At 73.7% G+C, this 57,009-nt stretch carries 52 protein-coding genes (2 of these 52 only partly in view); 19 read left to right on the forward strand and 33 right to left on the reverse strand.

Annotated elements, in window-relative coordinates; genetic code table 11:
* Positions 1-558: the 3' portion of a M23 family metallopeptidase gene (locus tag FFT21_RS04385; RefSeq protein WP_137812446.1), read on the forward strand. It extends 93 nt beyond the left edge of the window; 558 of the gene's 651 nt are visible here — the last part of the coding sequence; its start codon lies beyond the left edge, outside the window; the stop codon is at positions 556-558.
* A gap of 22 nt (positions 559-580) precedes the next feature.
* On the opposite strand, the gene pcrA is transcribed toward FFT21_RS04385, so the two are convergent.
* Positions 581-2,971, reverse strand: coding sequence for a DNA helicase PcrA (pcrA, locus tag FFT21_RS04390; protein WP_137812447.1), 2,391 nt, complete (start codon positions 2,969-2,971; stop codon positions 581-583).
* A 327-nt stretch (positions 2,972-3,298) separates the two neighbouring features.
* Between pcrA and FFT21_RS04395 the strand changes: the two genes are divergently transcribed.
* A complete protein-coding gene (locus FFT21_RS04395) occupies positions 3,299-3,607 on the forward strand; it encodes a chorismate mutase (RefSeq protein ID WP_137812448.1) in 309 nt (102 codons plus the stop codon).
* Positions 3,608-3,734: 127 nt separating this feature from the next.
* On the opposite strand, the gene FFT21_RS04400 is transcribed toward FFT21_RS04395, so the two are convergent.
* Entirely contained in the window at positions 3,735-4,913 is a 1,179-nt protein-coding gene (locus FFT21_RS04400) for an arginase family protein (RefSeq protein WP_225978088.1), read from the reverse strand.
* 39 nt (positions 4,914-4,952) lie between these two features.
* Between FFT21_RS04400 and FFT21_RS04405 the strand changes: the two genes are divergently transcribed.
* The 6 genes from FFT21_RS04405 to FFT21_RS04430 all read left to right on the forward strand — a co-directional run bounded on the left by FFT21_RS04405 (position 4,953) and on the right by FFT21_RS04430 (position 12,619).
* Entirely contained in the window at positions 4,953-5,267 is a 315-nt protein-coding gene (locus tag FFT21_RS04405) for a hypothetical protein (RefSeq protein WP_137812449.1), read from the forward strand.
* A gap of 143 nt (positions 5,268-5,410) precedes the next feature.
* A complete protein-coding gene (locus FFT21_RS04410) occupies positions 5,411-6,316 on the forward strand; it encodes a hypothetical protein (protein ID WP_137812450.1) in 906 nt (301 codons plus the stop codon).
* A 297-nt stretch (positions 6,317-6,613) separates the two neighbouring features.
* Positions 6,614-7,516 (forward strand): hypothetical protein, encoded by a 903-nt coding sequence (locus FFT21_RS04415; RefSeq protein ID WP_137812451.1) that lies wholly within the window; start codon positions 6,614-6,616, stop codon positions 7,514-7,516.
* A 140-nt stretch (positions 7,517-7,656) separates the two neighbouring features.
* Positions 7,657-8,937 carry a hypothetical protein gene (locus tag FFT21_RS04420; protein WP_137812452.1) on the forward strand — a complete coding sequence of 427 codons (1,281 nt, stop codon included), beginning with the start codon at positions 7,657-7,659 and terminating at the stop codon, positions 8,935-8,937.
* A gap of 414 nt (positions 8,938-9,351) precedes the next feature.
* The gene (locus FFT21_RS04425) at positions 9,352-10,740 is read left to right on the forward strand and encodes a serine/threonine-protein kinase (RefSeq protein WP_137812453.1); all 1,389 of its coding nucleotides are present in this window, start codon (positions 9,352-9,354) and stop codon (positions 10,738-10,740) included.
* Positions 10,741-10,882: 142 nt separating this feature from the next.
* Positions 10,883-12,619 (forward strand): serine/threonine-protein kinase, encoded by a 1,737-nt coding sequence (locus FFT21_RS04430; protein ID WP_137812454.1) that lies wholly within the window; start codon positions 10,883-10,885, stop codon positions 12,617-12,619.
* Positions 12,620-12,792: 173 nt separating this feature from the next.
* Here the strand turns inward: FFT21_RS04430 and FFT21_RS04435 are convergent, their stop codons facing one another.
* Together FFT21_RS04435 and FFT21_RS04440 are read right to left on the reverse strand one after the other, a co-directional pair.
* A complete protein-coding gene (locus FFT21_RS04435; protein ID WP_137812455.1) occupies positions 12,793-13,482 on the reverse strand; it encodes a response regulator in 690 nt (229 codons plus the stop codon).
* 37 nt (positions 13,483-13,519) lie between these two features.
* Entirely contained in the window at positions 13,520-14,866 is a 1,347-nt protein-coding gene (locus FFT21_RS04440) for a PspC domain-containing protein (RefSeq protein ID WP_225978089.1), read from the reverse strand.
* A 109-nt stretch (positions 14,867-14,975) separates the two neighbouring features.
* On the opposite strand from FFT21_RS04440, the gene FFT21_RS04445 reads away from it, so the two are divergent.
* Together FFT21_RS04445 and FFT21_RS04450 are read left to right on the forward strand one after the other, a co-directional pair.
* Positions 14,976-16,289 carry a PspC domain-containing protein gene (locus FFT21_RS04445; protein ID WP_225978090.1) on the forward strand — a complete coding sequence of 438 codons (1,314 nt, stop codon included), beginning with the start codon at positions 14,976-14,978 and terminating at the stop codon, positions 16,287-16,289.
* Complete coding sequence (locus FFT21_RS04450) at positions 16,282-16,527, forward strand: hypothetical protein (protein ID WP_225978091.1); 246 nt, start codon at positions 16,282-16,284, stop codon at positions 16,525-16,527. Before FFT21_RS04445 ends, FFT21_RS04450 begins: the two co-directional genes overlap by 8 nt.
* Before the next feature lie 6 nt (positions 16,528-16,533).
* On the opposite strand, the gene guaA is transcribed toward FFT21_RS04450, so the two are convergent.
* A complete protein-coding gene (guaA, locus tag FFT21_RS04455; protein WP_225978092.1) occupies positions 16,534-18,108 on the reverse strand; it encodes a glutamine-hydrolyzing GMP synthase in 1,575 nt (524 codons plus the stop codon).
* A 168-nt stretch (positions 18,109-18,276) separates the two neighbouring features.
* On the opposite strand from guaA, the gene FFT21_RS04460 reads away from it, so the two are divergent.
* Positions 18,277-19,722 (forward strand): aldehyde dehydrogenase family protein, encoded by a 1,446-nt coding sequence (locus FFT21_RS04460; RefSeq protein ID WP_137812459.1) that lies wholly within the window; start codon positions 18,277-18,279, stop codon positions 19,720-19,722.
* Here FFT21_RS04460 and FFT21_RS04465 read toward each other — a convergent pair.
* The 4 genes from FFT21_RS04465 to guaB all read right to left on the reverse strand — a co-directional run bounded on the left by FFT21_RS04465 (position 19,719) and on the right by guaB (position 25,812).
* Positions 19,719-21,254, reverse strand: coding sequence for an FAD-binding oxidoreductase (locus tag FFT21_RS04465; RefSeq protein WP_137812460.1), 1,536 nt, complete (start codon positions 21,252-21,254; stop codon positions 19,719-19,721). The two genes, FFT21_RS04460 and FFT21_RS04465, sit on opposite strands and share 4 nt — an antisense overlap.
* A gap of 94 nt (positions 21,255-21,348) precedes the next feature.
* On the reverse strand, positions 21,349-23,073 hold the full coding sequence (locus tag FFT21_RS04470) for an FAD-dependent oxidoreductase (RefSeq protein WP_137812461.1): 1,725 nt from the start codon (positions 23,071-23,073) through the stop codon (positions 21,349-21,351).
* A 53-nt stretch (positions 23,074-23,126) separates the two neighbouring features.
* On the reverse strand, positions 23,127-24,260 hold the full coding sequence (locus tag FFT21_RS04475; protein ID WP_137812462.1) for a GuaB3 family IMP dehydrogenase-related protein: 1,134 nt from the start codon (positions 24,258-24,260) through the stop codon (positions 23,127-23,129).
* Between the two features lie 37 nt (positions 24,261-24,297).
* The gene (gene guaB / locus FFT21_RS04480) at positions 24,298-25,812 is read right to left on the reverse strand and encodes an IMP dehydrogenase (protein WP_137812463.1); all 1,515 of its coding nucleotides are present in this window, start codon (positions 25,810-25,812) and stop codon (positions 24,298-24,300) included.
* Positions 25,813-25,939: 127 nt separating this feature from the next.
* On the opposite strand from guaB, the gene FFT21_RS04485 reads away from it, so the two are divergent.
* Complete coding sequence (locus FFT21_RS04485) at positions 25,940-26,326, forward strand: DUF5319 domain-containing protein (RefSeq protein WP_225978093.1); 387 nt, start codon at positions 25,940-25,942, stop codon at positions 26,324-26,326.
* A gap of 98 nt (positions 26,327-26,424) precedes the next feature.
* Here FFT21_RS04485 and FFT21_RS04490 read toward each other — a convergent pair whose 3' ends face one another.
* From FFT21_RS04490 to FFT21_RS04505, 4 genes are all read right to left on the reverse strand, one after another.
* Positions 26,425-27,336: an anti-sigma-D factor RsdA gene (locus FFT21_RS04490; RefSeq protein WP_137812465.1), complete on the reverse strand. Its 912-nt coding sequence runs from the start codon at positions 27,334-27,336 to the stop codon at positions 26,425-26,427.
* Positions 27,337-27,909, reverse strand: coding sequence for a sigma-70 family RNA polymerase sigma factor (locus FFT21_RS04495; protein WP_137812466.1), 573 nt, complete (start codon positions 27,907-27,909; stop codon positions 27,337-27,339). It abuts the gene before it with no gap.
* 286 nt (positions 27,910-28,195) lie between these two features.
* A complete protein-coding gene (locus FFT21_RS04500) occupies positions 28,196-28,792 on the reverse strand; it encodes a response regulator transcription factor (protein ID WP_137812467.1) in 597 nt (198 codons plus the stop codon).
* 422 nt (positions 28,793-29,214) lie between these two features.
* Positions 29,215-30,426: a MerR family transcriptional regulator gene (locus FFT21_RS04505; protein ID WP_137812468.1), complete on the reverse strand. Its 1,212-nt coding sequence runs from the start codon at positions 30,424-30,426 to the stop codon at positions 29,215-29,217.
* A 206-nt stretch (positions 30,427-30,632) separates the two neighbouring features.
* Between FFT21_RS04505 and FFT21_RS04510 the strand changes: the two genes are divergently transcribed.
* Positions 30,633-30,935, forward strand: a complete 303-nt coding sequence (locus FFT21_RS04510) for a WhiB family transcriptional regulator (RefSeq protein ID WP_137812469.1) — start codon at positions 30,633-30,635, stop codon at positions 30,933-30,935.
* Between the two features lie 34 nt (positions 30,936-30,969).
* The gene (locus FFT21_RS04515; RefSeq protein ID WP_137812470.1) at positions 30,970-31,254 is read left to right on the forward strand and encodes a hypothetical protein; all 285 of its coding nucleotides are present in this window, start codon (positions 30,970-30,972) and stop codon (positions 31,252-31,254) included.
* Between the two features lie 186 nt (positions 31,255-31,440).
* On the opposite strand, the gene groL is transcribed toward FFT21_RS04515, so the two are convergent.
* Both groL and groES read right to left on the reverse strand, forming a co-directional pair.
* Complete coding sequence (gene groL / locus FFT21_RS04520; RefSeq protein WP_137812471.1) at positions 31,441-33,075, reverse strand: chaperonin GroEL; 1,635 nt, start codon at positions 33,073-33,075, stop codon at positions 31,441-31,443.
* A 78-nt stretch (positions 33,076-33,153) separates the two neighbouring features.
* Positions 33,154-33,465, reverse strand: coding sequence for a co-chaperone GroES (gene groES, locus FFT21_RS04525; protein ID WP_137812472.1), 312 nt, complete (start codon positions 33,463-33,465; stop codon positions 33,154-33,156).
* A gap of 340 nt (positions 33,466-33,805) precedes the next feature.
* On the opposite strand from groES, the gene FFT21_RS04530 reads away from it, so the two are divergent.
* Positions 33,806-35,482 (forward strand): GGDEF domain-containing protein, encoded by a 1,677-nt coding sequence (locus tag FFT21_RS04530; protein WP_137812473.1) that lies wholly within the window; start codon positions 33,806-33,808, stop codon positions 35,480-35,482.
* Between the two features lie 44 nt (positions 35,483-35,526).
* Here the strand turns inward: FFT21_RS04530 and FFT21_RS04535 are convergent, their stop codons facing one another.
* Positions 35,527-35,742, reverse strand: a complete 216-nt coding sequence (locus FFT21_RS04535) for a DUF397 domain-containing protein (RefSeq protein WP_137812474.1) — start codon at positions 35,740-35,742, stop codon at positions 35,527-35,529.
* 373 nt (positions 35,743-36,115) lie between these two features.
* Between FFT21_RS04535 and FFT21_RS04540 the strand changes: the two genes are divergently transcribed.
* On the forward strand, positions 36,116-36,562 hold the full coding sequence (locus FFT21_RS04540; RefSeq protein ID WP_137812475.1) for a nitroreductase/quinone reductase family protein: 447 nt from the start codon (positions 36,116-36,118) through the stop codon (positions 36,560-36,562).
* A 48-nt stretch (positions 36,563-36,610) separates the two neighbouring features.
* Here the strand turns inward: FFT21_RS04540 and tsaD are convergent, their stop codons facing one another.
* The 3 genes from tsaD to tsaB all read right to left on the reverse strand — a co-directional run bounded on the left by tsaD (position 36,611) and on the right by tsaB (position 38,896).
* Positions 36,611-37,660: a tRNA (adenosine(37)-N6)-threonylcarbamoyltransferase complex transferase subunit TsaD gene (tsaD, locus tag FFT21_RS04545; protein WP_137812476.1), complete on the reverse strand. Its 1,050-nt coding sequence runs from the start codon at positions 37,658-37,660 to the stop codon at positions 36,611-36,613.
* Between the two features lie 79 nt (positions 37,661-37,739).
* Entirely contained in the window at positions 37,740-38,219 is a 480-nt protein-coding gene (gene rimI / locus FFT21_RS04550; RefSeq protein WP_192909385.1) for a ribosomal protein S18-alanine N-acetyltransferase, read from the reverse strand.
* On the reverse strand, positions 38,216-38,896 hold the full coding sequence (gene tsaB / locus FFT21_RS04555; RefSeq protein WP_137812477.1) for a tRNA (adenosine(37)-N6)-threonylcarbamoyltransferase complex dimerization subunit type 1 TsaB: 681 nt from the start codon (positions 38,894-38,896) through the stop codon (positions 38,216-38,218). The genes rimI and tsaB overlap by 4 nt, the downstream gene beginning before the upstream one ends.
* 199 nt (positions 38,897-39,095) lie before the next feature.
* Between tsaB and FFT21_RS04560 the strand changes: the two genes are divergently transcribed.
* Positions 39,096-39,503, forward strand: a complete 408-nt coding sequence (locus FFT21_RS04560) for a hypothetical protein (RefSeq protein WP_137812478.1) — start codon at positions 39,096-39,098, stop codon at positions 39,501-39,503.
* 16 nt (positions 39,504-39,519) lie between these two features.
* On the opposite strand, the gene tsaE is transcribed toward FFT21_RS04560, so the two are convergent.
* From tsaE to glmS, 5 genes are all read right to left on the reverse strand, one after another.
* On the reverse strand, positions 39,520-39,975 hold the full coding sequence (tsaE, locus tag FFT21_RS04565) for a tRNA (adenosine(37)-N6)-threonylcarbamoyltransferase complex ATPase subunit type 1 TsaE (protein ID WP_137812697.1): 456 nt from the start codon (positions 39,973-39,975) through the stop codon (positions 39,520-39,522).
* A 59-nt stretch (positions 39,976-40,034) separates the two neighbouring features.
* Positions 40,035-41,132 carry an alpha/beta fold hydrolase gene (locus tag FFT21_RS04570; protein ID WP_137812479.1) on the reverse strand — a complete coding sequence of 366 codons (1,098 nt, stop codon included), beginning with the start codon at positions 41,130-41,132 and terminating at the stop codon, positions 40,035-40,037.
* Positions 41,129-42,313, reverse strand: a complete 1,185-nt coding sequence (gene alr, locus FFT21_RS04575) for an alanine racemase (protein WP_137812480.1) — start codon at positions 42,311-42,313, stop codon at positions 41,129-41,131. Before alr ends, FFT21_RS04570 begins: the two co-directional genes overlap by 4 nt.
* Before the next feature lie 180 nt (positions 42,314-42,493).
* On the reverse strand, positions 42,494-43,948 hold the full coding sequence (locus tag FFT21_RS04580) for an NAD(P)H-hydrate dehydratase (RefSeq protein ID WP_137812481.1): 1,455 nt from the start codon (positions 43,946-43,948) through the stop codon (positions 42,494-42,496).
* A 102-nt stretch (positions 43,949-44,050) separates the two neighbouring features.
* Positions 44,051-45,922 carry a glutamine--fructose-6-phosphate transaminase (isomerizing) gene (gene glmS, locus FFT21_RS04585; RefSeq protein WP_137812482.1) on the reverse strand — a complete coding sequence of 624 codons (1,872 nt, stop codon included), beginning with the start codon at positions 45,920-45,922 and terminating at the stop codon, positions 44,051-44,053.
* Between the two features lie 105 nt (positions 45,923-46,027).
* Between glmS and FFT21_RS04590 the strand changes: the two genes are divergently transcribed.
* Together FFT21_RS04590 and FFT21_RS04595 are read left to right on the forward strand one after the other, a co-directional pair.
* Positions 46,028-46,855, forward strand: a complete 828-nt coding sequence (locus FFT21_RS04590) for a dienelactone hydrolase family protein (protein WP_137812483.1) — start codon at positions 46,028-46,030, stop codon at positions 46,853-46,855.
* A 360-nt stretch (positions 46,856-47,215) separates the two neighbouring features.
* Positions 47,216-47,713, forward strand: a complete 498-nt coding sequence (locus tag FFT21_RS04595) for a hypothetical protein (RefSeq protein WP_137812484.1) — start codon at positions 47,216-47,218, stop codon at positions 47,711-47,713.
* Positions 47,714-47,771: 58 nt separating this feature from the next.
* Here FFT21_RS04595 and FFT21_RS04600 read toward each other — a convergent pair whose 3' ends face one another.
* The 9 genes from FFT21_RS04600 to FFT21_RS04640 form a co-directional block, all read right to left on the reverse strand.
* Positions 47,772-48,266 carry a hypothetical protein gene (locus tag FFT21_RS04600; protein WP_137812485.1) on the reverse strand — a complete coding sequence of 165 codons (495 nt, stop codon included), beginning with the start codon at positions 48,264-48,266 and terminating at the stop codon, positions 47,772-47,774.
* Between the two features lie 2 nt (positions 48,267-48,268).
* Complete coding sequence (locus tag FFT21_RS28750) at positions 48,269-51,019, reverse strand: WXG100 family type VII secretion target (protein WP_153816533.1); 2,751 nt, start codon at positions 51,017-51,019, stop codon at positions 48,269-48,271.
* Positions 51,019-51,333 carry a hypothetical protein gene (locus FFT21_RS04610; RefSeq protein ID WP_137812486.1) on the reverse strand — a complete coding sequence of 105 codons (315 nt, stop codon included), beginning with the start codon at positions 51,331-51,333 and terminating at the stop codon, positions 51,019-51,021. Before FFT21_RS04610 ends, FFT21_RS28750 begins: the two co-directional genes overlap by 1 nt.
* 219 nt (positions 51,334-51,552) lie before the next feature.
* Positions 51,553-52,887, reverse strand: coding sequence for a phosphoglucosamine mutase (gene glmM / locus FFT21_RS04615; RefSeq protein WP_137812487.1), 1,335 nt, complete (start codon positions 52,885-52,887; stop codon positions 51,553-51,555).
* Positions 52,888-53,117: 230 nt separating this feature from the next.
* Complete coding sequence (rpsI, locus tag FFT21_RS04620) at positions 53,118-53,540, reverse strand: 30S ribosomal protein S9 (RefSeq protein WP_225978094.1); 423 nt, start codon at positions 53,538-53,540, stop codon at positions 53,118-53,120.
* A 29-nt stretch (positions 53,541-53,569) separates the two neighbouring features.
* Positions 53,570-54,013 carry a 50S ribosomal protein L13 gene (gene rplM / locus FFT21_RS04625; protein ID WP_137812488.1) on the reverse strand — a complete coding sequence of 148 codons (444 nt, stop codon included), beginning with the start codon at positions 54,011-54,013 and terminating at the stop codon, positions 53,570-53,572.
* A gap of 279 nt (positions 54,014-54,292) precedes the next feature.
* Positions 54,293-54,583, reverse strand: coding sequence for a WXG100 family type VII secretion target (locus FFT21_RS04630; RefSeq protein ID WP_137812489.1), 291 nt, complete (start codon positions 54,581-54,583; stop codon positions 54,293-54,295).
* A gap of 96 nt (positions 54,584-54,679) precedes the next feature.
* Positions 54,680-54,994 (reverse strand): WXG100 family type VII secretion target, encoded by a 315-nt coding sequence (locus FFT21_RS04635; RefSeq protein ID WP_137812490.1) that lies wholly within the window; start codon positions 54,992-54,994, stop codon positions 54,680-54,682.
* Positions 54,995-55,197: 203 nt separating this feature from the next.
* Positions 55,198-57,009 carry the 3' portion of a type VII secretion-associated protein gene (locus FFT21_RS04640; RefSeq protein WP_137812491.1) on the reverse strand. The gene runs 90 nt beyond the window's last position, so the window shows 1,812 of its 1,902 coding nt (coding positions 91-1,902); the start codon falls outside the window, past its right edge; its stop codon occupies positions 55,198-55,200.

Below are 57,009 nucleotides of genomic sequence, written 5' to 3' on the forward strand. Positions count from 1 at the left end.
GCCGATGGGCAGGACGCGAACGCGGCGTTAGGAGTCGGCGGTGCCCCGCCGGCCGCGCCCGACGTGCTGCCGGTGGCCCGGACCACCGACGCGTCCGCGGAGGCGCAGAAGCTGGTCAAGTCCCAACGCATCGCCGAGCAGCAGGCCGAGGCCGATGCCGAGGCGCACCGGCCGCTGTTCGTCAAGCCGGCCGAGGGCATCTTCACCTCGGGCTTCGGCGGCCGGTGGGGCGTGATGCACTACGGCGTCGACATCGCCAACCGGATCGGCACCCCGATCCTCGCCGCGGCCGACGGCGTGGTCATCGACGCCGGGCCGGCCAGCGGGTTCGGGCTGTGGGTGCGGATCCAACTCGCCGACGGCACGATCAACGTCTACGGCCACGTCGACTCGTATTCCGTGCGGGTGGGCCAGCACGTCCAGGCCGGTCAGCAGATCGCCAGGATGGGCAACCGCGGCTTCTCCACCGGCCCGCACCTGCACTTCGAGGTGTGGAACCCGGCCGGTCGGAAGATCGACCCGCTGCCCTGGCTGAACGAGCGCGGCATCACCCTCTGAACCCGCCGAGACGGGCGCCCGGCTACAACTTCACCAGCGGCACGCCGCCGATGAGCATCAGCTTGATGGTGCCGGCCGAGCCGAAGTCGATGGTGGCGGTCGCCCTCGGGCCACTGCCCTCGGTGGCCACCACCGTGCCCAGCCCGTACTTGTCGTGGTTGACCCGGTCGCCGACCTCGAGTTTCAGCGCGGGTGCTGCCGCCTCGCCGCCGGACCGCCAGCCACGGAACGACGTGGTGCGCATGCCCCGCTCGGCCAGCCCGGCCTGTGCCGAGTCGCCGCCGGTGGAGCGGCGGCCCCAGGTGGTGGCCGCGCTCGGACCGGACCGCTCCGACTCGACCCGCCGCCAGTCGAGCAGGTCGTGCGGGATCTCGTCGAGGAACCGGGACGCCGGGTTGGTCACCGGCTGGCCCCACGCCGAGCGCATCAGCGAGCGGGACAGGTACAGCCGCTGCCGGGCCCGGGTGATCCCGACGTAGGCCAGCCGCCGTTCCTCGGCGAGTTCGGCCGGTTCGCTGAGCGCGCGCAGGTGCGGGAACACCCCGTCCTCCCAGCCGGTGCAGAACACCACCGGGAACTCCAGCCCCTTGGCGGTGTGCAGGGTCATCAGCGTGACCACGCCCTCGCCCTGCTCCGGCACGCTGTCCGAGTCGGCCACCAGGGACACCCGCTCCAGGAACGCGGCCAGCGAGTCCTGCGCCGGCACGTCGGCCGCCTCCTCGGCCTCCTCGACTGGGCCGGCGCCCTCGGTGAACTCCCTCGCCACGGTGACCAGCTCGGTGAGGTTGTCCAGCCGGGAGCCGTCCTGCGGGTCGTCGCTGGCCTCCAACTCCGCGCGGTAGCCGGTGCGGTCCAGCACCGCGTCCAGCACGGCGGCCACGTCCTCGCCGGCGTCCACCAGCCCGCGCAACTCGTCGACGAGGTCGACGAAGCCCGCGATGGCGCGCTGGGAGCGCGGGTTCAGCTCGGGGATCCGGCCGGCCGCCGCCTCGCGCAGCGCCGCGGCGAAGGACACCCGCTCCCGCTCGGCGTGCGCGGACACGCAGGACTCGGCCCGGTCGCCGATGCCTCGCTTGGGCACGTTGAGGATGCGCCGCAGGCTGACCGTGTCCTCCGGGTTGGCCAGCACCCGCAGGTAGGCAAGCGCGTCACGGACCTCACGGCGCTCGTAGAAGCGCACCCCGCCGACCACCCGGTAGGGCAGGCCGAGCCGGATGAAGATCTCCTCGAACACCCGCGACTGGTGGTTGGTCCGGTAGAACACCGCGATGTCGCCGTTGCCGCACTCCCCGGAGTCGACCAGCTTGTCGATCTCGGAGGCGACGAACGCGGCCTCGTCGTGCTCGTTGTCCGCCACGTAGCCGATGATCTTGTGTCCGTCGCCGGCCTCCGTCCACAGCCGCTTGTCCCTGCGGTTGGGATTGCGCGCGATCACCGCGTTCGCCGCGGAGAGAATGGTCTGGGTGGAGCGGTAGTTCTGCTCCAGCAGGATGGTCCGCGCGTTCGGGAAGTCCCGCTCGAACTCGACGATGTTGCGGATGGTGGCGCCGCGGAAGGCGTAGATGGACTGGTCGGCGTCGCCCACCACGCACAGCTCGGACGGTTCCACCTCGCTGTCCGCCTCGGTCCCGACCAGCTCGCGGACCAGCACGTACTGCGCGTGGTTGGTGTCCTGGTACTCGTCCACCAGCACGTGCCGGAACCGGCGCCGGTAGTGCTCGGCGACCTCGGGGAACGCCTGCAGGAGCTGCACCGTGCGCATGATCAGGTCGTCGAAGTCCAGCGCGTTGGCCTCGCCGAGCCGGCGCTGGTAGGCGGCGTACACCTCGGCCACCCGCCGCTCCAGGTCGCCCGCGGCCAGCGCGGCCGCCCGCTGCGGGTCGATCAGCTCGTTCTTGTGGTTGGACACGTGCGCGGCCAGGGTGCGCGCCGGGTAGCGCTTCGGGTCCAGGTCGAGGTCCCTGGCGACCAGGGTGACCAGGCGGCGGGTGTCGTCCGCGTCGTAGATGGAGAAGCTGGACGACATGTCGGAGTCCAGCAGCTCGCGGAGTTGCTTGGCCTCCCGGCGCAGCAGCCGCACGCACATCGAGTGGAACGTGGACACCCACATCGCGTTGGCCCGGGGGCCGACGAGCGCGGTGACCCGCTCCTTCATCTCGGCCGCGGCCTTGTTGGTGAAGGTGATCGCCATGACCTGGCCGGGATGCACGTCCCGCGCGGCGAGCAGGTAGCCGATGCGGTGGGTGAGCACCTTGGTCTTGCCCGAGCCGGCGCCAGCCACCACCAGCAGCGGCGAGCCGGTGTGCAGCACGGCCTCGCGCTGCTGCGGATTGAGCCCGTCGAGCAGGGCGTCGGGCCCCTCGGCGGCGCGCGGGCGCGGGGCGTCGGCATGGACGTCGAAGAGGGTGCTCATCAACGAATCACGTTACCCGGAGAGGGTGACAACGCCCGGCCGCGCCTCCGGCGTTGCGGCGCCCTTTCCGGTGCGCGGGGACACACCGTCGCCGCGCTGCCCGTCCCAGGGTTCGGACGCCGCGCTCGCCCGACTGCGGTGCGGTATGGCAGACTGGCGGAGTGCTGACGCGCCACCGTTTCTACTTTTTCTACGGGAACCGGACTCCGGCTCCCGTGGTCGCGTAGGCACGAACAAGGCCACCAGGAAGCCCTGGAGTCCGGCAGGACCCCGGGGCTTTGTCGCGCCGGGGCCGGGTTCCGGGGGAGAACACCGGAGGGCATAGCGATGAACGTGACCCTGCCCAGCGACGACGAGCAGGCCGAGGCGGAGGCTCCCGAGACCCCACGCACGGCCGAGGACATCAATGCGTTGCGCAAGGAGATCGACTACCTGGACAGCGAGATCCTGCGCCTGGTGAAGCGGCGCAACGAGGTGTCCAAGGCCATCGGGGCGGCGCGGATGGCCGCGGGCGGGACCAGGATCGTCTACAACCGCGAGATGGCCGTGATCGCGCGGTACCGGGAACTGGGACCGGAGGGCCGCGAACTGGCCATGGCACTGCTCAAGCTGGGCAGAGGTCCGCTGGGCCGCTGAAGCCACGGCGACCTCCGTCGCGGGTCGCCCCGATCCGGCGCGGTCGACGACCGCGCGGGGCCGTCCGATGCCCGTCGCGGCCCGGTAGCACGCCACGCGGGCCGGGCCACGGGCGGCGGTCCGGCGCTCAGCCGAAGAGTTCCGGCCAGTACGGCCCGACGGCGGCGCGCACCGCATCCAGGTCGGCCGCGGTGCGCTCGGGGTGCATGGCCGAGTCGTCCGGCAGGTAGGCCAGCGGGTCGGCCAGCAGCGGTCCGGTGCCGAGCAGGCCCTCAACCAGCGCGTGCAGGCACAGCGCGGCGTACCCGCGCAGGTAACCACCCTCCTGGGTGAACAGCACCCGGCCACCGGCCACGGCGTCGGCCAGCGCCGCGACCCGGCCGCCGATCTTCCGGTAGCCGGCCGCGGTGAGGTTGTGCCGCCCGTTGGGGTCGAACGTCGACCCGTCGAATCCGGACGCGCACACCAGCAGGTCGGGTGCGAAGCGGTCCAGCAGCGGGGCCACCACCTCGTCCAGCGCACACAGGTAGGCGGCGTCCCCGGCGCCCAGCGAGAGTTCCACGTTCACGTTGCGGCCGGCGCCAGGGCCGGCGCCGACCTCGGCGGGCGCGCCGGTCTGCGGGTGGTTCTCCCCCCACGGGCCGTGCCGCATGTGCAGCGACACGGTCAGCACGTCCGGGTCGGCGTAGAAGAGTTGCTGGGTGCCGTTGCCGTGGTGCACATCCCAGTCCAGCACGGCGACCCGGCGGCAGCCGGCCCGGCGCGCCGCCTCCACCGCCAGCGCGGCGTTGTTCACCAGGCAGTACCCGTCCGCCCGGTCCACCTGGGCGTGGTGGCCGGGCGGGCGGACCAGCGCGTAGGCACGCCGCGCCTCGCCGGCCAGCACCGCCTCCGCGGCGGCCAGCGTGGTACCGGCCGCCGCGCACACTGCCTCCCACGACCCCGGGCCGACCACGGTGTTCTCCTCCATCGTGGTGCGGCCGGGGCCGGCGCACGCGGCTCGCAGCCGGTCCAGGTAGCGGCGGTCGTGCACGGCGGCAAGCTCCGCCACGGTGGCCAGCCGGCCGGTCCGCCAGCGCAGCCGGGGGGCCACCGGCCCGTCGCGCAGCACCGCGCGGAAGGTGCGCAGCCGCGCGGCGTTCTCCGGATGCGGCTCCGGCTGGTCCAGCCACGGCCAGTGGCCGGGCAACTCCCACAGGCCGTCCCCGGGGTCGTGGTCCAGGCAGGCGTCGTGCCAGAAGACGTCCACGTCCAGTGAGGCTAGGGACCGAACGGTGCGGACCCCGAACGAAATCAGGGTGGTCACGGATGCACCGCACCGGCGGAACTGGCGCACACTGGTCTCATGGGAATGGTCATGGACCTGATCGCCTACGTCGTCGCCGTGGTCGGTCTGCTTGCCGCGCTGGCGCACGATGGCTACCTGGCGATGCTGGGCTCCGCCGCGCGCAAGCGCGCCGGCGGTGCGCCGATCGCGCAGTACGTGCGCGGCCGCTGGCCGGTGGCCGGCGTCACCACGGTCGTCGCGCTGCTCGCACTGTGGATGGCCGGCGGCAGCGCCTTCTCCGACGTGCTGGCCATCGTCGTGGGTGCGGGCAGCGGCATGGCCGCCACCCGGGCGCTGCAGGCCACCAAGGAGCGGTTCCGCACCGGCGGCTGACGCCGACCACCCGCCTCACCCGACCCGGTGTCGCCCGCCGCGACAACGGGGGTCCCTCGATGGTCGGCCGCCACGCCGGCCGTAGTCTCGGCAACGTCCCGGGCGCGCCCGGCGGCGGGACAGCGGGGGAAGGGTCTTTCGGCATGGACAACGGGGCGGACTCCGACGAGCTTGGCCGGGGCCGGCGTGCGGCGCCGGCCGGATCCGGCGGGGCGCCGCACCCGCTGACCGGTTCGCCGCTGCCGCCGCGCGGGCGGTGGCCGGCCGAGCCGGCGAAGGCCGCCTCGCCCGGTGCCGAGCCGGCCGGCCTGTGCGCGTTCAACATCGGCCTGGTGCCCGCCTCGGTGACGCCGCCCCGCACCTGGCGGCAGGCGGCGTGGTTCGCGGTGCTGTCCTCGGCCGCCGTCCTGACCGGCCTGCTGCTGGTCGCCGCGCTGCTCGGATCGCCGCCGCCGGGCAGCAGGATCGACGCGCTGCCCGGATACCCGAGCGTGGTGCCGACGATCGTGCCGCCACCCGGCGGGACACCGGGCCGGCCGGTGCGCGACCGCCCGGTGGTGCTGGCCGCGGGCACCGAGCGCGGCGCGGCGCACGGCTGGCCGGACGGCGCGCGGGAGGGTGATCCCGCCGGGCCGGCCACCGGGCCAGCCGTTCCGGCCCGGCCCGGCCACCTGCCCGGTACGCCGGGTGAACTGCCGGCGGTCAGCGTCGTGGCCGGCGCCGGACCGTCGATCATCAACGGCGAGACGATCGCCAACGAGACGCAGCGCTTCTACGGCAGCGTGCTGGACAACGTGCGGCGGGCGTACACGATGACCACCGGAGCGCTGCACGCCGACGGCCTCGCCGCGCTGGCCGACCGGTACCGCGACGTGACCGCGATGCGGCTGGAAAGCATCACCGCGGACCCGGGGCGGGGCGTCACCACCAACGTCCTGGAGATCACCCGGCGGGACGGCTCGGTGCGCACCGAGCGGCGGGAGCTGGTGTTCTCCCGCGGCTCCGCGCCCGGCGACGGTCCCAAGATCAGCGACGAGCGGCCCGGCTAGCGCGCCCAGCGGTGGATTTCCCGACGCGCAGGTGAACTCCGCAAAGTAAACATTCCCCCTTGCGAGGGACGGCGCCCGACCGCTGGTCGCCACGAAGAGGTGAACTTCCTGCTGAAGCTGGCGCAGGGCTTCGCGACCACGGTACGTGTTTCCCCCACACCGAGCCTCACGCGGAGGCTCGGGCTGCCCGGCGGCACCGCCGACTGTCCCGCCGCCGCCCCCGGCACGGACGCGGGGAACCGGGGGCCACCGGACGGGCACCGGGCAGCCCACACGCCAGGTACGGAGGAAGTGGCAGTGCAGCGTCTGACGGCTCGCCGGCGGCACCGCCGGGCGGGATCGGTCACGGTGGCGGAGCTGCTCAAGAAGCAGCCGGTTCCGATGTCCCTTCCACCCAGCTCCCACTCGGCCGTCCGCAGTTGCGACCTGGACGAGTTGCTCGGCCCGCCCGCCGAGCCCGGTGAGGTGGACCCGGACGAGCCCCGCCAGCCCGGCAACGTCGCCAAGCTGGTCGGCCTCGCCGCCGGCGCGCTGGTGCTCTGCGGCTCGGTGGCGGCCGCCGCGGTGATCAGCGACCACCGGGCCGTCAACCCGTTCCCGCAGCCGCTGGCCACCCCGCCGCTGGAGATCACCGGTGCCGGCGCGCTCCGCCCGGACATGCTCGGCGCTCAGCTCGCCGGGGCCGGTGGGCCGCCGCCGGCTGCCGTGCAACCGGCGGGCCCACTACCCGGTCTCGCGGTCGCCCCGGACGCCGACCCTGCCGGCGGCCCGGCCGCGACGACCGCGCCCGCATCCTCGGCCGTGGTCGCACCGCGCACCAGCGTCGCCGCGGCACCCGGTGCGCCCGCCCCGCTCGCCGCCGGCAGCGGCGGCCCGGCCGGCCAGCGGCCGGGCACGCCGGTCGGTGTGGTGCAGGAGTTCTACCGGCTACTGGGCCAGCAGCCGGACGCCGCCTCCGCCCTGCTGGCCCCGGAACTGCGCGACGCCGACCCGACCGGGTTCGCGCAGTCCTGGGCGTCGGTGCTGGCGCTGCGGCTGGAGCGGGCCGAGCAGCGGGACGACCAGTCGGTGTTAGCCATCGTCGCGATCCAGCGTCGCGACGGAAGCTGGCTGCGGGTCGAGCAGGTGCTGCGGCTCTCGGCCACCAGACCGCCGCAGATCATCGGCGCGGAGATCCTCGCGGCGCAGGTCGATCGGTGACACTACGCATCCGTTTGCCGGTCGACCATTAGGCCGAATGGACGCATTCTCGGGAAAGGTTGAGCCGAAGCGGTGACGCCGCTCGGCCCCGTCAGGTATCTCAACTACGTCCGGTGACGTCCCGAGGAAGGTGTCCGACCGTGCCAAACGGCAGTGCGCGGCCGCAAGAACGTTCACCTCACGATCAGGTCACGGTTGCGGAGCTGATCGCCAGGCACGGCGGCAGCCGGCGCACGCCGTCGCGCCGGGCACGGCCGGCCCAGCAGCCGGCATACCGACCCACGCCACCGGAGAGCGACGCGGACCGCACCGTTCGGTTCGCCGCGGTCCGGCCGGACGCGACCGCCACGGACGCCGGCCGGTTGACCAGATCCACGCCGAACGCCGGCGGCCGGGACAGATCCGACCTGGAGCGGACCGACCGGTTCGCGTTGCGCGGAGACGTCCCGGGCTGGGGCGGGGCGACCACCGGCCGCGGCCGCCCCGGGGCCACCACCGACCTCTTCCGGCCTCATGTGCCGGCCGACCCCGAGCGCACCGGCACCATCGCCGGCCTGGACCGCGTCGCCACGGCGCCCGGCGCCGAGCACACGCGCGTGCGGGTCGAGGGGGCTGAGACCGAGACCGCAGCCGACGCGGAGCGCACCCGGGTGGTGCCCGACAGCGCGCACCGCACCGAGCGCTCCGACGCCATGCGCCGCGCAGACCGATCCGGCACCACTGTCGCGCCGGCCGGGGCGTCCCACGGCGGCACGGCGAGCAACGCCGCGGCGGGCGAGGGGTCGGAAGCCGACGAGCTGTACGTGGGCGAGTTGCTCCGCCGGGAGGGCCGCAACGACGACGAGGTCCGCGGCGGCGTGCAGCTGCGGCGGATCCTCGCGGCCGCTGCCGGGGTGAGCGCCCTGTGCGGTGCCGTCGCGTTCGGCGCCACCCACCTGGTCGACCAGAGCCAGCAGTCCGCCTCCCCCTCGCCGGACCACCCGCTGCGGGTGGTGCCCGGCAATCGGGCCACCGACCCGTCGGACCTCGGCTCCGCGCTCGCGCCGCAGCGGGATGCGGCGACCACCTCGGCGCCCACCCCCGCGGACACCACCACGGCGGCCAGCGCGGGCGGCACCGTGGCCCGGAGCAAGCCGGCCGCGGCCGCCCCGACCCGGGCCGCCACCTCCACCACCCCCACGGCACCCCCACCGAGCCGGTCCAGCACGGGAGCGCCGACCTCGGGATCGACCTCGGGCAGCGGCTCGACGTCGCCGTCCTCGTCGCCGTCGTCCTCCTCGCCGTCCAGCACGACCAGCTCGCCGCCGCCCAGCTCCGGCAGGGGCGGTTCCGGTGGATCCGGCGGCTCGGGTGGCTCCGGCGGGTTGCTCGACCCGGTGACCGGGCTGGTCGGCGGAGTGTTCGGCGCCACCAACCCGTGATTCACCGGGGCGACCGGACCACGCCGTACCCGATCATTGTGTTTTAGGTCACACCCGAATCGGGTATGGCGATGCGGGCATCCGTCACCTGGGCGTGCCAAGATGTCCGCCGCGTGTCCACCGGGTCGCCCCGGCGACGTCCGGTGGTCCGCGGCCGAGGATCGTCAGCCTCGGCGTGCGTCCGGTCCGCCAGGTCCGGGTCGCCGCGCCGGGAGGTGGCTCCCGGCAACCAGACCATGGACAACTGCACGGTGCCGCGACACGACGGGCTGAGTCCATTCCCGTACGGGCAACCCCTACCCTTGGTGCCGTGACCTACCTGGGGAGCCGTCACGTGAGCGAGCAGGGCGACACCGCCGCCCAAGTCCGTTTCTCGGTACACGTGTCACGGCGGTGCGGCGAGGAGCTGGGCGGGTGACTGGAGAAGGCCGTGCGGTCGCCGGGCGTTATCGATTGGTCGAACGCATCGGCAGCGGTGCGATGGGCGTGGTGTGGCGGGCCCACGACGAGCGCCTGCACCGCACCGTGGCGGTCAAGGAACTGCTGCTCTCGCCTGGGCTGAGCGAGGGTGAGGCCGACGAGGCCAAGCAGCGCGCCATGCGGGAGGGGCGGCTCGCCGCCCGGCTGCACCACCCGAACGCGATCGCGGTGTTCGACGTGGTCGACGAGGACGGCGTGCCCTGCCTGGTGATGGAGTACCTGCCGTCACGCAGCCTGTCGGCGGTGATGGCCGAGCGCGGCCCGCTGCCGCCTCGGGAGGTCGCCAGGATCGGCGCCCAGGTGGCCGCCGCGCTGGCCGCCGCGCACAGCGCCGGCATCGTGCACCGCGACATCAAACCCGGCAACGTCCTGCTCGGCGAGGACGGCACCGTCAAGATCACCGACTTCGGCATCTCCCGCGCCAGCGACGACGTCACCGTCACCAAGACCGGCATGATCGCCGGCACACCCGCCTACCTGGCGCCGGAGGTGGCGCTGGGCCGCGACCCCGGCCCGGCCTCGGACGTGTTCTCCCTGGGCTCCACGCTCTACGCCGCGGTGGAGGGCGAACCACCGTTCGGCCTGAGCGAGAACACCCTCGGCCTGCTGCACAGCGTTGCCACCGGCCAGATCAACCCGCCCCGGCAGGCCGGGCCGCTCACCGACGTGCTGCAGTACCTGCTGCGCAGCGACCCCGAGGCGCGGCCGAGCACCGCGGAGACCCGGGAACTGCTGCAGGCCGTGGCCAACGGCCAGGTGCCCAGCGTGCCCGGACCGGACGCCGCCACGTCGTATCTGGGCGGCGGCGAGACCGTGGTGCAGGACCAGTACGGCACCCGGATGCTCGGCGACTCCCCGTACCAGGGCACCACCCAGCACGTGGCCGGTGTGGCCGGCGGCGGGACGCGTGCCCAGGCGGCGCCGGTGCCGCCCGCGCCGCCGCGCAAGGGCCGCCGGGGCCTGCTGGTGTCCGGGCTCGCCCTGCTGGCCGTGCTGCTCGTCGGCGGGCTGCTGCTGGCGAACAACTTCTTCAACAACCACGCCGGCGGCACGCCGCCGCCCAACGACAACCGGCAGACCGCGATCCAGCCGGCCCCGCTGCCTCCGGCCCAGACCAGCGAGACGGAGGAGACCACGACGCGGCACGTCTCCCGGACGACCACCGAGGAAGAGCAGCCGACCGGGGTGACCAGCCAGCGGCCGACCACGACGACCACCACGCCGCCGGAGACCACCACGCAGCGCACCACCACGACGTCGTCGAAGCCGCCGACGACGAGCACGTCAGCAACCCCGCCGCCGACTCAACCGTCTAACGGCTAGTGGGTGTGGTTGCGTTAGTGGTCATACGGGCCGGCGCCGGGGTGGGCCGGTGGTCGGTTCGGGTCCGTTCGCGGCTTCGGTTCGCGGCCGTCGCCAGTGCGGACGGTCGGCCTTTGGCAGGCGAGGAATACGGAGGGGAGCTGTGACCGAGGAGGGCCGCACAGTCGCCGGCCGCTACCGGTTGGTCCAGCGCATCGGCAGCGGCGCGATGGGCGTGGTGTGGCAGGCGCACGACGACCGCCTGCACCGCACCGTCGCGGTCAAGCAGCTTCTCCTCGAACCTGGGCTGCCGGCGGGTGAGGCCGAGGAGGCCAAGCTGCGCGCCATGCGCGAGGGCCGGATCGCCGCCCGCCTGCACCACCCGAACGCGATCGCCGTCTACGACGTCGCCGAGGAGGACGGCCAGCCCTGGCTGGTGATGGAGTACCTGCCGTCGAAGAGCCTCTCGACGGTGTTGACCGAGCGCGGCACGCTGCCTCCGCAGGAGGTCGCCAGGATCGGCGCGCAGATGGCCGCCGCGCTGGCCGCCGCGCACAGCGCCGGCATCGTGCACCGCGACATCAAACCCGGCAACGTCCTGCTCGGCGAGGACGGCACCGTCAAGATCACCGACTTCGGCATCTCCCGGGCCACCGGCGACGTCACGGTCACCGCCACCGGCATGCTCGCCGGCACGCCCGCCTACCTGGCGCCGGAGGTGGCCAAGGGCTACGACCCCGGGCCGCCGTCGGACGTGTTCTCCCTGGGCTCCACGCTCTACGCCGCGACCGAGGGGGAGCCGCCGTTCGGGGTGAACGAGAACACCCTGGCCATGCTGCACGCGGTCGCCGCCGGGCAGACCAACCCGATCCGGCACGCCGGTCCGCTCACCCCGGTGCTGACCCAACTGCTGCAGGTGGAGCCCACCGACCGGCCGGACATGACGCGGGCGCAGGAGGCGCTGGCCGCGATCGCCGCCGGCCGTTCCGTGCCGCCCGGCCTGCTGGCCACCGGCACCGCGACCCAGCCCGTGCAGAACTGGCGCACCACCCAGCAGGCGCCGGCCGAGCGGCCGGTGACCGGGCCGATGCGGGTTCCGCCGCCGGGACCCAACCCGACCCGGCTGGACGCCCGGCCGCTGGGCGAACTGCCCGCCGCGTCGAGGACGGGCACGCGCGGGCCGGTCGGACCACCGCCGCCGGCCCGGCCGGCCGCACCCGCCGCCGCTCCCTCCGGCCCTCCGCCCGGCAGACGATCGAGCCGGCGCCCGATGATGGTGACCGGCCTGGCCATCGTCGCCGCCGCGATCGCCGGCATCCTGCTGGCCAGCGCGTTCACCAACACGAAGAACCAGAGCGACAACCAGTCGTTGCGCACCTCCGCGCCGCCCCCGGCACCGGTCACCAGCACGACGTCCCGGCCGCCCAGGCGGACCACCACGACCACCGCACCGGAGACCACCACCACGTCGGAACAGGTCTCGGTGCAGCAGATGGAGCAGGCGGTGCGGGAGTACTACTCGCTACTGCCCAAGCACCCGGAACAGGCGTGGCAGCGGCTCAGCCCGCGGTTCCAGGCGGCCACGCACGGCTTCGACACCTACAAGGCGTTCTGGTCGCAGATCGACGAGGTGAAAGTGGGCCGCCAGGTCGCGGCCAACGCCAAGTCGATCAGCTTCCTGATGACCTTCAAGACCAAGGACGGCCGCACCGGCCGCGAGCTGCACTCGTTCTCCTTCGCGCAGCAGAACGGCGAGTTGCTGATCGACCAGGAGGGCCGGGCACCGGCACCCGCCTTCGGTGACGGCGGCGACACGTTCACCACCGGTGGCGGCGACCCGGCGGGCGGCGGCGGTACGCCCACCAGCACCCAGGGCGGTGACGCCAACTTCGGCGGCTGACGGCCGGCGGCTACTCAACTCCTGTTCCGGAACGCGCGCCGCGATCACGTCGCCGGGGCTCGACGGTCGCATGGCACCACCGGCCTGCCGGTCGGGAACCCCGCCGCCGCGATCGCGGGGCTTCGCCCTGGCGCGTTCCCCAGCTCGTTATCGCAGCTCCCTCCGGTTCCGGGTCAGACAAGCCGGCGGTCGGTGGCCCACCGGGACAGCTCGTAGCGGTTGGACAGTTGGGTCTTGCGCAGCACGCTGGAGACATGGGTCTCCACCGTCTTCACCGAGATGAACAGCTCGGCGGCGATCTCCTTGTAGGCGTATCCCCTGGCCAGCAGGCGGAGCACGTCCCGCTCCCTCGGGGTGAGCAGGTCCAGCTCCGGGTCCCCGACCGGCGCCGCGCCGGGCCGTTCGGAGAAGGCGTCCAGCACGAACCCGGCCAGCCGCGGCGAGAACACCGCATCGCCCTCGGCCACCCGGCGGATCGAGCGGGCCAGCTCGTGGCCGGAGATCGTCTTGGTGACGTAGCCGCGCGCCCCGGCCCGGATCACCGCGATCACGTCCTCGGCCGCGTCGGACACGGACAGCGCGAGGAACACGACGCCGGGGTGGTCGGGCCGGACCCGGCGGAGCACCTCGGCGCCGCCGCCTTCGGGCATGTGCACGTCGAGCAACACCACGTCCGGCTGCCGGTGCACGATCCCGGCCACCGCCTCGGCCACCGAGCCGGCCTCGCCGACCACCTCGACGTCGCCCGCCGCGGAGTCGAGTTCGGCGCGCACCCCGGCGCGGAACAGCGCGTGGTCGTCCACCAGGAACACCCGCACCGGACCCCTGCGTTCGGCCGGCTGGCCGCTTCCCTGGCTGGTCACCGGGTTCCCTCCTCCGTGTCCACCCGCACTCGGGCCGTCACGCCCTGACTTCCCTGGTCCGCCGCGGCATGCCGAGTTGGACCTCGGTGCCTTCGCCCGGGGTGGTGCGCAGCGCCACCTCACCGCCGTGCCGGTTCATCCTGCCCCGGATCGAGTCGGCCAGGCCGTGCCGGTCCTCCGGGACCGCGTCCGGGTCGAAGCCCTTGCCACGGTCCCGCACGAACATGGTGACCCGCTCGGGCTCGACCTCGGCGTACACGCTGACCTCGGCCACGCCGGCGTGCTTGCCGGCGTTCACGATCGCTTCCCTGGCCGCCTGGACGAGAGCCGCGAGCCGGTCGTCCATCGGGCAGTCGCCGACCACCACCTGCTGCACGTCCAGGGCGAAGCTGTCCTCCACCTCGCCGCACACCGTAGCGACCGCCTCGGCGAAGGTGTCCTCCCCGGCGGTGCCGCCGGCCTGCTCGGCCACCTGCGCGGCCTTCTCCGCGGCGCCGCCGTACCCGGAGGGACCGTACAGCCAGGTGCGCAACTGCCGTTCCTGGCTGCGGGCCAGCCGGCGCACCTCACGGTTGCCCTCCGCGTGCCGCTGGATCAGCGCGAGCGTCTGCAGCACCGAGTCGTGCAGGTGGGCGGCGATCTCCGCGCGTTCCTCGGTGCGGATCCGGGCCCTGCGCTCCTCGCCGAGGTCACGTACCAGGCGGATCCACCACGGCACGGTCAGCACCGCCACGCCGATCAGCGCGGCGATCACCGCGAGCAGGGCGAACTGCACCTGGTCCAGGTTGAGCCGGCCGAGCAGGAACACCGCGATACCGGCCACCACCAGGGCCACCCCGGCGAACACCCGCACCAGCGCGGCCCGGCCGCCGTCGCCGAGCACCACGTTCAGCACGCCGGACCGGGCGCCGTCCTTCCAGCGGCGCCGCTGCGCCTCGTCGGCCTCCCGCCACACCACCGCGGCACCGACCAGGGCGACGCACAGCGGGCCGGTTACCCAGCTACCCACCGTGCCGGAGATCATCCCGCCGAGCAGCGCCATGCCGACGCCGACGGCGACCAGCCCGATCGCCTGCTGCCGCTGCCGCGGCGTCTCCTCCGCCTCCGTGCTGCCGGCCGGCCGCTGCGGCACGAAGATCCAGAGCAGGCCGTAGCCCACCACGCCGGCGCCGCCGAGCGCGGCCAGCGCGGCGAACGCCACCCGCACCCACAGCACGTCCACGCCGAGGTGGTCGGCGAGCCCACCGGCCACCCCGGCCACGACACGGCTGGACCGCCGGCGCCACAGCCGGTTGTTCGCCGCGCGGTCCGCCGGCACGTCGCCGCGGCCGGGCCGCCGTACCGCGCCGCTGGGGACCGCCCCCTCGTCACTCACGAAACCCATGGTCACACGCGGCCCACCGCGGGTCATCAGGGAAGCACCCGGGTTTTCCGGGGCGGGATCAGGGCCCTCCCCGATGTTCCGGGCCGCGCCGCGCCGCATGCTCGTTCCCATGAGCGGAAATGGAGGGGCACCCGGCGTCGAGGAGACGGTCCGGGACTTCTGGGCGAACCGGCCACGGCGGCCCAGGCGGGGACGCAAGATCGCTGGCGTGGCGGCCGGCGTCGGCGCGCAGTACGGCATCGACCCGGTGATCGTGCGGGTGGTGTTCGTGGTGAGCGCCTTCTACGGCGGTGTCGGGGTGCTGGCCTACCTGCTGGGCTGGCTGTTCCTGCCGGCCGACGACGACGAGGTGTCGCCGGTGGAGTCGCTCGCCGGCCGGGGGCGCAGCAACACCTCGGCCGTGCTGACCGTGCTGCTCTGCCTGGCGCTGTTCCCGGCGGCCACGTTCTTCCTGCACAACGGGGTGGGCGCGGTCATCGGCCTGGCGCTGATCGCGGCGGCGCTGTACCTGCTGCACCGGCACCGCGGGCAGGGCGGCGACACCACGGGCCAGGCGGCGGGCGGCGCGCCCACCGGGCCGCCGCCGGGGGTGGCCTCGGACCAGCCGACCGCGCCGGTCCATGAGTTCTCCACCGAGGCAGGGCACGGGCACGGCCGGCCGGAGGCGGGTGCGGCCGGGTCGGGTACCGGTGCGGTGGGGCAGACCACCCCGATGCGGCAGCCGCCGTCCTGGGACCCGCTGGGCGCCGCTCCGTTCGCCTGGGACCTGCCCGAACCGGGCGGGCGTCCGGAGCCGCCAGCCGAGCCGGAACCGCGGCCCCGCCGCTTCCCGGTCGGCCTGCTCACCAGCGGGGTGGCCCTGCTGGTGGTCGGCGCCTCCGTGCTGGTCGGCCAGTTGGTGGCGGGCACGTGGCTGACCGCGCCCCACGTGGTCGGCCTGGTCCTCGGGGTGCTGGGGCTGGGCATGGTCGCCGGATCGTTCCTGCACGGCGGTCGCGGCCTGATCGTGCTGGCCGTGCCGCTCTCGGTGGCCGGGTTCGTGTTGACCGCGGCGTCGCTGGACCACTGGGACGGCGCGGGCGATCGGGTGTACACCCCGACGGTGGCGCAGCAGGTGCTGCCCAGCTACCACCTTTCGGCCGGCAACAACATGCTGGACCTGCGCCAGCTCACCGGGGACGCGGTGACCCGCACCGGCGTGGACCTCGGCGTCGGCAACGCGGAGGTGCGGGTACCGGAGAACGCCGATGTCGAGGTGCACTGCACCGCCCACCTCGGCAACGTTGACTGCCTGGGCCACCAGTCGTCGGGCACCAACCCGCGCCAGGACGTGACCGACGCGGGGCCGGACGGTCCCGGCGGCCCGAAGCTGATCCTGGACGTGCACACGGGACTCGGAAACGTGGAGGTCCGCCGTGGCTGACAACACCGGCAGCACCGACAACGACCGCCTTGAGCGGCGGAGGACCAGCTTGCGGGCGCCGGACCCGATCACGCTGGTCGCCGGGGTCCTCACCCTGGGCGTGTCCGGCTACGTGCTCACCGACGGGGCGCTGGGCATCCCGTCCACCGACCCGAAGTGGCTGCTGGCCGGGGCGGCGCTGCTGATCGGCCTGCTGCTGCTGGCCGGGTCGCTGCGCGGCGGCCGGCGCAACCGGTAGGGGTCGTCACTCCCACTCGATGGTGCCCGGGGGCTTGCTGGTCACGTCCAGGACCACGCGGTTGACCTCGGGCACCTCGTTGGTGATCCGGGTGGAGATCCGTTCCAGCACGTCATAGGGCAACCGGGTCCAGTCCGCGGTCATCGCGTCCTCGCTGGACACCGGCCGCAGCACCACCGGGTGGCCGTAGGTGCGGAAGTCGCCCTGCACGCCGACGCTGCGCACCTCGGCCAGCAGCACCACCGGGCACTGCCAGATGTCCCGGTCCAGCCCGGCGGCGGTGAGTTCCTCCCGGGCGATGGCGTCCGCCGCGCGCAGCACGTCCAGCCGCTGCCTGGTCACGTCGCCGATGATCCGGATGCCCAGGCCGGGGCCGGGGAAGGGCTGGCGGTGCACGATCGTCTCGGGCAGGCCCAGTTCCAGGCCGACCCGGCGCACCTCGTCCTTGAACAGCTCGCGCAGCGGCTCGACCAGCCGGAACCGCAGGTCCTCGGGCAGGCCGCCGACGTTGTGGTGGCTCTTGATGTTCGCCGCGCCGGTGCCGCCGCCGGACTCCACCACGTCCGGGTACAGCGTGCCCTGCACCAGGAAGTCGTAGTGCTGGCCGTGCTCACCGGCCTCGGCCTGCAGGTTCCGCGCGGTCTCCTCGAAGACCTCGATGAACTCCCGACCGATGATCTTGCGCTTCTGCTCCGGGTCGGACACCCCGGCCAGCGCGGACAGGAATCGCTCCTCGGCGTCCACGGTGACCAGGTTGACCCCGGTGGCCGCGACGAAGTCCCGCTCCACCTGGGCGCGTTCCCCGGCGCGCAGCAGCCCGTGGTCGACGAACACGCAGGTGAGCCGGTCGGAGATGGCGCGCTGCACCAGGGCGGCGGCCACCGCGGAGTCGACACCGCCGGACAGCCCGCAGATGGCTCTGCCACCACCGATCCGCTCCCGGATCCGCGCCACCTGCTCATCCACGATCGACGCGGTGGTCCACTGTGGACGGATGCCGGCGACGTCGTGCAGGAACCGGCGCAGCACCTCCTGGCCGTGCGGGGTGTGCGCGACCTCGGGGTGGTACTGCACACCGGCGAACCGCCGGTCGGTGTCCTCGAAGGCGGCCACCGGCGCGCCCGCGCTGCTGGCGGTCACCACGAAACCCTCCGGCGCCTTGGTCACGCAGTCGCCGTGGCTCATCCACACCGGGTGGTGGCCGGGCAGGTCCTCGTGCAACCGGCCGCCGCCGCCCTGCACCGCGAGTTCGGTGCGGCCGTACTCGCGGGTGCCGGTGTGCTCGGTGGTGCCGCCGAGCGCCACGGCCATCGCCTGGAACCCGTAACAGATGCCGAACACCGGCACCCCGGCGTCGAACAGCGCCGGGTCCACCCGGGGCGCGCCCTCCTCGTAGACGCTGGCCGGGCCGCCGGACAGCACGATCGCCGCCGGGTCGCGGTCCAGCAGGTCCGGCACGCTGGCGGTGTGCGGCACGACCTCGGAGTACACCTGAGCCTCGCGCACCCGCCGGGCGATGAGCTGCGCGTACTGCGCGCCGAAGTCGACCACGAGCACGGGGCGCTGGCTGTTCGCGGGCACGGGCCGAACCTCCTGGTCGAAACGAGCGCTCTGATTACCTCCATCGTCCCAGGTGACGCCGGTCTCCGTGGCGGCACCCCTGGCGGTGCCGGCGGCACTCGCCATTGTGGTGCGCATGCGGGCCGACATGGGCCGAACTGGCACGGCCAGGGGGCCTACCGTAGTGCCATGACCGCTTTCACGCCGCAGCCGCGGCCGTGCTGGATCGCCGGGCAGCCCGAGCAGGGCGTGCGGGACCTGACCGTGCAGCATCCCTACGACGGCACCGAGATCGCCACGGTCGCGGTGCCCGGTCCGGAGCAGGTCGAGCGGGCGGTCGCCGCGGCGGCCGCGGTCGCCGGGGAGTTCCGGCGCAGCCCCGCGCACCTGCGGGCGGCCGCGCTGGATCACGTCTCCCGCGGCTTGGCCGAGCGGTCCGAGGAACTCGCCGAGCTGATCACCGCGGAGAACGGCAAGCCGCTGAAGTGGGCCGTGGCGGAGGTGAACCGGGCGGTGTCCACGTTCCGGTTCGCCGCCGAGGAGGCCCGCCGGTTCACCGGCGAGCTGCAGCGGCTGGACACCGACCCGGCCGCCGAGGGCCGGCTGGCGATGATCCGCCGGGTGCCGCGCGGCCCGGTGCTGGGCATCTCCCCGTTCAACTTCCCGCTGAACCTGGTGGCGCACAAGGTGGCGCCGGCGATCGCGGTGGGCGCGCCGATCGTGGTCAAGCCCGCGCCGCGCACCCCGCTGTCCGCGCTGGTGCTGGGCGAGTTGCTGGCCGAGACGGACCTGCCGGCCGGGGCGTTCTCGGTCCTGCCGGTGGGCAACGAGGAGACCGTCGCGCTGGTGCGGGACGAGCGGCTGCCGGTGGTGTCGTTCACCGGGTCCGGCCCGGTCGGCTGGTCGATCATGGATGCGGCGCCGCGCAAGCACGTGGTGCTGGAGTTGGGCGGCAACGCCGCCGCGGTGGTCTGCGCGGACTGGTCCGACCTGGACTTCGCGGCGAAGCGGATCGCCACCTTCGGCAACTATCAGGCCGGCCAGTCCTGCATCGCGGTGCAGCGGGTGCTGGTCGAGCGGGCGGTGGCGGACGACTTCCTGCCCCGGCTGCTGAACGCGGTGCGCGCGCTGCGCACCGGCGACCCGCACGACCCGGACGTGGAGGTCGGCCCGCTGGTCGACGAGGCGGCCGCGGAACGCGTCGAGCAGTGGATCGCCGAGGCCACCGCGGCGGGGGCGAAGGTGCTGGTCGGCGGGGGCCGGCAGGGCTCCACCGTGGAACCGACGGTGCTGGCGAACGTGCCGGCCGACGCGAAGGTGTGGACCGAGGAGGTGTTCGGGCCGGTACTCGCGGTGTCCACTGTGGACAGCGTGGACGAGGCGCTGACGCGGGTGAACGACTCGGCGTACGGGTTGCAGGCCGGGCTGTTCACGCGCGACCTGCGGGTGGCGTTCCGGGCCGCGGCGGAACTGGAAGTCGGCGGGCTGATCGTCGGCGACGTGCCGTCCTACCGCGCGGACCAGATGCCCTACGGCGGAGTGAAGGGCTCCGGCTTCGGCCGGGAGGGTGTCCGCTCGGCCATGGCCGACCTCACCGAGGAACGCGTCCTCGTGCTCACCGGCATCGACGTTTAGGCCAGCCCCTGGTCGAAGGCGAGCACGCGGTCCGGGTCGTAGCGCCGGGCCACCTCGCGCAGCCGGGCGGCGTTGTCGCCGTAGTAGGCGCCGGCCCAGTCGCGCAGCGCCGGATCGACATAGTTGACGTAGGCGGCCGCGCCGAGCAGCCCGGCCAGCCCGTCCCGGACCGCGCCGACCGTGCGCGCGGCCGAGCGCTGCCCCGCGGCATCCGTTCCCCGGTAGATCTGCACCGTGGCCAGGGCGGAGCGGTGCGGGAACGCGGTGGCGTCCGGCCGCACCCCGGCCACGGCGCCGCCGAGCGAGTCGAACAGCAGGTCGGTGCCGCGCTGGCCGGCGACGAGCGCGGCCACCCGGTCCGGGTCGGCGGCCGGTGCGGCCAGCACCGCGGAGGACGCGACGAAGGACTCCCGGCCGAGTTGCCCGCCGGCCTCGGCCGGCCGGCAGGACGCCACGCTGCGCTGGCCGCACCCGGCGAAGTACCGCATCGCGTCCAGGTAACCCTTGGCCTGCGCGTACCGGCTGGCAGGCGCCGTGCCGACCCGCCGGACGAGGTCGTCCAGCAGCGGGCTCAGCCCGTCCGGCGAGCCCACGTAGCAGCCGCCCACCCGCACCGAGGGCGGCGAGCCACCGGAGACGACACAGTTGGTCCACAGCTCGTCCGGCGCGCCGCGCACCCACTGCTGCCAGCCGCCGAGCACCGCGCCGGCCGACCCGGCGGGGAACGTCAGGGCGAACACGGTGAGGTCGGGAGCCGGCTCGGTGCGGAAGGTGAACGAGGTGACGACGCCGAAGTTGCCGCCGCCACCCCCGCGCAGCGCCCAGAACAGGTCCGGCTCGGCGTCCTCGGCCACCGCGCGCAGCCGGCCGTCCGCGGTGACCACGCTCATCGCGCTGACCCGGTCGCAGGTCAGCCCGTACTTCCTGGTCAGCACGCCCACGCCGCCGCCGAGGGTGAGCCCGGCCACGCCTACCGAGGGGCAGGACCCGGCCGGCAGGCAGCGGCCGGCCGCGGCGAGGGCCGCGTACACGTCGATCAGCCGGGCGCCCGCGCCGACCACGGCGGTGCCGTCCGGTCGCACGTCCACCCCGGCCATGCCGCCGAGGTCGACCACCAGCCCGCGGTCCGGGGTGGAGTAGCCGGCGTAGCTGTGCCCGCCGCTGCGCGCGGCGACCGGGATGCCGGACCGGGCGGCGGCCTCCAGGCAGGCCTGCACGTCCTCGGGCCGGGCGCAGCGGGCCACCGCGGCCGGCCGCCGAGCGTCGAACAGGGGGTTGTACGAGCGCCGCGCGGCGTCGTAGTCGCGGTCGCCGGGCAGCACCAGCGTGCCGGCCAGCCGGGCCCGCAGCGCGGACCAGTCCGGTGGCCCGCCCGCGGCCGGCGTGGCCGGGAGGGTGGTCGGCGTGGCGGCCACCGACGTGGCGGGCGGCCCCGCCCTGCCGCATGCGGCCGTGGCCGCGCTCGTCGCCACGGTGACCGCCGCCAGCCCGGCGACCCGTAGGAACGCTCTTCTGCCGATCAACCCCCGCACCTCCCGATCATGGGACGCGCCGGGGGCCGCCGGGTTGTTCAGCCGGAGGGTCGGTCCGCGTGGATTCGCCGGATCGGCGCAGCGGCGGCCGGCGTCAGGATGCGGACGGCAGCCGCAGCGCGCCGGGCGCGCCCTCCGGGACCACCGGGCGGCTCGGAGGCACCGGCGACACGCGCCGGTAGCCGTCACCCGGCGCGGGCCGGGGGTCGGGCTCCCCCTTGTTCGGCCACATGGCGAGCGCCCGCTCGGCCTGCGCGGTGATGGTCAGCGCCGGGTTCACGCCCAGGTTGGCGCTGATCGCCGAACCGTCCACGATGGACAGCGTCGGGTAGTTGTGCACCCGGTGGTACGGGTCGATCACCCCGTGCTCGGGGTCCGAGGAGATTACGCAGCCGCCGATGAAGTGGGCGGTCAGCGGGATGTCGAAGATCTCGCTCCAGGTACCGCCGGCGATCCCGCCGATGTGCCGCGCGGCGGACTGGGTGGCCTCGTACGCGGCCGGAATCCAGGTGGGGTTGGGCTCGCCGTGCCCCTGCCGGGAGGTGAGCCGGCGGCGGCCGAACCAACCGCGCCGGGTGTAGGTGGTCAGCGAGTTGTCCAGGGCCTGCATGACCAGCAGGATCACCGTCCGCTCGCTCCACCGGCGCACCGAGAGGTTGCGCACCGTCAGCAGCGGGTGGCGCAGCACGAACGTCAGGAACTGCCGCCAGCGCGGGGTGGGCAGGTCGCCGCGGGTGGCGAAGGTCTGCAGCAGGCCCATCGCGTTGCTGCCCCTGGCGTAGCGGACCGGCTCGATGTGGGTGTCGGAGTCGGGATGGATGGACGACGTGATCGCCACTCCTCGGCTGAAGTCGCGGGCCGGGTCCACCCGGTCGGCCTTGGCGCCGACGATGGCCTCCGAGTTGGTCCGGGTCAGCTCGCCCAGCCGCGCCGAAAGCCGCGGCAGTTCACCGGAGTCCTTCATCCGGTGCAGCAGTTGCTGGGTGCCCCAGGTGCCGGCGGCCAGCACCACCTGGCGGGCGGTGAAGGTGCGGCGGCCGGCGCGCAGCTTGCCGCCGGTGCGCCGGGTGTCCACCTGCCACGAGCCGTCCGGCATCGGGTGCAACCGGGTCACCGTGGTCAGCGGGAACACCGTGGCCCCGGCTCGCTCCGCCAGGTACAGGTAGTTCTTGACCAGCGTGTTCTTCGCGCCGACCCGGCAGCCGGACATGCACGCGCCGCACTCGGTGCAGCCGGTGCGGTCCGGGCCGGCCCCGCCGAAGAACGGGTCCCGGACACGCTCGCCGGGCGTACCGTAATACACGCCAACCGGCGTCGGGTGGTAGGTGTCGGGCACGCCGAGGTCCACCGCCACCTTCTTGATCACCTCGTCCGACGGTGTGGTGGACGGCTGGGTGACCACCCCGAGCATCCGGCTGGCCTGGTCGTAGAACGGCAGCAGCTCGTCCTTCCAGTCGGTGATGTGCGCCCACTGCCGGTCGGCGTAGAACGCGTCCAGCGGCCGGTACAGCGTGTTCGCGTAGACCAGCGAGCCGCCGCCCACGCCCGCGCCGGCCAGCACCATCACGTCGCGCAGCAGGTGGATGCGCTGGATGCCGTAGCAGCCGAGCTGCGGCGCCCACAGGTAGCGGCGCAGGTCCCAGGACGTCTTGGCGAACTCGTCGTCAGCGAACCGCCGGCCGGCCTCCAGCACGGCCACCCGGTAGCCCTTCTCGGTCAGCCGCAGCGCGGCCACGCTCCCGCCGAAGCCCGAGCCGACCACGACGACGTCGTAGTCGGTGTCGTTCGAACGGTTGTTACTGACGAGTTGGCCACCCATGCCGCAAAGATTAAGTGAACCTCGCGGTTCCGCCTAGCCCCGCCGGCGACCGATCACCCGCGGATGCTCAGGCCGACCTTCTGGAACTCCTTGAGATCGGAGTACCCCGTCTTGGCCATGGCCCGGCGCAGCCCGCCGAACAGGTTGGTCACCCCGCGCGGGTCCACCGACGGCCCGAACAGCAGGGTCCGCAGGTCGAACTCCTGGTCCAGGGCCACCGAAATATGGCTGCGCGGCACCGAGGGATGCGCGGCCGCCGCCGTCCAGTACAGGCCCTGGCCGGGCGCCTCGGCGGCCGCGGCCAGCGGCTCGCCGAGCATCACCGCGTCCGCCCCGCAGGCCACCGCCTTGGCGATCTCGCCGCTGGTGTGCACGCCGCCGTCGGCGATCACGTGCACGTACCGGCCGCCGGTCTCGTCCAGGTAGTCCCGTCGGGCGGCGGCCGCGTCGGCGATCGCGGTGGCCATCGGCACGCCGATGCCGAGAACCGAGTCGGTGGTGGTCACGCCCGGGGTGTAGCCGTAGCCGACGATCACGCCGGCCGCGCCGGTGCGCATCAGGTGCATGGCGGTGCGGTAGTCGCCGATCCCGCCGGCGATCACCGGCACGTCCAGGTCGGCGATGAAGCGCTTGAGGTTCAGCGGCTCGCCGTCCCTGGCCACATGTTCGGCGGAGATGATGGTGCCCTGCACGACCAGGATCTCCACCCCGGCGGCGAGCAGGTCCGGGGTGAGCTCGGCGGCGCGCTGCGGGCTGACCCGCACGGCGACCGTGACGCCGGACTCGCGCACCGTCTTGATCGCCTCGGCCAGCAGGTCCATCTGGATCGGTGCGGCGTGCAGCTCCTGCAGCACCCGCACCGGCGCGGCCGGGTCGTCGTCCTCGTCCACGGTGCGGATCAACCGGTCGAGCACGTCCTCCACGTCGGCGTGCCTGGCCCACAGGCCCTCGGCGTTGAGCACGCCGAGCCCGCCCAACTCGCCGACGGCGACCGCCGTGCCCGGCGAGACGATCGCGTCGGTGGGATGGGTGACCAGCGGGATCTCGAACCGGTAGGCGTCGATCTGCCACGCGGTCGAGACATCCTTCGACGACCGGGTGCGCCGGGACGGGACGATGTCCACGTCACCCAGGCCGTACACCCGCCTCGCGGTGCGCCCCATGCCGATCTCGACCAGGTCCCGCACGTCTGTCCTTCCTCGACTCCGCTGTCCGACCGCGAGGTCAGCCGCGCACCGTGTAGTTGGGCGCCTCGACGGTCATGGTGATGTCGTGCGGGTGGCTCTCCTTCAGGCCCGCCGCGGTGATCCGCACCAGGGCGGCCTGCTGCAGTTCGGCGATGCTGCGCGCACCCGTGTAGCCCATGGCGGAGCGCAGCCCGCCGACGAGTTGGTGCGCCACCTGAGCCAGCGGGCCACGGTACGGTACCCGGCCCTCGATGCCCTCCGGCACCAGCTTGTCCTCGGAGAGCACGTCGTCCTGGAAGTACCGGTCCTTGGAGTAGGACCTGGCCCCGCTGCGGGACTGCATCGCACCGAGCGAGCCCATGCCACGGTAGGTCTTGAACTGCTTGCCGCCGACCAGGATCACGTCGCCGGGTGCCTCGGCGGTGCCGCCGAGCAGGCTGCCCAGCATCACCGAACTGGCCCCGGCCGCGATGGCCTTGGCGATGTCCCCGGAGTACTGGATGCCGCCGTCGCCGATCACCGGAACCCCGGCCGGCCGGCACACCTGGTCGGCCTCGTAGATGGCGCTGATCTGCGGCACGCCCACCCCGGCGACCACCCGCGTGGTGCAGATCGAGCCGGGGCCGACGCCCACCTTGACCGCGTCCGCGCCGGCCTCCACCAGGGCCTTGGCCCCGGCCCGGGTGGCCACGTTGCCGCCGACCACGTCGACGGAGTCGCCCAGTTCCCGCTTGAGCTTGCCGACCATCTGCAGCACCCCGCGGGAGTGGCCGTGCGCGGTGTCCACCACCAGCACGTCCACCCCGGCGTCGACCAGCGCCATGGCCCGCTCGTAGGCGTCCTCGCCGACGCCGACCGCGGCACCGCACAGCAGCCGGCCGTCCGGGTCCTTGGTGGCCAGCGGGTACTGCTCGGTCTTGACGAAGTCCTTGACGGTGATCAGGCCACGCAACTTGCCGGCGCCGTCCACGATCGGCAGCTTCTCCACCTTGTGCCGGCGCAGCAGGCCGAGCGCGGCGTCCGCCGTCACCCCGACCTGGGCGGTGACCAGCGGCGCCTTGGTCATCACGTCCCGCACCGGCCTGCCGTGGTCGACCTCGAAGCGCATGTCCCGGTTGGTGATGATGCCGACCAGGGTGCCGTCGGAGTCGGTGACCGGCACACCGGAAATGCGGAACCGGGCGCACAGCGTGTCCACCTCGGCGAGCGTGTCGTCCGGCGAGCAGGTGACCGGGTCGGTGACCATGCCCGCCTCGGAGCGCTTGACCACCTCGACCTGCGCGGCCTGCTGCTCGATCGCCAGGTTGCGGTGCAGGATGCCGATGCCGCCCTGGCGGGCCATGGCGATGGCCATCCTGGCCTCGGTCACCGTGTCCATCGCCGAGGACACCAGCGGGGTGCGCAGGGTGATGTTGCGGGACAGCTTCGTCGAGGTGTCGACGGCGCTGGGGATGACGTCCGACTCCGCGGGCTGGAGCAGGACGTCGTCGAAGGTCAGGCCGAGCATGGCGAACTTCGGCGGGACTCCGGGGTCGGAGAGCTCGCTGGTCATAGCCTTCTGACTTGCCTTCCTGGGGCGCTGGTGGCGCGCTTGGGGACGGGGGTCTTCGCAGGCGATGGCGGTTACCACCCATGGTATCTGGACGCGCGGGGGGTCCTTGCCGGTACCGTGCGAGGTCGTGCCGCACGATGCGTTGCCACCAGACCCGTTCGCCGGTGACCCGGAGGACCCCGCGCGGGAGATGGGTGAGCCGGAAGAGCAGTCGTACCAACCGATCGGCGACGCCGAACGCGCCGAGCTCATCGGTGACCTCAGCGACCTGGCGGTGTACCAGGCGCTGCTGGAACCCCGCGGAATCCGCGGCATCGTGGTCGACTGCGGGGACTGTGAGGAGCCCCACTACCACGACTGGGAGTTGCTGCGGTCCAGCCTGGAGCAACTGCTCACCGACGGCCGGATGCGCCCGCACGAGCCCGCCTACGATCCCGATCCGGCGTGCTACGTGAGCTGGGAGTACTGCCGAGGGTTCGCCGACGGGGTCACCGCGAACGAGAACGCGCGCTAGCCGCGCGCCACACCGGGCGAAACGCCAGCACCCCACGGATCGTGGTCCGTGGGGTGCTTGGGCTCGTGGTCCGTGGGGTGCTTGGGCTGCGTCGGCGGTCAGCCGCCCGGCGGGATGAGCGGGGTCGAGTCGCCCGGCTTGTCCGAGCGGGACCCGGTGCCGCCGGACTGCGTCCCGGTCGAACTGGTGGGCGGCGCGGTGGACGTGCTCGGCGCCGGCGACGTGGACGGGTTCGGCGTGGTCGACGGCGTGGTCGACGGCGGACTGCTGGACGAGGCCACCGGGCCACCGGGCGCCGGGACGGCCGGGTTGGAGTTCGGGTAGCTCGGCGTGGTGGTGCCGGTCGCGGGCGGGTTGGCGCTCAGGCGCTGGACGAGTTCCTCACGTCTGGCGGCCAGGTCGGCCCTGCCGTCCTCGCGGGACACCGTGGGCAGCGAGACCTGCGCCTTGGCCAGGGCGCTGCGGGCGTCGGCGATCCGGCCGGCGGAGATGGCCAGGCCGGCGCGGTCCAGCTCGTTACGCACCGACGCGGCGGCCTCCACGGAGCGTGCGTGGTCGGAGTACAGCACCCGGGTCAGCCCCCACAGCGGGTCGCCGGGCTGGGCGTCCCTGGCGGCGAGGCCGACACCGGTGAACGCGATGGCCAACACCGCCGCCGCGGTCGCCAGCGGGACGAGGAAGCGGTGGCGGGTACGGACCGGCTGTCGTCCGGCGGCGATGGTGGTCACCGCGGTGTCGGTGTCGACCAGCTCCGGGATGGGCTCGCCGTCGACGTCCCGGCGCCAGGCCAGCAGCAACTCGTTGAGCTCGTGGTCGGCCAGCGATCCGGTCAGCTCGGCGTCGGGCCCACCCAGGGCGTCCAGCAACGCGTCGTCGACCTGCACCGCGGTGAATTCCGCTGCCTCGTGGTTGGTGTTCGCCGCGGGGTCCGCGCCTTTCGAGACGGACGCCGCATCGGGCCGGGCGGAACGCGCCACCCGATCGTCACTGTGCTCGTGCTGCTCGGCCACCTAGACCACCTCCTCCGCAGCCAGCGTCTTGCGGAGACGGGCCAGTGCGCGGTGTTGCGCGACTCGCACCGCGCCCGGTGTCGAGCCGACCGCCTCGGCCGTCTCCTCCGCCGACAACCCGACCACCACCCGGAGCAGCAGGATCTCGCGCTGCTTGTCGGGCAGGATCCTCAGCAACTGGGCCATCCTCTCGGACAGCTCACCATGCATGGCGCGCTGCTCCGGCCCAGCATCGGTTTCCGGTGCATCGGGAACTTCAGGGACTGGCTCCGAACGGTTCCGTGCGGCCGAGCGATGTGCATCGGCCACCTTGTGTGCGGCGATGCCGTACACAAAGGCCAGGAACGGTCGCCCCTGGTCGCGGTAGCTGGGCAGCGCCGTAAGCACCGCGAGACACACCTCCTGGGCGACGTCGTCCGCCGAAGCGAAGGATCGTTCCTGCCTGCCGACTCGGGCGCGGCAGTACCGCACCACCAGGGGACGGATAAACGCCAGCAGACGCTCTATCGCCTGACGGTCGCCCTCGACGGCAGCGCCCACGGCGGCGTCCAGTCCGTCCCCCACGTTGGTCATCGCAGCAAACAGCCTTGGTGTTACCTCTAGGCGATCCGACAACAGGTGACGGCACGGCGGGCGCGAGCGCCGCACGTACCGTCGCTGTTCACGGTACCGCCCGCGGCCAAGCCCGCGGCGCGGTGGTCGGTGCGAAACGCCGGTGTGTCCTGCGAGATGTCCGGGACGGGGATGAATCGGCGCGACACGATCCAGCCCGGCGAACCTCCGCCGGGCTGGGCAGACAGGGCCGGTCCCGGGCGTCGTGCTGACTCGAAGAGGAACCGGTGGGGAGCCGGAGTGCAACTCAAGAGACGAGACCGCGACGGAAGCCGTGGGCGACGGCCTGGGCCCGGTCACGGACGCCGAGCTTGCGGAACAGCCGCCGCGCGTGCGTCTTCACCGTGTCCTCGGACAGGTAGAGTTCCCGCCCGATCTGGCCGTTGCTCTTGCCCTGGCTCATCCCCCGCAGGACCTGCAGCTCGCGCTCGGTGAGCTGCACGCCCGGGTCGGAGGGCTGCCGGGGCGCCGGCACCGCTGTGCTGGCGAGGGTGTGCGCCAGCGCGGCCACCAGCTCGGGACGGGACGCGTCCCAGCGCAGGTAGCCTCGGGCACCGCCGGCGATGGCGGCCGCGATGCTGCCGGCGTCGTCGGGGGCGCCGAACACGATCACGTTCGCCTGTGGGTTCGCGGAGACAAGTCGCCTGGTCGCTTCCACACCAGTCGGGACGGCGCGCTGGGTGCCAACCAGTACGACGTCGGCCGGCTGCCGGGAGTATCGGGCCAGCAACTCGTCACCGTGTGCTACGCAGTCGATGCGACTAACCCCGGGGACAGCCGACATCACACGGGTGAGACCCTCCCGCACGCTGCGCCGGTCATCGCAGATCAGGACCGTCGTCACGGGGACTCCTTCCTGCAGCCGAGTGACGTTCCTCTTCCCCTATCGGACGCCAGCGGCCCAACCTTGACACGATCCGGTGCTTTATCCGTCAAGAACTTCAATCGGGGGGTCGCATTCAGGGGTTCCCCGGAACGGACCAAGGAAACGCGAACCCTCAGCAGACGCTGCCGTGTTTGCCCCGCACAACGCCGGAGCCGCGCCAAAAACCGCAGGTCGAAACGGTCAAGTCCGGGATCATCCCGGCGCACGCCGGGCAGCCCAGGAACCACCAACAGTAGAGCCCGCGGCCAGCCGTCGATCCAGAAACCGTGACGAGGACGTGACCTAGGACACATCTGAAACGGGACCGGCGACCGCGGCGGGACGGCCCTGCGGCCCGCGCGGGGAGGGCTGTTCGGCCTGGTCGACGCGGGTTGGACGGGCTATCGGGGCTCGCCGAGCACGGCCCGCTCGATGCGGTCCGCCGCCCGGGCCAGCTCGTCCAGCGCCTCCACCCGGGACGGCAGGTCGACGGCGCCCCAGCCGGGGCCGCCGACGAACAACCGCACCCGCTGGCGGGTACGGGGCAGCGCGCCGAGCACGGCGGGGTCCGCGCAGCGCGGTAGCGCGGCCCACAGGAACACCGCGGCCGGCGCGGTCCGGCGCACGGCAGCGGCCAGCGCCTCCGCCGGCAGGGCGGGGCCGAGCAGTTGGGCGCCGACCCGCCGCTCGGCGAGCACCGCGGCGAGCGCCCGAAGCGGCAGGCAGTGCCGGTCGTCGGGGACGCAGGCGAGCAGCACGGGGCGGGGGTTCACCGGCGAGGGCGCCGCGGCGACCACCCGGCCGAGCACGGTGAGAAGGCACTCGCTGAGCAGGTGTTCGAACTCCACGCCGGCACCGGAGTGTTCCCAGCGCTCGGCCACCGCCCCCATGACGGGGCGCGCCACCCCGTCCCAGGTGGCTACCACGCCGTCCGCGGCGATCGCGTCGCCCAGTAGCTGCTGCACTCCGGCGGCGTCCATGGCCAGCACCGCGCGGCCCAGCCCGCGGGCCCGCCGGGACGCCCCGGGCATGCGCAGCCCCCGGCCACCGCTGCGGAACATGCCGCCCGCCTCGGCCACGAGGTCGCCCGCCGACGCACGTACCCCCGCGGCGCCGGCATTCCACCCCGCGGAGGCGCGGACTCCCTGCGTGCCGGCATCCAGTTCCGAGGCACGCAGCGGCATGCCCGGGGTAGCGCCGAGGTCGGTGAGGTCGAGCGCGCCGCCGGTCGCGGTCGCCGGCGGGTCGGCGGCCAGCGGGGCCGGCCGGCGGGGCGTGTTACCCCCTCGGAAGCTGGACGCGGGCGCGGCCAGCGCGTACCTGGCCGCCTCGGCCGGCGAGGCACCGCGCAGCAGGGCCTGCTGCATCAGTTCCAGCCTGGCGATGTCCTTGGGCCCGTACCGGCGGTGCCGGCCGGTGGTGTGCCCGCTGGGGCCGAGGCCGTAGCGCCGGTCCCAGGTGCGCAGCGTGGCTGGCGCCACACCCAGCCGGCGGGCGACGGCGGCGACGGTCAGCGCCGGCTCGCCGGCGTCGTCGGCCGCCCGACCTGGTTCGTGATCGCCGCCATCGGCCCGGCGACCACCGCGCGCTCCGGCGCCGTCCGGCTGCGTCATCACGTGGACATGGTCCGTTCACCTCATACGGGGAGCAACTTGATCGCACTCGCCCACCGACCGCGTTGGAGCCTACCCGTCAGGGGGGTTTGGCCAATCTTTGACGGGAAGCCTCTTGAACAAGTATTGGCGCGGTTCTAGCGTGAGCACGTTACTCCAAACGGAGCAGTCCTGCGCGAAACCCGCAGGTAGGGGAGGCGATCACGATGGCGGACACCCGGAGGCTTCCCGGCCCCAACGCCGACGTGTGGGACTGGCAGCTGCGCGGTGCCTGTCGGGGAATGGACAGCGCGTTCTTCTTCCACCCTGACGGGGAGCGGGGCCCCGCGCGTGCTCGGCGGGAAGCCCGTGCCAAGGCGATCTGCCGAACCTGCCCGGTGCTGCAGCTGTGCCGGCGGCACGCGTTGGCCGTGCAGGAGCCGTACGGCATCTGGGGTGGGCTGTCAGAGTCCGAACGCGACGCGATCATCAAGTCCCGCAAACGCCAGTTGGCCCTCGCGGGCAGCTAGTCCACCGGCGACGTGTGACAGGGGGTGCCCGGCGGTGACGCTGGCAACGGTGCAGTGGGTGCAGTGGGAACAGGTGGTCGACAACGCCGCACTGTTCGGCTGGTCGGTGTTGGTCATCGTGCACGTCATGCTGGCGGTCGCGGCCACGCGAAGCGTGGCGCGGTGCCGCCTGCAGGGCCCGCGGGCGAAGGCGCGGTGGGTGCTGGGGGCCTGGCTGTTGCCGCTGGTGGCCGTGGTGTGGTTCGTCATCGGGCGGCGGGTGCTGAACCGCAGGCACCAGGCCGCGCGCGCCGCGTGCGAGACGGTGCCACACCGGTAGCCGGGCGTGCCGGACGTGCCAAGGGGGCGGCATCCCGAGGATGCCGCCCCCTCGCTCGCCTGGCGAACGCGGCACGTGACGCCGGAAAGCGCGTCCCGCGCCGTGGAACCGTCAGCGCCGGTTCCCGAACGCGCGCCGCGTTCCCGTGCTCGCCATCGCAGGTGCGTCCCGTTCCGGAACAGGCTGTCAGAAGCCCGGCCCGTGGCCGTGACCGTGGCCGTGACCACCGGCGGCGGCCTCCGGCTCCTCTTCCTTCTTCTCCACCACGGAGCTTTCCGTGGTGATCACCATGCGGGCGATGGACGCCGCGTTGGTGACCGCGGAGCGGGTGACCTTGACCGGGTCCACCACGCCGGCCTCGACCAGGTCGCCGTAGGAGAGGGTGGCGGCGTTGAAGCCGTGGCCCCAATCCAGGTCACGGACCCGCTCGACCACCACCGCGGCCTCCACGCCGGAGTTCGCCGCGATCCAGTACAGCGGCCAGGTCAGCGCGTCGCGGACGATGGCCACGCCGGTGGCCTCGTCGCCGGTGAGGCCGAGGTTGCCGGCCAGCTCCTTGGCGGCGTGCACCAGCGCCGAGCCGCCGCCCGGGACGATGCCCTCCTCGACCGCGGCCTTGGTCGCCGCCACCGCGTCCTCGACCCGGTGCTTGCGCTCCTTCAGCTCGGTCTCGGTGGCCGCGCCGACCCGGATCACCGCCACGCCGCCGGACAGCTTGGCCAGCCGCTCCTGCAGCTTCTCCCGGTCCCAGTCGGAGTCGGTGGTCTCGATCTCCTTGCGGATCTGCTCGGCGCGGGCGCTGATGTCCGCCGCCTTACCGCCGCCGTCGACGATCGTGGTGTCGTCCTTGGTGACCACGACGCGCCGGGCGGTGCCGAGCACGCTCAGGTCCGCCTCGGACAGCTTCATGCCGACCTCGGTGGAGATCACCTGGCCGCCGGTGAGGGTGGCCAGGTCGTCCAGGAACGCCTTGCGGCGGTCGCCGAAGTACGGCGCCTTGACAGCGCACACCCGCAACGTCTTCCGCAGCGCGTTGACCACGAGCGTGGACAGCGCCTCGCCCTCGACGTCCTCCGCGACGATCAGTAGCGGCTTGCCGGACTCGGCGATCTTCTCCAGCAGCGGGAGCAGGTCCGGCAGGGACGAGATCTTGTCCCGGTGCAGCAAGACGTACGCGTCCTCCAGCACCGCCTCCTGCTCCTCCGAGTCGGTGACGAAGTGCGAGGAGAGGAAGCCCTTGTCGAACTGCACGCCCTCGGTGATGTCGAGGTCGGTGGACAGCACCGAGGACTCCTCCACGGTGATCACGCCGTCCTCGCCGACCTTCTCGATGGCCTCGCCCAGCAGCGCGCCGATCGACTCGTCGCGGGAGGCGACCGTGCCGACCTGGGCGATGTTGTCCCGCCCCTTGACCGGGGTCGCCTTGCTCTTCAGGGCGTCGACCACCGCGTTGGCCGCGGCATCGATGCCCCTGCCGAGCGCCGTCGGGTTGGCGCCGGCGGCCACGTTGCGCAGGCCCAGGCGGACCATGCCCTGGGCCAGCACGGTGGCCGTGGTGGTGCCGTCACCGGCGACGTCGTTGGTCTTGGTGGCGACGTTCTTGGCGAGCTGGGCGCCGAGGTTCTCGAACGAGTCGTCCAGCTCGATCTCGCGCGCGATCGTGACGCCGTCGTTGGTGATGGTGGGGCTGCCGAACTTCTTGTCCAGCACGACGTACCGGCCGCGCGGGCCGAGGGTGACCTTCACCGCGTCGGCGAGCTTGTTCACCCCACGTTCGAGAGCGCGACGAGCGTCCTCGTCGAAGCTGATCTGCTTGGCCATTGCCTGCCTTCCTCTTGACGAGACGCCCTGGTGGCCCCGGATCTACCCGGAGCCACCAGGGCGATCATCAGCGAGTCGTCACTTCTCGATGACGGCCAACACGTCGCGGGCGGACAAGATCAGGTAGTCCTCGCCGTTGTACTTGACCTCGGTGCCGCCGTACTTGGAGTAGATGACGGTGTCGCCGACCTTGACGTCGAGCGGGATCCGGTTGCCGTTGTCGTCAACCCGGCCCGGGCCGACCGCGAGGACCTCGCCCTCCTGCGGCTTCTCCTTGGCGGTGTCCGGGATGACGATGCCGGACGCCGTCGTCGTCTCGGCCTCGGCCGCCTTCACGAGGATCTTGTCCTCGAGCGGCTTGATGTTCACCTTGACGTCTACGCTCGTCACGGTGTGACCTCCACGGGTCTTGGAAAGTTTTGGCAGGTACCGACGGCTCCTGCCACCCCGCCGTCGCGGGTGCCGGGGCGGGCCGGCGCCGTGCAACTAGCACTCTACCCATGAGAGTGCCAAACCCTCAACGCACCCGCCCCTCGAGTGTTCGCCCCGGTCAGCGGCCGGTCTCCGGGACAGGAGCGGCCGCCGGTCGGCACCGCCTCCGCGTCCCGGTGCGGCCGGTGGAACCGGAAGGCGCCCGCCGCTCGAGGTCAGCCGCGAGAAGGTGGGAGAGCGAGTCCGGCTGTGTCAGAATGTTGCCCTGCCACAAGATCACGGGCCTTCTGGGGGCCGGGTGTGCCTCGACAGCGACGAGGACGGTGAGCGCGCGAGCACCCTCGCGGGACGCTCCGCGGAGTGGTTGCTGTCCCGGTCCCGGGAGTTGATCGCGCGGGCCCAGGCGGTACCGCTGGACGGCCAGGCCGCGGCGCTCGCCGAGATGGAGGCCCTGCTGGCGGAGGCCCGCCGCCGCGGCGATCCGCTGCTGTTCCTGCGCATGCTGGCAGACACCAGCGGCACCCGGGTGTCCTCGGTCGGCGCGGGGCACCGGGCCGACCACCTGATCGCCGAGTTGCTGGACCACACCCAGCGGCACGGGTTGTGGCTGCACGAGGTCAAGGCGCACGCGCAACTGGCCAGGCAGGAGGTGTTCGCCGGCCGGGACGACGCCGCGACCAGCCAGGTGGCCATGGCGCTGGCGGTGCTGGACCGCGGCGGCGAACGCTACCCGTGGTACCCGGAGGACGCCTGGCGGAACACGCTGAGCAGCACCCTGAACGATCTGGCGATGGTGCTCTCCCAACTCGGCCTGTTCGAGGAGGCCGACCCGCTGCAGGCACGCGCGCAGCGCATGGCCGAGGAGGACGGGCGCCACCACCCGCTGGCCGTCAACCTGCTCAACCGGGTGGGGCTGTCGCTGGGCTGGGCGCTGCGGCTGGAACGCGCCGGCCGGCCCGCGGAGGCCGCCACCCGGTTCGCCGCCGCGGCCGGGTTCGCCCGCGCGATCGAGGAGCCCTGGTCCCGCTCGCTGTATCCGGACCGGGACCGGCCCGCGGCCGAGGTCCAGCCGGTGGTCGGCGCGGCACACGCCATGGCCGATCCCGGCCCGGCGCACCTCGACCGGCTGGCCGCGCTCGTGGGCCGGTCGCTGGACGCGCGGGACAGCATCGCCGTGGCCATCGCGACCGGCCGCTGCCTGGACCGTGCCGGGCGCCGGGACGCCGCGGTGCGGGCGCTGCGCCGGACGCGCGAGCGGCTGGCCGGCGACTCGTCCGAGCCGTCCCTGGCGGTGTCGCTGGCCTACGAGATCGCCCGGTTGTCCGAGTCCGTGCCGGCGAAGCTCGCCTACGCCGACGCGCTGGAGGCGGAGTTGTGGGCGGTGCACGAGGCGCGGCTGGCCACCGTGCGCACCCGCGTCGACCACGCCCGCCTGGACAGGCAACATCGCGAGACGGTGGCGCAGGCGTTGCGTGACCCGCTGACCGGCCTGCCCAACCGCCGCGCGCTCGCCGACGCGCTGCGGACCGCGACCGTGGAGCCGGAGTGGACACCGCTGGCCCTCGCCCTGGTCGACCTGGACCACTTCAAGCCGGTCAACGACCGGGGCTCGCACGCCGTCGGCGACGCCGTGCTCCGGGCCGTCGCCCAAGCCCTGCGCGACAGCGTGCGCGGTGACGACACGGTGGCCCGCTACGGCGGCGACGAGTTCGTCGTGGTGTTGCCGCGCACCGCGCTGCCGGCGGCGGAGGCCGTGCTGACCCGGATCGTCCGGGCCGTCGCCACGCTCCCGGCCGCCCAGGCGTACGGCGTCACCGCCTCGGTCGGGGTGACCGTGCTACGGCCCGGCGAGCCGGCCGACGCGGCGCTCGGCCGCGCCGACGCCGCGATGTACGCGGCCAAGCGCGACGGCGGCAACCGGGTCCGGTGCAGCGGCGCGGACGCGGCCCGGACCCCCGCGTCCAGCCAACCCTGACCGCCCGCCGTACCACGCGGGCCGGGGCACGGTCGGCGTCGCGGTCAGGCGGGCTGGTGGAAGGCGCCGGTGCGTATGGCGCCGAGGAAGGCCGACCAGGTGGCGGCGGGGAACACCAGCGCCGGCCCGGCCGGGTTCTTGGAGTCCCGCACCGCGGTCCGGGTGTCCCCCGGCCAGGCCACCTCGACGCAGGCGCCGCCCTGCTGGTTACTGCGGCTGGACTTGCGCCACGCGACGCGGGAAAGGTCCGCTCCGGTCATCGCCGCCCCACTCCTTCGCCCGGATCAGCTCAGCATGCCGGCGATCACCTGCGCGGTGTCCCGTGGCCGCAAGGACAACCGGGCCAGCCGGTCGAAGACCAGCTCGTCCATCACCTGCTTGCCGCCCACCGTGCGGTTCAGCACAGGCTCGTCGATGATCGCGTACAGCTTAACGGCGTGCAGGGGACGGAACGGCGCGACCTCCGTTCGGATCAGCGTCGGACACGATCGAGTGAGAAAGGGAAATCCGCACCGGCCTGCCGAGGTCCGCGGATAGCCTCCCGCGCGGCGGCGCGCTCGCCCGGGGTAACGACCCGTTTGTCCACAGAAGACAGTGGCAACTACCGGCCCCCTTCCGTTACGGAGACACTCGATGACCGTGCCCAGCGACGTCCGAGCCTTCAACCGCGCGATCATCGAGGAGTTCCGCGCCAACAACGGGCGGGTGAGCCACGACATGCTCAGGGATGCCGCGCTGGTCCTGCTGACCACCACCGGGGCGAAGAGCGGCCGGCCACACACCACGCCGCTGGCCTACTTCACCGACGGCCCCGGCCGGATCGTGCTGTGGGCCTCGGCCATGGCCGCACCGGCCCACCCCGCCTGGTACCACAACCTGGCCGCCAACCCCCGGGTGGCCATCGAACTGCCCGGCGACTCGGGCACGGTGCGACGCTTCGAGGGCATGGCGAGCACCGCGCAGGGCGCGGAACGCGAGCGCCTGTTCGACATGCTGCGTGAGGCCAGCCCGCACATCGCAGCGCACCAGGAGCGGACCGACCGGCAGATTCCGCTGGTCGTCGTCGAGTACCCCGGCTGACTCCCGCTCCGCGCGGGAGCACCTCAGCGCCTGTTCCTGAACAGGCTGTCAGATGGACACGGTGCTCACCGGGAGCGCCGGGTCGGCGGCGATGTCCAGTTCGGACGGTGCCACGTCCGCGGCGACGAGGTGCGCGCCAAGCGCGGCGATCATCGCGCCGTTGTCCGTGCACAGCCGGGGCCGGGGCACCCGAAGCTCGATGCCGGCCTCGGCGCACCGCTCGCCGGCCAGCCCGGACAGCCGGGAATTGGCCGCCACCCCGCCGGAGATCACCAGCGTGCCCACGCCCAGTTCGGTGGCCGCGCGCACCGCCTTCGCGGTGAGCACGTCGGCCACCGCCTCCTGGAAGGACGCGGCCACGTCGGCCAGCGGGATCGGCTCGCCAGCTCGCTCGCGCTCCTCCACCCAGCGGGCCACCGCGGTCTTCAGACCGGAGAAGGAGAAGTCGTACTTGGCGTCCCGGGGGCCGGTCAGCCCGCGCGGGAAGGCGATCGCCTCCGGGTTGCCCTGCTTGGCCAGCCTGTCGATCGGCGGGCCGCCCGGGTAGGGCAGGTTGAGCACGCGGGCGACCTTGTCGTACGCCTCGCCGGCCGCGTCGTCGATGGTCGAGCCGATCTCGGTGATCTTCGTGGCCAGGTCCTCGACCAGCAGCAACTGGGTGTGGCCCCCGGAGACCAGCAGGGCCAGGCAGGGCGAGGGCAGCGGGCCGTGCTGCACGGTGTCCGCGGCCACGTGCCCGGCCAGGTGGTTCACCCCGTACAGCGGCTTGCCCAGCACGGCGGCGTACGCCTTGGCCGAGGCGAGCCCGACCAGCAGCGCGCCGGCGAGCCCGGGGCCGGCGGTGACCGCGACCGAATGCACGTCTTCCAGACCGAGGCCGGACGCGGCCAGGGCGCGGCGCGCGGTCGGGATCATCGCCTCCAGGTGGGCGCGGCTGGCCACCTCGGGCACCACCCCGCCGAACCGGGCGTGCTGCTCGACGCTGGACGCCACCTCATCGGCCAGCAGCTCCACCCGTCCGTCGTCGTACAGCCGGACCACGCCCACGCCGGTCTCGTCGCAGGAGCTCTCGATACCCAGCACGATCCGTTCGCTCATGGCCTCTTCTCCACGAGAAAGCGCGGGCCGCTCATACCGCTTTCCCCGCGAGTCCGCGCGCCCACGATCCCGGGGTTCCTCATGCCGTCCTCCCGGATACCCGCGCCGCCCGGGCCATGGTGTACGCGTCCGCCCCGGACGGCTGGTAGTAGCGGCGGCGCAACCCGATCGGCTCGAAGTCGTGCGCCCGGTACAGCGCGATCGCGCGCTCGTTGTCGGTGCGGACCTCGAGAAAGGTGGGCGCGGCCACCTCGTCGGCCCGGTCCAGCAGAGCGCGCAGCAGCGCGGTACCCACTCCGGCGCCCTGCGCGGCCGGGTCCACCGCGATGGTATGCACACTGGCCTCCAAGTCGGGCGGCCGGCCGAGCAGCGCGAGCCCCGCGTAGCCGATCAGGCTGCCCTGCTCGTCGTACGCGCCGATGTAGTGGTGGCCCATGTCCAGTTCGGCGTGGAAGGCGTTCTCCCGCCAGGGGTCGTCGTCGGGGAACAGGATGCGTTCCAACTCGGCGCAGCGCGGCACGTCCGCGCGGCCCAGCGGCGCGATCGTGAAGCCGGTCACGGCCGGGTCACCCGCTTCCGCGCGACGGGCACCTCGGCGTCCGGCCGCCGCAGGTAGAGCGGGGTGAGCGGGGCCGGGTCCGCCCCGGTCAGCAGGTCCTTGGCGGCCACCGCGACCAGCGCGTCCGGCGAGGGGTGCCAGGGCTGCGCCACCGGCAGGCCGAGCAGGTCGGCGTACAGTTCCGCGCCCTGGCCGGCGGCCCGCCGCACGGCCAACTCGGGCAGCCGCTCCGCGAGGTCGGCGGGGCGCTGCACGTGCGGCCCGGTGACCCGGTTGCCGGCGGCGTCGTAGGCGGCCCAGTACACCTCGCGGCGCCGGGCGTCGGTGGCCACCAGCAGGGGTTCCGCGCCGTCGACCGCCACCGCGATCGCGTCCAGCGTGCCGACCGGGTAAACCGGGCGGTCCAGCGCGTGCCCGAACGTGGCCGCGGTGACCATGCCCACCCGCAGCCCGGTGAACGGCCCGGGACCGGCGCCGACCACCACCGCGTGCAACTCGGCGAGGGTGATCCCGGCCTCGGCGACCACCTCGCGCACGTGCGGGGTGAGCAGTTCCCCATGGGCCCTGGCGTTGACGGTGGTCCGCCGCGCCAGTGTGCGCGGCACGGAACCGTCGGCCAGCGCGACCACCCCGGCGGTCACCGCCGGGGTCGCCGTGTCCAAGGCGAGTACGAGCACGAGCAACAAGCCTAATGACGTCCCGGACCGGAACGGGACCGGCCTGCGGCCTTTCGCGGCCAGCGCCCGCTCGGGGGAACCGCGGTAACCGCAGGCAACCGATCGATCCGGTGCGCGTCGGTCAGCACGCCGGCCGCGCGCGTGCGGCACGGCGGGGGACGGCCGGACACGGCCGCGCGATCCGAGGAGGGGACATCCGATGAGAAGGAAAGTGCTGGTCACGCTGTCCGTGGTGGCGCTGGGAGGGGCCGCGCTGCTGGGCGTGGCCGCACCGGCGTTCGCGGGCGCGGGGCAGGACGGCGCCTCGCTGTACGTGGACTCCAACACCGTGGTGACCGGGCAGTTACTGCACGTGTGGGGCGCCTGCGGCGGCGGGGGCGAGGGACTGAACTTCGTCGGCTCCGCCGCGTTCGTGCACCGCGGCCAGGACGACCCGTACCCGGGCGACGGTGGGTCGGCGCGGATCACCGCGTACAACCGGGGCGCGTTCGAGGGTGAGGCGGTGGTCGCGAACGTCCCGCCGGGCGACTACACGGTGTCCGCGCGGTGCGGTGGCGGGCTGGCGGCGACGGAGCCGATCACCGTGGTGCGGTCCCCGCGGCGCTGACCGCCACCGGGATCGGTCAGCCGAGGGGGCGCAGGTCGCGGGTGGTCCAGGCACCGTGCGGCTCCAGGTGGGCGACGCGGACGTCGTCGGGTCGGCGCTCCAGCCGGACCAGCAGGTGGTCCTCGGAGAGCCGCTCGGCGACGCCCTCGCCCCACTCCACCACCACGGCGGCGTCCACCAAGTCGGTGTCCAGGTCCAGGTCGTCCAGCTCGTCAAGGCCGTTCAGCCGGTAGGCGTCCACGTGCACCAGCGGCACGCCCCGCCCGCCCTCGGCCGGGTGGTGCACCCTGGCCAGCACGAACGTGGGCGAGCTGACCCGCCCGGCCACGCCGAGCCCGTCGGCCACCCCGCGCACCAGCACCGTCTTGCCGGCGCCCAGCGGCCCGGACAGCAGCACCAGGTCGCCCGCGCGCAGCAGGCCGCCCAGCCGCTGACCGAACTCCACCGTGTCCCGCTCGGTGGGCAGTTCCACCCCGCCCCCCGTGGCGGCGGCCGGCACCGTGGGGCCGGCCTCATCCGTCGAGGTACCGCTCACGCCCTTCTCCACCAGCGTCGCCGACGTTCCGTCCGCTTCACCGCGCACCGTCGCAGCAGTTCGGCCAGGTGATGGGTCACCAGGTCGGGTTGCTCGAGCATGACCATATGCCCGGCGCCGGAGGCCCGCACCAGCTCGGCGTCCGGCAGCTCGGCGGCGATCACCTCGGAGTGGGAGAACGGGGTGAGCCGGTCGGCGTCCCCGCCGAGCACCAGCACCTCGCAGTGCCGCAACCCGGCCAGCGCGGCGTAACGGTTGTGCGTGTTCAGTGTCTCCAGGTAGTCGGTGATCACCCGCACCGGGGTGCCGTTGATCATGTTTGCGGTCAGGTCGACCAGCGCCGGACTGATCTTCTGGTCGCCGAAGGCCAGCATGCGGACGCTGTTCCAGACGACGCCGTCGCCCAGTCCGCGGACCCGCTCCACCAGTTCCGGCCGCCACCCGGCCACCTTGCCCAGGCCCAGGGTGAGCAGGTGGTGGCTGGACAGCACCGGGCGGGGCAGGCCGGAGCGGCCCACCTCGCCGGCCGCGGTGCCGATCAGGGCGACGCCGCAGATCCGGTCGGAGAACAGTTCGGGCTGCTGCTCGGCGAGAGCCATGATGGTCATGCCGCCCATCGAGTGGCCGACCAGCACGATCGGTCCCTCGGGCACCGCGGCCCGCAGCACCGCGGCCAGGTCGCGGCCAAGCTGGTCGATGGTGGCCGTGTCGGCGCCACCGCGCCCGGAGCGGCCGTGGCTGCGCTGGTCATAGAGCACCAGGCGAACCCGGGGGTCGGTGAGCCGGGCCAGGTCGCGGCGCTGGAAGTGCCAGGTGCGCCGGTCCAGCGTGTAGCCGTGCACGAACACCACGGTGACCTGGGGCTCGCCACCGCCGCCGGGGGCGACCTCCTCCGCGGACAGCGGTAAACCGTCGTCCGCCGCCACGGTGAACTCGCGGGTCGGTTTCAGCGCGCCCAGCGGTTCCTCGGCGTACGGGTCCAGCCGGCGCGCCGCGGTCCGGGTGCCCTGAGCGACGGTCCCGGCGACCACGCCGGCCAGCGCCGCGCCGACGGCTCCGCCGGCCCAGCCGATCGCCCGCCACGGCGAGTTCATGGCCCGCCCTCCGTGGCCGCGACCCGCACCGCCTCGGGTGACGTGCCCGGCCGGACGCCGAGGTAGCGGCGGCCGACCCGGGGGCGGTGCATGCCGGTGACGATCTCGTAGTCGATGGTGCCGAGGGTGTCCGCCCACTCGCGCGCGGTCGGCTCGCCGCGGTCGCCGGGGCCGAAGAGGATCACCTCGTCGCCGACGGCCACCGCGTCGTCGCCGCAGTCGACCACGATCTGGTCCATGCAGACCCGGCCCACCACCGGGCGGCGCCGGCCGGCGAGCCAGACCTCCATCCGGCCGGAGAGACTGCGCGGCACGCCGTCCGCGTAGCCGACCGGGACCAGCGCGAGGGTGGTCTCCTGCGGGGTGAGCCAGGTGTGCCCGTAGGACACGCCCTCGCCGGCGGCCACCCGCTTGGTCAGCACCACGCTGGAGCGGAAGGTCATCGCGGGCCGCAGGTCCTCGTGCTGCGGCACGGGGTTGAGCCCGTAGATCGCGATGCCGGTGCGGACCAGGTCGAAGTGCAGGTCGGGGCGGGTCAGCGTGGCGGCCGAGTTGGCCAGGTGCCGCTTCGGGCGCAGCCCGGCGGCGCGGGCCGCCCGGTAGGCCTCGGCGAACCGCTCGGCCTGCCGGTCGATCGACGGGTGGCCGGGCTCGTCGGCGCAGGCCAGGTGGGACCAGATGGCCACGACCTCGACCGATCCCTCGGCCTCGGCGGCGGCCGCGGCCTCGAGGAGGTCGGGCCACTCGGCGGCCGGGCAACCGTTCCGGCTCAGCCCGGTGTCGATCTTCAGGTGCACCCGCGCTGTGCGATCCACCCCCCGGGCCGCCTGCCGGACGGCGGTGAGTTCGTCCAGCGAGGACGCGGACAGGTCGATTCCGGCGGCCACCCCGGGGGCGAGGTCCTCGCCGGGCACGTCCAGCCAGCTCAGCACGGGGGCGTCGATGCCGGCGGCGCGCAGCGACAGGCCCTCGGCCAGGGAGCAGGCGCCGAGCCAGGTGGCGCCGGCGGAGAGTGCCGCCATGGCCACCTCGGTCGCGCCGTGCCCGTAGCCGTCCGCCTTGACCACGGCCATCGTGGCCGCGCCGGACCGCGCTGCCCGCTCGGCGAGCAGCGCCACGTTGTGCCGAACCGCGTCGAGGTCGATCATCGCCTCGGCGCGCGGAGGGGTCCGAACGCTCATACCAGCACTCCATCGTTCCATAGCGGGCGGAGTGCTCCATACCGTCGTGCACCCTCGCCCGGGGCGTCGCGGAGATCAGCCGGGGAGCCGCTGGTCAGAACCGCGGTACCAGGGCGCGCAAGGTAGATGTGACGATCAGCACATCCGACGAGCCCGTCAACCACCCGATTCAGTGATGGCTCAACCGGTGACGGTGGCGGCGCGCACGGTGCGCAACGCGTCGGGCACCGCCTCCACCATCGCGGAGGCACCGATCGGGGCGCCCTCGGCGGCCAGGTCCCCGGCCAGGTCGTGCACGTACGCGGCGCACCCCGCGGCCAGCCAGGGGTCCACACCGGCGGCGAGCAGCGAGCCGATCAGGCCGGAGAGCACGTCGCCGGAGCCAGCGGTGGCCGGCCAGGCCGAGCGGGCCAGATTCACCAGCACGCGGCCGTCTGGATGGGCGATCACCGTGGTGTGCCCCTTGAGCAGGACAATGGAACGGAACCGTTCCGCCGCTCGCCGAACCGCGGCAACCCGGTCCGGACCGATCTCCCCGGCGAGCCTGGCGAACTCCCCCTCGTGCGGGGTGAGGACCACCGGGGTGTCCGGGTCCCGCGCGTCCCACAGGTCCGGATCCCTGGCCAGCAGGGTGATCGCGTCGGCGTCCGCGCACACCGGCACGCCGGCGGACAGCACGTGCTCCAGTACGTCGTGGCCGGCGCCGCCGGTGCCGACGCCGGGGCCGACCACCCAGGCCTGCACCCGGCCGGCGTCGGTGACCGACCCGGTGGCCACCACCTCGGGCCAGCGCGCCCGCACCGCGTCGGCCGCGGTGCCCGCGTAGCGGACCATGCCGGTGCCGCCCTGCACCGCCGCGCCGGAGGCGAGCACCGCCGCGCCCGGGTAGGTGGCCGATCCGGCGGCCACCCCGGTGACCCCGCGCCGGTACTTGTTGTCCTCCGCGCCGGGCACCGGCCACGCCGCGCCCACGTCCGCCGCGTCCAGCAGCACCATGTCCGGCTCGGGCAGTTCCCGCTCCACCCCGATCTCCACCACGTGCACCGTGCCCGAGTGCACCGCGCCCGCGCCGAGCACGTGCACCGGCTTGCGGCAGCCGAAGGTCACGGTGGCGGCGGCGCGTACCGCCGGGCCGTCCACCGCACCGGTGTCCGGGTCCACCCCGCTGGGCATGTCCACCGCGAGCACCGGCGCGGTCACCGCGGCCACCAGTTCGGCCGCGCCCGGGCGCAGCGGACCCTTGCCGGACAGCCCGACGATGCCGTCCACCACCAGGTCGGCGGCGGTCAGCGCGGCGCCGGCCGAGCCGGCCTCGACCACCCGGCCGCCGGCCCGGCGCAGCGCGGCCAACCCCTCGGCGTGGGTGCGCTCCGGGTTGAGCAGCACCGCGGTGACGCCCACCCCGCGGCGGCGCAGGAACGCACCCGCCCACAGCGCGTCCCCGCCGTTGCTGCCCGCGCCGACCAGCAGCGCCACCCGGCGACCGGACACCCCGCCGGCGTGTTCGGTGAGCAACCGGGCAGCCTGCCCGGCCACCCCGAAGGCGGCGCGGCGCATCAGCGTGCCCTCCGGCACGGTGGCCATCAACCGCTGCTCGGCGGCCCGAACCGCCTCCGTCGTCCACACGCCCCGCACGGCTTGCCTCCTCGGCTTTCGTTTCGTCAGCCTGCGATCGCGGCTGTCAGGCTGCCACGCGCGCGTCCGGCCCGCCGACCGCCCGGGCGAGGTGTCCGGCGGCTATTCGACGGTGACCGACTTGGCCAGGTTGCGCGGCTTGTCCACGTCGTAGCCGCGGCTGCGGGCGATCTCCGCGGCCAGCACCTGCAGCGGCACCGTGGACACCAGCGGCTGCAGCAGGGTGGCGACCGGCGGCACCTCGATCAGGTGGTCGGCGAACGGGCGGACCGTGTCGTCGCCCTCCTCGGCGATCACGATGGTGCGCGCGCCCCTGGCCTGGATCTCGCTGATGTTGGACACCAGCTTGGCGTGCAGCACGGCCCGGCCCTTCGGCGACGGCATCACCACCACGACCGGCAGGTCCTGCTCGATCAGCGCGATCGGGCCGTGCTTGAGCTCGCCGGCGGCGAAGCCCTCGGCGTGCATGTAGGCCAGTTCCTTGAGCTTCAGCGCGCCCTCCAGGGCCACCGGGTAGCCGACGTGCCGGCCGAGGAACAGCACCGCCTTGGAGTCGGCCAGGTCCCGGCCCAGCGCGCGGACCTGCTCCACGGTGGTGAGCACCCGCCGGACGGCCGCCGGCATCGCCTCCAACTCGTGGAACTCGCGGGCCACCTCGTCGGCGTACTTGGTGCCGCGCGCCTGCGCCAGGGCCAGGCCGACCAGGAAGTTCGCCGCGATCTGGGCGAGGAAGGTCTTGGTGGCCGCGACGCCGATCTCCGGGCCGGCGTGGGTGTAGAGCACCGCGTCGGACTCCCGGGGGATCTGCGCCCCGTTGGTGTTGCAGATGGCCAGCACCCTGGCCTTCTGCTCGCGGGCGTGCCGCACCGCCTCCAGGGTGTCCGCCGTCTCGCCGGACTGCGAGATCGCCACCACCAGCGTGTCCCGGTCCAGCACCGGATCGCGGTAGCGGAACTCGCTGGCCAGCTCGACCTCCACGGGCAGCCGCGTCCAGTGCTCGATCGCGTACTTGGCGACGAGCCCGGAGTGGTACGCGGTGCCGCAGGCGACCACGAACACCTTGTCCACGTCGCGGAGGTCCTGGTCGGACATGCGCTGCTCGTCCAGCACGATCCGGCCGTCCACGAAGTGCCCGCGCAGCGTGTTGGCCAGCGCCTCGGGCTGCTCCTCGATCTCCTTGAGCATGAAGTAGTCGTGGCCGCCCTTCTCCGCGGCGGAAAGGTCCCAGCTCACCTCGAACGGCTTGCCCTCGGCGGTCACGCCGGCGAAGTCGGTGATCCGGTAGCCGTCCCGGGTGATCACCACGACCTGGTCCTGGCCCAGCTCGACGGCCCTGCGGGTGTGCTCGATGAAAGCGGCCACGTCGGAGGCGAGGAAGTGCTCACCGTCGCCGACGCCGACCACCAGCGGGGACGACCGGCGCGCGGCCACGATCGTGTCCGGCTCGTCGGCGTGCGTGACCACCAGGGTGAAGGCACCGGAAAGCCGGCGGCACACCGTGCGCACGCTGGCCGGCAGGTCACCGGCGGTGTCGCCGCCGTCCGCCCCGGTGTAGGCGCGGGCGATCAGGTGCGCCGCCGTCTCGGTGTCGGTCTGGCTGCTCATCTCGATGCCCGCCGCCTCCAGCTCGGCGCGCAGCGAGGCGAAGTTCTCGATGATCCCGTTGTGCACCACGGCGACCTTGCCGGTGGCGTCCCGGTGCGGGTGCGCGTTGGGATCGGTCGGCGCGCCGTGGGTGGCCCAGCGGGTGTGCCCCATGCCGGCGGTGCCGGCGAAGTGTGACCGGCCCACCTCGTCCAGCCGCGCCTCCAGGTTGGCCAGCCGGCCGGCCCTGCGTTCCACGGCCAGCGCACCCGCCCCGTCCAGGACGGCGACGCCCGCCGAGTCGTAACCCCGGTACTCCAGGCGTTTCAGGCCGTCCAGGACGACGTCCAGGGCTGACCGGTGGCCCACGTACCCCACGATTCCGCACACGCGGCACAGCCTAACGAGCGGCCCGTCGTCATCCCGTGGTCGCCGCGTGGCGTGGTCGCGGCCGGCGGCGGGGCCGGCACCTCGATCGGCTACCGTCTGGACACTATGGCGCGGAGGGCCAAGCAGTTGCTGGCGGAACTCGGCCGGCCGGGACCACACGAGGTACTGCGCGGCGACCTCGCCCTGGTCGGCCTGCCGGGCATGGTGCTGACCCCGCGCGCGGGGCTGGGGCTGCCGGCCGTGGTGTTCGGGCACGGGTGGCTGCAACCGGTGACCCGGTACCGCAGGTTGCTGCATCACCTGGCGTCCTGGGGGATCGTGGTGGCCGCGCCCGCCACCCAGTACGGTCCGCTGCCCTCGCACCGGCTGCTCGCCGCGGATCTCCGTACCGCCCTGGACATGTGCACCGGCGTCCGGCTCGGCGACGGGGAGATCAGCGTGGACCCGGGCCGGGTGGGCCTGGCTGGGCACTCCACCGGCGGCGGCTGCGCGGTGCTCGCCGCGGCGGAGGACACGAGAGTTCGCGCGGTGGTCACGTTCGCCGCGGCGGAGACCCGGCCTTCGGCGGTCGCCGCGGCCGCGACCTGCGGCATGCCGGCGCTGCACCTGGCCGCCGGCGAGGACCGGATCGCCCCGGCCGTCGGCCACGCCGAGCCGATCGCCCGGGCGTGGGCCGGTCCGGTGCAGCTGCGCACCGTGAAGAAGGCCACCCACCTCGGGTTCACCGAGGGCCGGCACTGGAGCGAGTTGCTGCTGGACGGCCGCGCCCAGTACCGGACCCAGCGCCTGGCCCGCGCACTGGCCACGGCGTTCCTGCTGGCCGTGCTGACCGGCGCGCGGAAGTACCAGCGGCTGCTGGAGGACGAGGTGCACGGCACGCGGATCGACCTGCACCGCGGCTCCGCCGCCACCGCCGCACCGGCCCCGCGCTGACCTGGGCGCGGGCACGGCGAAGCGTCCCGCGCGGATCGGCCGAGCCGATAGGGTGCTGCGGTGTGACGCCCGGATCTCCCGCCCAGGGATGGCCGCAGCCACCATCGGGCCAGCCGCCGTACGCCGCGCCCCAGCCGCCCGCCGCACCGCAGCCGGGCGAGCGGACCCCGTCCGGCCAGCCGTTCCCCGTCGACCAGCGGTACCCGCCCGGCGGACCGGTCACGGCTGGCCACCAGTTCCCCGGTGGCCAGCACTTTCCGCAGGGCTCCGGGGTACCAGGGACTGGGAGCGTTTGCGGGCGGCTACCCTGCCGCGGCGCCGGGCGGTCACGCCGGCGCGCCGGCGCCGAGGCCAGGCACCATGGCGCTTGCCGTGGTCACCGCGGTGGTCGCGCTGGGCACCGCGGTGTTCTGGGGCGTGCGCGGCGTCAAGGGCCTGGTCAGTCTGCTCCGGTCGTGGCAGGACACGGACCCGGCCGCAGCCGCCTACCTGGCCCGGCAGGGCCACGATCTCGGTACGGCCAAGGTCGTCGCGGTGCTGCCGGTGGCCGCCGAACTGCTGGCGGCGCTGGTGCTCCTCACCGGGGCGGTGCTGCTGCTGGTCCGCACGTTCGCCGGAGTGCTGCTGGTCGCCGCAGGCGGTGGGCTCGGCGTGCTGCCGCCCATCCTCTACGCGGTCGCGTTCGCCTACTGGAGCACGCCGCCCACACCGCCTGGCGGCGCGATCATCGCTGCCGTGCTCGGCCTGGCCGCGCTGGTGCTGGCGCTGCTGCCCCCGGTAACCAGGACCGTCCGGCGCCACTCCGCGCCACCCCCGGCCCCGGCCTACCCACCACCGATGCCGCCACGGGCCTGGTGACCGACCGCGCCCGCGGGTGATCCGCGCCGATCGGCGCTGACCGCCGTGCGGGCGGCGGTCAGCGCAGCCAGGACTGGTCGGAGAAGTCGTCGTCGCCGTCGTCCACCGGCGGCCGGCGCGGCGGAACGCGACGCGGCGGAGCCGGGCGCGCCCGCTCCGGCGCCTGCGCGGCGGGTGGGGACTGCGGCACGGGTGGCGGCTGTGGTCGCTCCTGGGCGCGCCGCAGGACGCTCCCCGGTTCCTCGTCCGGCGCGCCCGTCGTGGCAGGTCGCGGGCGCGCCACCGGGCCGGGGAACTCGTCGTGCTGGTCGGCGTCCTCGGCGCGGAAGGAGAGCGTGCCTCCGGAGCCCCGGCCGGCCGCCCGGCGTGCCGCGTTCGACTCCCGCAGCCGCTGCACCAGGCGGTGCACGTCGTGCACGAACTTCTGGTTGTGCTCCTCGGTCCGCTTCCGGGTCTCGGCAAGCTGCCGGGATGCCAGCTCCAGCCGCTCGGCCTGCTCCGTGGCCTGGCTTTCCAGCCGCCGCCGGACGGCGGACACCACGTCGCTCTCCATGCTCAGCTCCCGTCGCCGGTAGCGCCACGGTCGTCCGCGCCGAGCACCCCGCGCACGGCGCGGCCACCGTCGGCGGCGTCGTCGAACAACTGGCCCTGGGTGCGCCACTGGCTGCCCGACCGCTCCTGGTCACCGCTCTGGCCACCGGCCGCTCCCATGGCGCCACCCATCATCGGCATCATCGCGCCGCCGGCGACGGCCCCGCCGGCCTGCTGGCCGTGGCCGGAACCGCTGTCCGGCATCGCCGCGAGCCCGGCGTCACCGGCGGCACCGGCCTGCGGCGCGCTGGTGTCGGCCAGCCCGGGATGGTGGTCGCCGCCCTGACCGCCCCAGATGTCGCCGGGTTGACCGCCGCCCGTGCCGTGCGGGTCACCCCCGCCGCCGGCCGCACCCCACAGCGAGCCGCCCCCGCCCGTGGCTTCGCCGGGGTGGCCGAACCCGGCAGAGGCGGCCACGGTGCTCATCGGGCCGGTCGGCCCACCGCCGTACGGTGAGCCGGCCGGTATCCCGGCACCGCCGGGGTAGCCGCCGCCCGGGTTGCCGGGCTCCGGATCACCGCCGGTCGGGTAGCCACCAGGGTCGCCAGCGGAGTAGCCCGCGGCGGCCGCCGCTGCCGGCGGGTACTGCGGCGCGGGAGCGGGGGGCTGGCCGGGCGGGGCGAGCGGGCCCGCGCCCGGGCCGCCGTCCGGCAGTCCCGTGGGTTGCGGCTGGCCGGGCGAGACGCCACCGGCCCACGCGGCCGGCTGGGGGCCGCCAACGGGCACCGCCCCGGGCTGCGGTGGATACCCGGAGGTCGCGCCGCCCGGGGCGGCATAGTCGACGGTGTAGCTGGTGGGCTGCCCGTGCCCGCCGTCCACGGTAATCCGTAGCTGGTCCGGGGCGCCCGCGGGATGCTCGGCGGTGATGGTGAGCGGCCCGTCGTGCACCACGGCCCGGCCGTCCGGACCGGCGTGGACCGGCAGCACGCCACCCGGCACGCCGCCGCCCGGCAGCCCGGCACCGGCCGGATCCGCCGGACCGGGCAGACCGGGCGGACCGGGCGCGAACGGCCCCGGTTGCCCCGGCCCGAACGGGCCGGCCCCGCCCGCGCCCGGCTGGCCGAACCCGGCCGGAGTGCCGAGAACTCCCGCCGCGCTGCCGCCGAAGTCCAGGTCGTATGTCTTGACCTGGCCGTTTCCCGGGTCGACCGTGAGCCTGACGTGGCCCTGCCCGTCCGGGTGAGCCACCTGGATGGTGTTGCGGCCGTCCTGGATGCGGACCGTCTCCTGCGGTGTGCCCGCGGCCGGCGAGTACCCGGCCGGCACCGGCTGCCCGGCACCCGGCGAGCGGGGATCCGGCGTTCGGCCCGCGCCGGGAGGCGGCCCGCCCGCACCGGGAACGCCACCGGCCCCGGGAAGACCCGTGGCTCCGGGCGTGCCCGCCCCGCCGAGCGGGGGCACCGAGCCGCCTGCGGAGCCACCTCCGCCCGAGGCGCCGCCGGAGGGCATCCCACCGCCGCCGGCGTGCCCGCCACCGCCCGCGCCGCTGGGCGCGGTGTGCCCGCCGGAGTCGCCGCCGTGGTCCGCCGGCTGGTCCGCGAACGGGTCACCGGTGATCTTGCCGAGCTGGTCGGTGAGCGACTTGAACGCGTCATCCACCCGGCTCTTCGTGCTGTCGCAGGTCTTGATGAACGCGCCGACCCTGCCCTCCATGTCGGCCGCGAACCTGTTCAGCCACGCGGTCGCGGCATGCGTCACCTTGCTCTGGTAGGTGCTCTTGTGGCAGGCGCCGTCGTCCACCTCGACACCGACGTAGCCGCATGCCTGCTTGAGTTCGTCGTCGCTGGCGGTGCCGGCCGCGCATTTGATGATCACGTCGATCTGACCGGGGCTCTTGCCGTCGTAGGTGTCGCTGTTCCGGTCGTTGTCCAGCAACCACTGGGCCTTGCCGCGCACCGCGTCGGCGATGTTGTGCATGGCCAGCTTGCTGATCTGTGCCGTGTCGTCCAGCGCTTGGGTGATCTTCTCGACGTGCCGGGCGAAGCCGGCGAAGTACTCCTGCGAGGACCGCGAGGCCGGGCCGGTCCAGTGGTTCCACAGGGTGGACAGCTTGTTCGCCATCTCCTGGTGCTCGCCGCGTTCGGTGCCGGCGCAGGAGGCCATCTCGTCGGCGTCGGTGGTGAAGTGGGTGAAGTTGATGCCGCGGTGCTCGTCATACCGCTGGTGCAGGAAGTCCGCGGTCATCGTGACGCCCTGCGGCGGGTTCTTCCGCACCGTGTCGGGCAGCTTCCCGTACAGCGGGAGGAACCGGTCGAAGTAGCGCAGCCCGGGCTTTCCGGCGTCCAGCAGTTCGTCCGAGGTGCCCACCCCGGTGCCGCCGCCGGCGGCCCGGTTCCGCGCGTCCTCGAGCTTGTGCCTGCCGCTCGCGACATCGTCGTCGTGCTGCTTGTTGTCCTTGGCCGCCTGGTCCGCGGACGCCTTCGCCTTGTTGTACGAGTCGATCAGGTACCGCTTGGCATGCCCGCCGTCGCTCCACGAGGCGCCGGAGAACGGGTTGAGGTCCTCCAGCGCGTCCACCGACTGCCGGCCCTGGGTGTTCCAGTACCCGCCGCCGTAGCGGTCAAGGTACGGCTGCACGCGGTCCTCGGTGCCGAAGGCCGACCAGTTGTCGTCGTACGCCTCGAAGTTCTTGGCCAGCTCGGCCTTCTCGGCGTCCGGGACGTTCGGGTCGTCGAGGAGCTTCTTGACGTCGTCCCAGGAGGGGGCGTCAGCCATCAGCGGCCTCCGGCCCGGTTGAGGTCGGCGGAGCTGGACCCCTCGGCCCACTCGTAGCCGCCCTTGGAGCGGTTCAGCCGGTCGGCGAAGTCCCGCATGCCCTTCGCGTGTGCGGCCACCCAGCTGGCGAGGTTGGCCAGGCCGGTCTGGTAGGCGCTCGCCGAGGCGGCGTTCGCCCTGCCGAAGTCGGCCGCGGTCACGGCCGAGGCGGTGAGCTTCCCCTTCAGCTCGTCCACCCTGTTGGCAAGGCCGCCGATGCTGCTGGCGGCGCCGGCCATCTCGCCAGCGTTCGTGCCGTACCCGGACATCGTCACCCTCTCCCCTCGCAACGCCGTTCCCGCCCCGGCGAACGCGCCCGCCGCGGGTGGTGACGTGCGGTGAGACGCAGATTCGGCGCACCCGGTTCCGCGGGGGTTCACGGCCTTTCCGAACTATCGCAGAAACGCGGCGGGCTTCGGGAGAAAACGGTCGAGAAGGGCGGCTTCAGCCAAGCACGAAGGCGAGCCTTCAGCCGAGCACGGAGATCTGGCTTTTCAGCCGAGCGCGGAGACCACACCGGCGAGGCGCTGGGCGGCCGACTGCGCGGCCTCGTGGCTGGGCGCCTCGACCATCACGCGGACCAGTTGCTCGGTGCCGGACGGCCGGAGCAGCACCCGGCCGGTGTCGCCCAGTTCCGCCTCCACCGCGGCCACCGCCTCGCTCACCGACGGTGCCGCCGCCACCGCGGCCTTGTCACTGACCTGCACATTGACCAGGACCTGCGGCAGCCGGCGCATCACGCCGGCCAGCTCGGCCAGCGGTTTGCCGGTGGCGGCCACCCGGCCCATCAGCCGCAGCGCGGTGAGCAGGCCGTCTCCGGTGGTGGCCTTCGCCGGCAGCACCACGTGCCCGGACTGCTCGCCACCCAGCGCGTACCCGCCGGCGCGCAGTTCCTCCAGCACGTACCGGTCGCCGACCGCGGTGGTGCGCACCTGCACGCCGTGGTCCCGCATGGCCAGGTGCAGCCCGAGGTTGCTCATCACGGTGGTGACCAGGGTGTCCGCCACCAGCTCGCCGGCCTCCTTCATGGCCAGGGCGAGCACGGCCATGATCTGGTCGCCGTCCACCGTGTCGCCCGCCGCGTCCACCGCCAGGCAGCGGTCGGCGTCGCCGTCGTGCGCGACGCCCAGGTCGGCCCGGTGCGCCAGCACCGCGGCACGCACCGCCTCCAGGTGGGTGGAGCCGCAGCGGTCGTTGATGTTCACGCCGTCCGGCTCCGCATGGATCGCGACCACCTCGGCGCCGGCCCTCCGGTACGCCTTGGGCGCGGTGGCCGACGCCGCACCGTTCGCGCAGTCCACCACCACCCGCAGCCCGTCCAGCCGCTGCGGGCTGGCGGCGATCAGATGATCGACGTAGCGGCGGGCGGCGTCCGGCACGTCCCGGACCCGGCCGACCGCGGCGCCGGTCGGCCGCGCGCCGCGCTCCCCGGCCTGCGCCTCGATCTCGTCCTCCACCGCGTCCGGCAGCTTGTGCCCGCCCGCGGCGAACAGCTTGATCCCGTTGTCCGGCATCGGGTTGTGCGACGCGGAGATCATCACGCCGAAGTCCGCGGCCAGCTCGCCGACCAGGTGGGCGAGCGCCGGCGTGGGCAGCACGCCGACGCGCAGCACGTCCGCGCCCGCGGCGGCGAGGCCAGCGGTGACCGCCGCCTCCAGCATCTCGCCGCTGGCCCGGGGATCGCGGCCCACCACGGCGACCGGCCGCTGGGTCCGGTCCTGCTCGGCCAGCACCCTGGCCGCTGCGGCCGCCACCGACATGGCGAGCTCGGGGCTCAGGTCCGCGTTGGCCAGTCCGCGTACGCCATCGGTGCCGAACAGGCGTGCCATGGTCGGGAAAGACCTCCTCGAAGCGGGGCCGGCGAGCGGCGCCACGAAGAAGAACCAGCCAAGCAAAACTGCGGGAGCAGCGCCCGACAAGACGGATCGCTACTCCCGCAGTGTCCCGTTGCGATGCCCGGGTTGCTTACCGGCACCGCGGCATCCACCAGCGCCCCACCGGCTCGTCGCCGGGCCGCCAGCGGAGAATCCGCGCGCGGCCCGGCGCCTCGCGGAGCCGGTCAGCGCTTGCTGTACTGCGGCGCCTTGCGGGCCTTCTTGAGGCCGTACTTCTTGCGTTCCTTGGCCCGCGCGTCGCGGGTCAGGAAACCGGCCTTCTTCAGCGCGGGCCGGTCGTCCAGGTCGGCAGCGACCAGCGCCCGGGCGATCGCCAACCGCAGCGCGCCTGCCTGGCCGGAGGTGCCGCCGCCGCGCAGGGTGCCGATCACGTCGAACTGCTCGACCCGCTCGGTGGTCACCAGCGGCTCCTTGATGAGCTGCTGGTGCACCTTGTTCGGGAAGTACTCCTCGAGGCTCTTGCCGTTGAGGGTGAACTTGCCGGTGCCGGGCACCAGGCGCACGCGCACCACGGCTTCCTTGCGGCGACCGACGGTCTGCACCGGACGGGTCACCGCGTCCGGCGTGTCGATGGCGGGATTGGTCACAGGGACTTCCTCGGTGTGCTCGTCGCCGGTCACTGGGCGATCTTGCTGATCTGGAACGGCTGCGGCTTCTGCGCGGCGTGCGGGTGCTCCGGGCCGGCGTAGACCTTCAGTTTCTTGGCCATCGCCCGGCCGAGGCGGTTCTTCGGCAGCATGCCCTTGACCGCCTTCTTGACCAGCTTCTCCGGGTGGTTCTCCAGCATCTCGCCGAACGACCGCTTGCGCAGACCACCGGGGTAGCCGCTGTGCCGGTAGACGAACTTCTGGTCACGCTTGTGACCGGTGAGGGCCACCTTGTCGGCGTTGACGATGACGACGAAGTCGCCGGTGTCGACATGCGGAGCGTAGGTGGACTTGTGCTTGCCGCGCAGCAGCGTCGCGGCCTGCGTGGCGAGCCTGCCGAGCACCACGTCCTGGGCGTCGATCACGTGCCAGGCGCGGGTCACCTCGCCGGGCTTCGGGCTGTACGTGCGCACGGATCTACCTCGTCGTCACTTACGTCAGGGATGTCGTTGCGGCGGCGCTCCAGCCGGTCATCAAGGGTCGGAGCAGCACCACGCGGATCGTGGCGCGGGTTCCGCACAACAAAGTCGAAGGTTACCCGCCCCGCCCAGCAAGGGTCAAAACGGCCCCCATACCAGGGAATCACCCCAGGTGGGACGAGTGTTCGCGCTTTCGAGTGACCGGCCACACACGCACCGAGCCCGGGAAGGCGCGGCCTTCCCGGGCTCGGGTGACGCCTGCGGCGAGTTCGCTCAGGCGTTCCACCGCTTCGCGTTGGTGGCCTCGGTCTGCAGGTAGTTCTCGTGCGCCACGCCGACCGCGGCGCCGATCTGGGCCAGGGTCTGCTGCAGGTCCTTGGCCGCGTTCAGCCACTGCTGCTTGGTCTGCTGGAAGCCGTCGTTGGCGGAACCGACCCAGATGCCCTCCAGGTGCTGCAGCTTGCTGTGCAGTTCGTCGAGCTTGGCGTCCACCTGCTGGGCGCTGGAGTCGATGTCACCGGCGGCCGCCGAAATGGCGCCGAAGTCAACCTTGATCTCGGACATTTATTCCCCTCGTGAAGTCAGTACCTGTTTCTGAACGCACGCACCGTGACCGCGTCGCCGGAGCGGCTGTGACCGATTCCGGAATCGGCGGCCGGATCAGGGGTTGAGCGCCTGGGTCAGCTTGGACAGCGTCTGCGCCTGCTCCTCTTCCTGCCGGGTGTAGGTGTGCGCCGAGCCGGTCACCTGCTCACCGATCTTCTGCAGCGCGTCGTTGAGCTGCTTGGCGTCGCTGGCGTAGCGCTCCAGCAGGGTGTGGAACGCCGTCGCGGCCTGGCCCTGCCACGCGCTCTGCAGCGGCTCCAGCTTGCCCAGCAGCGTGTTGAGCATGCCCTGCAGCTCGTCGTTGGTGGTGTTGATGTCCTGCGCCGCCTTGAGGAGTTCGGGCGCTCCGGTCTGGTAGCCCTGAGCCATCGGGAACTAGCCCCCTTCGGTGGAAGTTCGGTCGTACGCCCTTGCCGCGTACGGAAGCTACGACCGAAACAGTGCCATGATCGGTTCCCCGCTGTCCGGGATATCGCGGAAGTCGTTGCGACAGTGAACGCCGGCCGGTGGCACGCCGGATTCGCTGTTGCGAAACGGCCTTGTCGCGCGGGGTTTCCGCGGGAGGGCGGTGGTCAGCCGGCGACCACGAGGGTGCGGAGGCCCATCTCACAGGCCGCGCCCACCCGGTCCCGGCCCTGGTCGGTGTACTGGCAACCGACGCTCACCTGGACCCGGCCCTGGAACACCACGTACCAGTCCACGGTGGCCGTGCTGAGCCGTTGCCGGTAGTAGACGACGCTCCGGCCGGCGAACTGGGCGGCTGGGTCGAACCCGGAGAACGCCGTGCCAGCGGCCTGGAACTGCTGCCGAAGCTGGTTCACCGCCCGGTCCCGGTCGGCGGTGCTGTCGTAGTTCAGCGCCTGCTCCTGAACCGCGATGAGGTCGTCGCCGTTCGGCTCGTCACCCGGCCGAAGCTGCACCTTGCGGGTGGCCGCCTCGGAACCGGTCTGCTGCCAGTCCACGGGCACGGTGAACCGGTAGTCGTACTGCGCGATCTCCCTGCCCGAGGTGGCGGCCGGCGTGGCGGTCGGGCCGGAAGGCCCGGCCGCGCCGCCGGTGGCGCCGCCACCGGAGGTCAGCGCCCACCCGCCCGCGCCGACCGCGACGACGGCGACCACCGCGCCGGCCACCAGCCACGACGTCCTGCCCCGGCCGGCCCGCCGCCGCACCGCCGGTGTCGCTCCCGGCGGTGCCGCCGCGCCCGGCAGCACGCCCGCCGGGAACCCGGGCGAAGGTGCGGGGAACCCGGTCGGCCCACCCGGCGGCGGTACCGCCGGCACCGGGGCGAGCACCTCGGTCCGCTGCGCCCGGCCGGCCGGATCCGGCACACCGGCCGGCGCGGCGGGGGCACGGCCCGGCGCACCGGTCGCCATCGCGCCGGCCGGCCCGGGCAGGCTGCCGGTACGGTGCGGATCCGCGGACAGCGCCCGCAGCGCGCCTCGAGCCACCACCGTCTCCGGCTGGTCCAATGTGATCGGCACGATCCCGGTCCGCTCGTGCACCAGCCTGGCCACCAGCGGGATCCGGCTGGACCCGCCGACCAGGAAGACGCCGGCCAGCCGGTGCGGCTGCAACCCGGCGTCGGCCACGGTCGCGGCGAGCAACTCCACCGCCCGGGTCAGCGGCGCCGCCACCAGCCGTTCCAGGTCGGCCCGGGTGACGTGCGCGTCCGGGAACGGTGGCGGCATCGGCACGTCCGTGTACGCGTGCCGGGACAGCGTCTCCTTGGCGCCCCGCACGTCCTGCCACAGCACCCGGCGGCGCCGCCGGTCGGCCATCTCCCGGCCCTCGACCAGCCGTTGCCACGCGTCCGGATCCTCTCCGCCGACCAGCCCGCCGACGTGCTCCAGTAACGCCTGGTCGATGTCCGCGCCGCCGAAGTTCGGGTCGCCCCGGGTGGCCAGCACCTGGAACGTCCCGCCCCGGCGGCGGACCACGCTGGCGTCCACGGTGCCGGCGCCGAGGTCGAGCACGGCGAGCGCGGCGCCGTCCGGCAGGGTGTGCGACGCGGAGTGGAACACCGCGGCGGCCACCGGTTCGGGCAGCAACGCCACCTCGCGGGCCAGCGGCCGGCCGGCCCGCCGGAGCACCCCGGTGCGCAGCGCGCCCCAGTCGGCGGGATGGGTGAGCACCAGCAGGTCGGCCGGCGCGCCACCGGCCAGCCGGCGGGCCTCGCCCACCGCCCTGGCCAGCACCGCGCCCACCACGTCCGGCACGCCGACCACGGTGCTGCCCAGCAGCAGTTCGCCCTCGTCGATCCGGCGCTTCGGGTGCGGCTCGTACCGGGACGGGTCGACCGCGGCCTGCCGCTCCGCCTCGGGTCCGACGAACAGCGTGCCGTCCACGCCGGCGAACACCGCGGACGGCACCAGCGGCTGCCCGTC

This window comes from Gandjariella thermophila (genome assembly GCF_005405885.1).
Classification (GTDB): domain Bacteria; phylum Actinomycetota; class Actinomycetes; order Mycobacteriales; family Pseudonocardiaceae; genus Gandjariella; species Gandjariella thermophila.

Bases quoted from the DNA above. Each gene is read 5' to 3' on its own strand.
- pcrA (WP_137812447.1), bottom strand. From the start codon at position 2,971: ATGAGCACCCTCTTCGACGTCCATGCCGACGCCCCGCGCCCGCGCGCC.
- FFT21_RS04395 (WP_137812448.1), top strand. From the start codon at position 3,299: ATGAACGTGACCCTGCCCAGCGACGACGAGCAGGCCGAGGCGGAGGCT.
- FFT21_RS04405 (WP_137812449.1), top strand. From the start codon at position 4,953: ATGGGAATGGTCATGGACCTGATCGCCTACGTCGTCGCCGTGGTCGGT.
- FFT21_RS04410 (WP_137812450.1), top strand. From the start codon at position 5,411: ATGGACAACGGGGCGGACTCCGACGAGCTTGGCCGGGGCCGGCGTGCG.
- FFT21_RS04440 (WP_225978089.1), bottom strand. From the start codon at position 14,866: ATGGGTTTCGTGAGTGACGAGGGGGCGGTCCCCAGCGGCGCGGTACGG.
- FFT21_RS04445 (WP_225978090.1), top strand. From the start codon at position 14,976: ATGAGCGGAAATGGAGGGGCACCCGGCGTCGAGGAGACGGTCCGGGAC.
- FFT21_RS04460 (WP_137812459.1), top strand. From the start codon at position 18,277: ATGACCGCTTTCACGCCGCAGCCGCGGCCGTGCTGGATCGCCGGGCAG.
- FFT21_RS04470 (WP_137812461.1), bottom strand. From the start codon at position 23,073: ATGGGTGGCCAACTCGTCAGTAACAACCGTTCGAACGACACCGACTAC.
- guaB (WP_137812463.1), bottom strand. From the start codon at position 25,812: ATGACCAGCGAGCTCTCCGACCCCGGAGTCCCGCCGAAGTTCGCCATG.
- FFT21_RS04495 (WP_137812466.1), bottom strand. From the start codon at position 27,909: ATGACCAACGTGGGGGACGGACTGGACGCCGCCGTGGGCGCTGCCGTC.
- FFT21_RS04505 (WP_137812468.1), bottom strand. From the start codon at position 30,426: ATGACGCAGCCGGACGGCGCCGGAGCGCGCGGTGGTCGCCGGGCCGAT.
- FFT21_RS04510 (WP_137812469.1), top strand. From the start codon at position 30,633: ATGGCGGACACCCGGAGGCTTCCCGGCCCCAACGCCGACGTGTGGGAC.
- groL (WP_137812471.1), bottom strand. From the start codon at position 33,075: ATGGCCAAGCAGATCAGCTTCGACGAGGACGCTCGTCGCGCTCTCGAA.
- FFT21_RS04535 (WP_137812474.1), bottom strand. From the start codon at position 35,742: ATGACCGGAGCGGACCTTTCCCGCGTCGCGTGGCGCAAGTCCAGCCGC.
- FFT21_RS04540 (WP_137812475.1), top strand. From the start codon at position 36,116: ATGACCGTGCCCAGCGACGTCCGAGCCTTCAACCGCGCGATCATCGAG.
- tsaD (WP_137812476.1), bottom strand. From the start codon at position 37,660: ATGAGCGAACGGATCGTGCTGGGTATCGAGAGCTCCTGCGACGAGACC.
- FFT21_RS04560 (WP_137812478.1), top strand. From the start codon at position 39,096: ATGAGAAGGAAAGTGCTGGTCACGCTGTCCGTGGTGGCGCTGGGAGGG.
- FFT21_RS04570 (WP_137812479.1), bottom strand. From the start codon at position 41,132: ATGAACTCGCCGTGGCGGGCGATCGGCTGGGCCGGCGGAGCCGTCGGC.
- alr (WP_137812480.1), bottom strand. From the start codon at position 42,313: ATGAGCGTTCGGACCCCTCCGCGCGCCGAGGCGATGATCGACCTCGAC.
- FFT21_RS04590 (WP_137812483.1), top strand. From the start codon at position 46,028: ATGGCGCGGAGGGCCAAGCAGTTGCTGGCGGAACTCGGCCGGCCGGGA.
- FFT21_RS04595 (WP_137812484.1), top strand. From the start codon at position 47,216: ATGGCGCTTGCCGTGGTCACCGCGGTGGTCGCGCTGGGCACCGCGGTG.
- FFT21_RS04600 (WP_137812485.1), bottom strand. From the start codon at position 48,266: ATGGAGAGCGACGTGGTGTCCGCCGTCCGGCGGCGGCTGGAAAGCCAG.
- FFT21_RS28750 (WP_153816533.1), bottom strand. From the start codon at position 51,019: ATGGCTGACGCCCCCTCCTGGGACGACGTCAAGAAGCTCCTCGACGAC.
- glmM (WP_137812487.1), bottom strand. From the start codon at position 52,887: ATGGCACGCCTGTTCGGCACCGATGGCGTACGCGGACTGGCCAACGCG.
- FFT21_RS04630 (WP_137812489.1), bottom strand. From the start codon at position 54,583: ATGTCCGAGATCAAGGTTGACTTCGGCGCCATTTCGGCGGCCGCCGGT.
- FFT21_RS04635 (WP_137812490.1), bottom strand. From the start codon at position 54,994: ATGGCTCAGGGCTACCAGACCGGAGCGCCCGAACTCCTCAAGGCGGCG.